Source organism: Bradyrhizobium jicamae, from assembly GCF_018130695.1.
GTDB lineage: Bacteria > Pseudomonadota > Alphaproteobacteria > Rhizobiales > Xanthobacteraceae > Bradyrhizobium > Bradyrhizobium jicamae_B.
Genome location: NZ_JAFCJX010000013.1, coordinates 1 through 56,349 on the forward strand (window position 1 = coordinate 1; position 56,349 = coordinate 56,349).

General features: G+C 64.9%; 49 protein-coding genes and 1 pseudogene (1 of these 50 only partly in view). 23 read left to right on the top strand and 27 right to left on the bottom strand.

The window, feature by feature from the left end:
• Positions 1–431: 431 nt before the first annotated feature.
• Positions 432–719 carry a hypothetical protein gene (locus JQ604_RS19780; RefSeq protein ID WP_212360036.1) on the bottom strand — a complete coding sequence of 96 codons (288 nt, stop codon included), beginning with the start codon at positions 717–719 and terminating at the stop codon, positions 432–434.
• A gap of 157 nt (positions 720–876) precedes the next feature.
• Here JQ604_RS19780 and JQ604_RS19785 point away from each other — a divergent pair, with 157 nt between their 5' ends.
• The 3 genes from JQ604_RS19785 to JQ604_RS19795 all read left to right on the top strand — a co-directional run bounded on the left by JQ604_RS19785 (position 877) and on the right by JQ604_RS19795 (position 6,831).
• Positions 877–2,304: a CoA transferase gene (locus JQ604_RS19785; RefSeq protein WP_212360040.1), complete on the top strand. Its 1,428-nt coding sequence runs from the start codon at positions 877–879 to the stop codon at positions 2,302–2,304.
• 115 nt (positions 2,305–2,419) lie between these two features.
• Positions 2,420–3,664, top strand: a complete 1,245-nt coding sequence (locus JQ604_RS19790; protein ID WP_212360043.1) for an efflux RND transporter periplasmic adaptor subunit — start codon at positions 2,420–2,422, stop codon at positions 3,662–3,664.
• A 38-nt stretch (positions 3,665–3,702) separates the two neighbouring features.
• Positions 3,703–6,831: an efflux RND transporter permease subunit gene (locus JQ604_RS19795; protein WP_212360047.1), complete on the top strand. Its 3,129-nt coding sequence runs from the start codon at positions 3,703–3,705 to the stop codon at positions 6,829–6,831.
• Here the strand turns inward: JQ604_RS19795 and JQ604_RS19800 are convergent.
• Together JQ604_RS19800 and JQ604_RS19805 are read right to left on the bottom strand one after the other, a co-directional pair.
• A complete protein-coding gene (locus JQ604_RS19800) occupies positions 6,828–7,796 on the bottom strand; it encodes an amidohydrolase family protein (protein WP_212360051.1) in 969 nt (322 codons plus the stop codon). The two genes, JQ604_RS19795 and JQ604_RS19800, sit on opposite strands and share 4 nt — an antisense overlap.
• 123 nt (positions 7,797–7,919) lie before the next feature.
• Positions 7,920–9,338: a TolC family outer membrane protein gene (locus tag JQ604_RS19805; protein ID WP_212360055.1), complete on the bottom strand. Its 1,419-nt coding sequence runs from the start codon at positions 9,336–9,338 to the stop codon at positions 7,920–7,922.
• 238 nt (positions 9,339–9,576) lie between these two features.
• Between JQ604_RS19805 and JQ604_RS19810 the strand changes: the two are divergent.
• Positions 9,577–11,439: pseudogene (locus JQ604_RS19810) on the top strand (acetyl-CoA hydrolase/transferase C-terminal domain-containing protein).
• A 20-nt stretch (positions 11,440–11,459) separates the two neighbouring features.
• Here JQ604_RS19810 and JQ604_RS19815 read toward each other — a convergent pair.
• A complete protein-coding gene (locus tag JQ604_RS19815; RefSeq protein WP_212360059.1) occupies positions 11,460–12,344 on the bottom strand; it encodes a LysR family transcriptional regulator in 885 nt (294 codons plus the stop codon).
• Positions 12,345–12,592: 248 nt separating this feature from the next.
• On the opposite strand from JQ604_RS19815, the gene JQ604_RS19820 reads away from it, so the two are divergent.
• Positions 12,593–13,984 carry a M20/M25/M40 family metallo-hydrolase gene (locus JQ604_RS19820; protein WP_212360063.1) on the top strand — a complete coding sequence of 464 codons (1,392 nt, stop codon included), beginning with the start codon at positions 12,593–12,595 and terminating at the stop codon, positions 13,982–13,984.
• Positions 13,985–14,042: 58 nt separating this feature from the next.
• Here the strand turns inward: JQ604_RS19820 and JQ604_RS19825 are convergent, their stop codons facing one another.
• Both JQ604_RS19825 and JQ604_RS19830 read right to left on the bottom strand, forming a co-directional pair.
• Positions 14,043–14,822 carry an enoyl-CoA hydratase gene (locus JQ604_RS19825; RefSeq protein WP_212360068.1) on the bottom strand — a complete coding sequence of 260 codons (780 nt, stop codon included), beginning with the start codon at positions 14,820–14,822 and terminating at the stop codon, positions 14,043–14,045.
• Between the two features lie 143 nt (positions 14,823–14,965).
• Positions 14,966–15,655, bottom strand: coding sequence for a hypothetical protein (locus tag JQ604_RS19830; RefSeq protein ID WP_212360072.1), 690 nt, complete (start codon positions 15,653–15,655; stop codon positions 14,966–14,968).
• 308 nt (positions 15,656–15,963) lie between these two features.
• Here JQ604_RS19830 and JQ604_RS19835 point away from each other — a divergent pair, with 308 nt between their 5' ends.
• Together JQ604_RS19835 and JQ604_RS19840 are read left to right on the top strand one after the other, a co-directional pair.
• The gene (locus tag JQ604_RS19835; protein ID WP_212360076.1) at positions 15,964–16,509 is read left to right on the top strand and encodes a sigma-70 family RNA polymerase sigma factor; all 546 of its coding nucleotides are present in this window, start codon (positions 15,964–15,966) and stop codon (positions 16,507–16,509) included.
• A gap of 5 nt (positions 16,510–16,514) precedes the next feature.
• Positions 16,515–17,153: an NrsF family protein gene (locus tag JQ604_RS19840; RefSeq protein WP_212360081.1), complete on the top strand. Its 639-nt coding sequence runs from the start codon at positions 16,515–16,517 to the stop codon at positions 17,151–17,153.
• On the opposite strand, the gene JQ604_RS19845 is transcribed toward JQ604_RS19840, so the two are convergent.
• Together JQ604_RS19845 and JQ604_RS19850 are read right to left on the bottom strand one after the other, a co-directional pair.
• Positions 17,150–18,256 (bottom strand): DUF2336 domain-containing protein, encoded by a 1,107-nt coding sequence (locus JQ604_RS19845; protein ID WP_212360084.1) that lies wholly within the window; start codon positions 18,254–18,256, stop codon positions 17,150–17,152. The genes JQ604_RS19840 and JQ604_RS19845 overlap by 4 nt on opposite strands.
• 67 nt (positions 18,257–18,323) lie before the next feature.
• Complete coding sequence (locus tag JQ604_RS19850) at positions 18,324–19,469, bottom strand: GGDEF domain-containing protein (RefSeq protein ID WP_212360088.1); 1,146 nt, start codon at positions 19,467–19,469, stop codon at positions 18,324–18,326.
• A 424-nt stretch (positions 19,470–19,893) separates the two neighbouring features.
• Between JQ604_RS19850 and JQ604_RS19855 the strand changes: the two genes are divergently transcribed.
• From JQ604_RS19855 to JQ604_RS19870, 4 genes are all read left to right on the top strand, one after another.
• On the top strand, positions 19,894–20,463 hold the full coding sequence (locus JQ604_RS19855; protein ID WP_212360091.1) for a sigma-70 family RNA polymerase sigma factor: 570 nt from the start codon (positions 19,894–19,896) through the stop codon (positions 20,461–20,463).
• Positions 20,460–21,155, top strand: coding sequence for a hypothetical protein (locus tag JQ604_RS19860; protein ID WP_212360094.1), 696 nt, complete (start codon positions 20,460–20,462; stop codon positions 21,153–21,155). Before JQ604_RS19855 ends, JQ604_RS19860 begins: the two co-directional genes overlap by 4 nt.
• A 31-nt stretch (positions 21,156–21,186) precedes the next feature.
• Positions 21,187–22,968, top strand: a complete 1,782-nt coding sequence (locus tag JQ604_RS19865; protein ID WP_212360097.1) for a S8 family serine peptidase — start codon at positions 21,187–21,189, stop codon at positions 22,966–22,968.
• 496 nt (positions 22,969–23,464) lie between these two features.
• Positions 23,465–23,953, top strand: coding sequence for a TIGR03809 family protein (locus JQ604_RS19870; protein ID WP_212360100.1), 489 nt, complete (start codon positions 23,465–23,467; stop codon positions 23,951–23,953).
• A gap of 59 nt (positions 23,954–24,012) precedes the next feature.
• Here JQ604_RS19870 and JQ604_RS19875 read toward each other — a convergent pair whose 3' ends face one another.
• The 3 genes from JQ604_RS19875 to meaB all read right to left on the bottom strand — a co-directional run bounded on the left by JQ604_RS19875 (position 24,013) and on the right by meaB (position 27,247).
• Positions 24,013–25,371, bottom strand: coding sequence for a TIGR03808 family TAT-translocated repetitive protein (locus JQ604_RS19875; protein ID WP_212360104.1), 1,359 nt, complete (start codon positions 25,369–25,371; stop codon positions 24,013–24,015).
• Between the two features lie 242 nt (positions 25,372–25,613).
• Positions 25,614–26,258 carry a pyroglutamyl-peptidase I gene (locus tag JQ604_RS19880; protein WP_212360108.1) on the bottom strand — a complete coding sequence of 215 codons (645 nt, stop codon included), beginning with the start codon at positions 26,256–26,258 and terminating at the stop codon, positions 25,614–25,616.
• Positions 26,255–27,247, bottom strand: coding sequence for a methylmalonyl Co-A mutase-associated GTPase MeaB (meaB, locus tag JQ604_RS19885; protein WP_212360111.1), 993 nt, complete (start codon positions 27,245–27,247; stop codon positions 26,255–26,257). Before meaB ends, JQ604_RS19880 begins: the two co-directional genes overlap by 4 nt.
• 153 nt (positions 27,248–27,400) lie before the next feature.
• Here meaB and JQ604_RS19890 point away from each other — a divergent pair, with 153 nt between their 5' ends.
• Both JQ604_RS19890 and JQ604_RS19895 read left to right on the top strand, forming a co-directional pair.
• Positions 27,401–27,871 (top strand): SRPBCC family protein, encoded by a 471-nt coding sequence (locus tag JQ604_RS19890; RefSeq protein ID WP_212360114.1) that lies wholly within the window; start codon positions 27,401–27,403, stop codon positions 27,869–27,871.
• A 203-nt stretch (positions 27,872–28,074) separates the two neighbouring features.
• The gene (locus JQ604_RS19895) at positions 28,075–29,820 is read left to right on the top strand and encodes an adenylate/guanylate cyclase domain-containing protein (protein ID WP_349631123.1); all 1,746 of its coding nucleotides are present in this window, start codon (positions 28,075–28,077) and stop codon (positions 29,818–29,820) included.
• Between the two features lie 139 nt (positions 29,821–29,959).
• Here the strand turns inward: JQ604_RS19895 and JQ604_RS19900 are convergent, their stop codons facing one another.
• From JQ604_RS19900 to JQ604_RS19945, 10 genes are all read right to left on the bottom strand, one after another.
• On the bottom strand, positions 29,960–30,739 hold the full coding sequence (locus JQ604_RS19900; protein ID WP_212360118.1) for an RsiV family protein: 780 nt from the start codon (positions 30,737–30,739) through the stop codon (positions 29,960–29,962).
• Between the two features lie 253 nt (positions 30,740–30,992).
• Positions 30,993–33,149 (bottom strand): methylmalonyl-CoA mutase, encoded by a 2,157-nt coding sequence (gene scpA, locus JQ604_RS19905; RefSeq protein WP_212360121.1) that lies wholly within the window; start codon positions 33,147–33,149, stop codon positions 30,993–30,995.
• Positions 33,146–33,559, bottom strand: coding sequence for a hypothetical protein (locus JQ604_RS19910; RefSeq protein ID WP_212360125.1), 414 nt, complete (start codon positions 33,557–33,559; stop codon positions 33,146–33,148). The genes scpA and JQ604_RS19910 overlap by 4 nt, the downstream gene beginning before the upstream one ends.
• A 207-nt stretch (positions 33,560–33,766) precedes the next feature.
• Entirely contained in the window at positions 33,767–34,234 is a 468-nt protein-coding gene (locus tag JQ604_RS19915) for a GFA family protein (RefSeq protein WP_212360128.1), read from the bottom strand.
• A complete protein-coding gene (locus JQ604_RS19920) occupies positions 34,231–36,105 on the bottom strand; it encodes a methylmalonyl-CoA mutase subunit beta (protein WP_212360131.1) in 1,875 nt (624 codons plus the stop codon). The genes JQ604_RS19915 and JQ604_RS19920 overlap by 4 nt, the downstream gene beginning before the upstream one ends.
• 153 nt (positions 36,106–36,258) lie before the next feature.
• On the bottom strand, positions 36,259–36,750 hold the full coding sequence (gene folK / locus JQ604_RS19925) for a 2-amino-4-hydroxy-6-hydroxymethyldihydropteridine diphosphokinase (RefSeq protein WP_212360135.1): 492 nt from the start codon (positions 36,748–36,750) through the stop codon (positions 36,259–36,261).
• Positions 36,751–36,755: 5 nt separating this feature from the next.
• Entirely contained in the window at positions 36,756–37,136 is a 381-nt protein-coding gene (gene folB / locus JQ604_RS19930) for a dihydroneopterin aldolase (protein WP_212360138.1), read from the bottom strand.
• On the bottom strand, positions 37,133–37,990 hold the full coding sequence (gene folP / locus JQ604_RS19935; protein WP_212360142.1) for a dihydropteroate synthase: 858 nt from the start codon (positions 37,988–37,990) through the stop codon (positions 37,133–37,135). The genes folB and folP overlap by 4 nt, the downstream gene beginning before the upstream one ends.
• A gap of 82 nt (positions 37,991–38,072) precedes the next feature.
• Complete coding sequence (locus JQ604_RS19940; protein ID WP_212360145.1) at positions 38,073–38,480, bottom strand: DUF4332 domain-containing protein; 408 nt, start codon at positions 38,478–38,480, stop codon at positions 38,073–38,075.
• A 68-nt stretch (positions 38,481–38,548) separates the two neighbouring features.
• The gene (locus tag JQ604_RS19945; protein WP_212360149.1) at positions 38,549–38,914 is read right to left on the bottom strand and encodes a DUF2267 domain-containing protein; all 366 of its coding nucleotides are present in this window, start codon (positions 38,912–38,914) and stop codon (positions 38,549–38,551) included.
• Positions 38,915–39,273: 359 nt separating this feature from the next.
• Between JQ604_RS19945 and JQ604_RS19950 the strand changes: the two genes are divergently transcribed.
• Genes JQ604_RS19950 through JQ604_RS19960 form a run of 3 tightly spaced genes read left to right on the top strand, consistent with a single transcriptional unit; the run spans position 39,274 to position 43,657 of the window.
• Complete coding sequence (locus JQ604_RS19950; RefSeq protein ID WP_212360152.1) at positions 39,274–40,890, top strand: helicase HerA-like domain-containing protein; 1,617 nt, start codon at positions 39,274–39,276, stop codon at positions 40,888–40,890.
• Positions 40,891–40,927: 37 nt separating this feature from the next.
• Positions 40,928–42,244: a glycosyltransferase family 87 protein gene (locus JQ604_RS19955; RefSeq protein WP_349631124.1), complete on the top strand. Its 1,317-nt coding sequence runs from the start codon at positions 40,928–40,930 to the stop codon at positions 42,242–42,244.
• A 12-nt stretch (positions 42,245–42,256) separates the two neighbouring features.
• The gene (locus JQ604_RS19960) at positions 42,257–43,657 is read left to right on the top strand and encodes a M20/M25/M40 family metallo-hydrolase (protein WP_212360156.1); all 1,401 of its coding nucleotides are present in this window, start codon (positions 42,257–42,259) and stop codon (positions 43,655–43,657) included.
• Between the two features lie 105 nt (positions 43,658–43,762).
• Here JQ604_RS19960 and JQ604_RS19965 read toward each other — a convergent pair whose 3' ends face one another.
• On the bottom strand, positions 43,763–44,539 hold the full coding sequence (locus JQ604_RS19965; protein ID WP_212360160.1) for a class II aldolase/adducin family protein: 777 nt from the start codon (positions 44,537–44,539) through the stop codon (positions 43,763–43,765).
• Between the two features lie 190 nt (positions 44,540–44,729).
• Positions 44,730–46,379, bottom strand: a complete 1,650-nt coding sequence (locus JQ604_RS19970) for a glycosyltransferase family 39 protein (protein ID WP_212360163.1) — start codon at positions 46,377–46,379, stop codon at positions 44,730–44,732.
• A gap of 342 nt (positions 46,380–46,721) precedes the next feature.
• Between JQ604_RS19970 and JQ604_RS19975 the strand changes: the two genes are divergently transcribed.
• Together JQ604_RS19975 and JQ604_RS19980 are read left to right on the top strand one after the other, a co-directional pair.
• On the top strand, positions 46,722–47,636 hold the full coding sequence (locus JQ604_RS19975) for a DUF308 domain-containing protein (RefSeq protein WP_212360167.1): 915 nt from the start codon (positions 46,722–46,724) through the stop codon (positions 47,634–47,636).
• A gap of 162 nt (positions 47,637–47,798) precedes the next feature.
• Entirely contained in the window at positions 47,799–48,212 is a 414-nt protein-coding gene (locus tag JQ604_RS19980; RefSeq protein ID WP_212360171.1) for a MucR family transcriptional regulator, read from the top strand.
• Between the two features lie 3 nt (positions 48,213–48,215).
• Here the strand turns inward: JQ604_RS19980 and JQ604_RS19985 are convergent, their stop codons facing one another.
• Positions 48,216–48,647, bottom strand: a complete 432-nt coding sequence (locus JQ604_RS19985) for a SufE family protein (RefSeq protein WP_212360175.1) — start codon at positions 48,645–48,647, stop codon at positions 48,216–48,218.
• Between the two features lie 90 nt (positions 48,648–48,737).
• A complete protein-coding gene (locus tag JQ604_RS19990) occupies positions 48,738–49,121 on the bottom strand; it encodes a DUF5330 domain-containing protein (RefSeq protein WP_212360179.1) in 384 nt (127 codons plus the stop codon).
• Between the two features lie 426 nt (positions 49,122–49,547).
• On the opposite strand from JQ604_RS19990, the gene JQ604_RS19995 reads away from it, so the two are divergent.
• Together JQ604_RS19995 and JQ604_RS20000 are read left to right on the top strand one after the other, a co-directional pair.
• Complete coding sequence (locus JQ604_RS19995) at positions 49,548–51,362, top strand: PAS domain-containing sensor histidine kinase (RefSeq protein WP_212360183.1); 1,815 nt, start codon at positions 49,548–49,550, stop codon at positions 51,360–51,362.
• A gap of 22 nt (positions 51,363–51,384) precedes the next feature.
• A complete protein-coding gene (locus tag JQ604_RS20000; protein ID WP_249158462.1) occupies positions 51,385–52,059 on the top strand; it encodes a peptidoglycan-binding domain-containing protein in 675 nt (224 codons plus the stop codon).
• Positions 52,060–52,062: 3 nt separating this feature from the next.
• On the opposite strand, the gene JQ604_RS20005 is transcribed toward JQ604_RS20000, so the two are convergent.
• Positions 52,063–53,703, bottom strand: coding sequence for an ankyrin repeat domain-containing protein (locus JQ604_RS20005; RefSeq protein WP_212360189.1), 1,641 nt, complete (start codon positions 53,701–53,703; stop codon positions 52,063–52,065).
• A gap of 204 nt (positions 53,704–53,907) precedes the next feature.
• Between JQ604_RS20005 and JQ604_RS20010 the strand changes: the two genes are divergently transcribed.
• Complete coding sequence (locus tag JQ604_RS20010; protein WP_212360192.1) at positions 53,908–54,252, top strand: DUF1491 family protein; 345 nt, start codon at positions 53,908–53,910, stop codon at positions 54,250–54,252.
• Here JQ604_RS20010 and JQ604_RS20015 read toward each other — a convergent pair.
• Positions 54,249–55,220 carry a DUF2336 domain-containing protein gene (locus tag JQ604_RS20015; protein WP_212360195.1) on the bottom strand — a complete coding sequence of 324 codons (972 nt, stop codon included), beginning with the start codon at positions 55,218–55,220 and terminating at the stop codon, positions 54,249–54,251. The two genes, JQ604_RS20010 and JQ604_RS20015, sit on opposite strands and share 4 nt — an antisense overlap.
• Positions 55,221–55,483: 263 nt before the next feature.
• Here JQ604_RS20015 and JQ604_RS20020 point away from each other — a divergent pair, with 263 nt between their 5' ends.
• Together JQ604_RS20020 and JQ604_RS20025 are read left to right on the top strand one after the other, a co-directional pair.
• A complete protein-coding gene (locus tag JQ604_RS20020) occupies positions 55,484–55,678 on the top strand; it encodes a hypothetical protein (protein WP_212360198.1) in 195 nt (64 codons plus the stop codon).
• 16 nt (positions 55,679–55,694) lie between these two features.
• Positions 55,695–56,349, top strand: the 5' portion of a protein-coding gene (locus tag JQ604_RS20025; protein WP_212360201.1) for a hypothetical protein. Its footprint extends 116 nt past the window's final position; 655 of the gene's 771 nt are visible here — the first part of the coding sequence; it begins with the start codon at positions 55,695–55,697; the stop codon falls past the right edge of the window.

Sequence of the window (56,349 nt, forward strand, 5' to 3'; positions counted from 1 at the left end):
AGGTCCAAAGCCGATCGCGGATGATGGTGGCACAAACGCAGAGTCTCACCAGGGCGAGCACGTATAAGCCGTAAAGCCATCGCGCAGGGAAGGCCGGATGCCTCCGCCGAACCTGTATGCTCGTGCGCGCACTCTTTTGTGCACATGGCGCACGGGACCGCGGGTGCGGCGTGCACCCGGTCTTCCCTGCGCCCTCGTTATCTGAGAGGGCGGAACGAGATGGAAAACTCGGACAAATCATGTCGCGAGAATGCGAAGCTGCGAGTCGCTGCCGTAGGGTGGGCAAAGCGACCCCGTCACGCCGTAGCTCAACGAGTGAAGGCGGAAGCGTGCCCACCATCACGAGCACGCCGCAGATGGTGGGCACGGCGCAAGCGCGCCTTTGCCCACCCTACGGCTTCGTCGCTTCGGTCCTCGCAATGACGCCAACCTCACTCCACCGCCGCCCCGACCGGCGGCCCACCTGGCGGCCGATGCAAATACGTGATCGACGCATACGCGCCAACCCACGAGCCGATCGCCGCAAAGGCGACGTAGACCCAGTTCTCGGTGTAGCTGATCACCGCATAGGAGGAGAGCAGGTACCAGACGCTGCTCCAGGTCGCCGCAGGCACGCGCTTGCGGGCGACCACGGCGGAGGTGAACATGACGTAGACGGCATCGGTTGCTGCGGTCGCCACGAAGACGGCTGCGGCGGTGAGGGGATCGATGGCGGCCATTGCGGCTCCTGTCGGGATTGGGCAGCGCTTGCTCAATTGAAAGCTTACGTGAAGCTGAACGCATGGCTAAAATAACATCATGATCGGCAAACGCGGCCACCGCTTTTCTGTCATGATGTCGCGACAACAATAGGCCGGCCGGGAGAGACGACGCGCCATGCAGGGAACGAGCGACATCCTCGCTGACATCTGGACCTCGGTCGGTGGCGCGCGCTCGGCGTTAGCTGACATGAAGCTGACAGGCGAGGAGCCGCAGCTGCCGTCGTCATTCCGTGTCGCGGCAGCAGCCCAGGTCAGCATCGCGGCAGCGGGCCTTGCCGCGGCCGAGATCTGGCGTCAGCGCAGCGGAGAAGCGCAGCAGGTCACCGTCGACATGCGCCATGCCGTGGTCGAATGCCGAAGCGAGCGTTACCTGCGCGTCGATGGCAAACCGCCGCCGCCGGCCTGGGACAAGATCGCCGGCGTCTATCGGGTGAAAGACAGCCGCTTCGTCCGCCTGCACACCAATTTCCCGCATCATCGCGACGCCGTCTGCAAGGTGCTGAACTGCAAGGCCGAGCGCGACGACGTCCAGGCCGCGCTGTCACAATGGGATGGCGAGGCCTTCGAGACCGCGGCCTATAGGGCCGGCGGCGTGGTCGCGCTGATGCGCTCATATGACGAATGGATGACAACGCCGCAGGCGCAGGCGCTTTCAAAACTGCCGCTGATCTCAATCGAAAAGATCGGCGAGGCCGCGCCAAAACCGTGGCCCGCGGGCGAGCGGCCGCTGGCCGGGATTCGCGCGCTCGATCTGTCACGGGTGATCGCCGGCCCCGTCGCCGGCCGCACGCTCGCCGCCCATGGCGCCGACGTGCTGCTGATCTCGGGCCCCGATCTGCCGGCGATTCCCTGGCTCACCATCGACACCGGCCGCGGCAAGCTGACGAGTTTTGTCGAGCTCAAGAGCGAGCAGGGGCGAGGCACCCTGCGAAACCTGATCGCGACGGCAGATATTTTCTCGCAAGGCTACCGTCCGCAATCGATCGCAGCTCTCGGCTTTTCACCGGAGGAGGCCGCGCGGATCAATCCCGGCATCATCTCAGTCACGCTCTCGGCCTATGGCCATGCCGGCCCGTGGGCGGAGCGGCGCGGCTTCGATTCCCTGGTGCAGACCACCACCGGCTTCAACCATGCGGAAGGGCTGGCCGCCGGCATCAACGGTCCGAAGGAATTGCCGGCCCAGATGCTCGACCATGCGACCGGCTACTTCATGGCGTTCGGCGCGATGATGGCCAGGATGAGGCAGGCACGCGAAGGCGGCAGTTGGCATGTCCGGGTGTCGCTGGCGCAAACCGGCCGCTGGCTATGGGGCCTCGGCCGTGTTGCTGATGGCCTGAAGACCGAGGATTTGAAAGCGGAGACCGTGATGCCTTTTATCGAGCAGCAGCCGTCGGGCTTTGGTGCGTTGCACTCGGTTAAGCATGCTGCCGTTCTGTCGAAGACGCCGGCGGCCTGGACCCGGCCGGCGATGCCGCTCGGCAGCCATTCCCCGCAATTTCCCGGATCGGACGTTCAGGTGCCGTTCAGCCTCGCCAAACTTTAACCTCAACCTCAGCCGGAATGCGATTTTTAGGTTGTTTACAACACCAATTCGGCACTATTAGCGCACCGCTGGGAGAAGCCCTGCCGGGCGTGAGAAAAGACAGACCCTGGACCGTATGTTCGACGCGTTGACCAAGCGACTACAGGGTTTTAACCGCCGCAAAGCGGTGGTCGGCGTCGCGCTGCTGGTGCTGGCCGGCGCCGGACTCTACGGCTTCACCCTCGCGGGCAAGGCCAAGCAGGGCCACTCCGAAGTCTCCAGCCAGTCCCGCAAGGGCCTGTCGCGCTACACGCCGACGGCGGCCGAATGGGCCAGCCTGACCCTGCAGCCGGTGTCCGAGCGCGCCTTCCGTGCCGAGCTCGTCACCGAGGGCAAGATCGGCATCGACGAGGACCGCTCGACCCCGGTGTTCTCGCCCTATACCGGCCGCGTCACCCGACTTTTGGTCCGTCCCGGAGATAAGGTCGAGAAGGGCCAGCCGCTGTTCGTAATCGAGGCGGCGGACACGGTGCAGGCGCAGAACGATTACATCGCGGCGATGACGGGCCTGAACAAGGCGCAGTCGGCGCTCGACCTCGCGGTGATCCAGGAAAAGCGCGCCAAGGATCTCTCCGAGGGCAAGGCGATCCCGCTGAAGGATTATCAGCAGGCCTCCGCGACGCTGGTCCAGGCGCAGAACGATGCGCGCTCGGCCCAGACGCTGCTCGAGGCCGCGCAGAACAAGCTGCGCATCCTCGGCTTCGGCGATGACGATGTCGCCACGCTGCGCCAGAAGGGCCGTCTCAATCCGGAGACCACGGTGTTCGCGCCGCTCGGCGGCACCATCGTGCAGCGCAAGGCCGGCCCCGGCCAATATGTCTCGACCGGCGCCAGCGATCCCGTCTATGTCATCGGCGATCTCTCGACGGTGTGGCTGATCGGCTTTGTCAGGGAATCCGATGCGGCCAATGTCGCTGTCGGTCAGGACGTCAGCTTCAGCGTGATGGCGCTGCCCGGCCGCACGCTGACCGCGCGGATCAACTACGTTGCGGCCTCGATTGATCCGACCACGCGGCGCCTGCTGGTGCGCGCCACCATCGACAACAAGGACAACCGGCTGAAGCCGGAGATGTTCGCCAACGTCACGCTGTATTCGCCCGGCGACCATCCGGCGGTCGGCGTGCCGAAGCAGGCGCTGATCTACGAGGGTGACCAGGTTCGGGTCTGGGTCGCTCGCGAGGACAAGACGATCGAGCTGCGCCAGATCAAGCCCGGTCTGACCAATGGCGACCTCGTCGAGGTCACCGGCAATCTCAAACCGGGCGAGCAGATCGTGACGAGGGGAAGTCTCTTCATCGACCGCGCTGCGTCCGGGACGTGAGCCAAAAATCCATTCCAGTTTGAAAGCTCCGATCTGAAATGGATCGTCTCGTCGCCCTCGCCGTCAATCGCCGCTATCTGATGGTGGCCATGTTCGTGGCCGTCTTCATCGGCGGCCTGCTGGCCTTCAAGCAGCTCAACATCGAGGCCTATCCCGATCCGACCCCGCCGATGGTCGATATCGTGACGCAAAGCCCGGGCCTGTCGGCGGAGGAGATCGAGCGCTACATCACGATCCCGATCGAGACCCAGGTCGCGGGCATCAAGAACCTCAAGACGATCCGCACGATCTCGCTGTACGGCCTCTCCGACGTCAAGCTGCAGTTCTCCTTCGACTACACCTATGACGAAGCCCTGCAACAGGTGCTGAACCGCCTGTCGCAGCTCGCGCCGCTGCCGGGCAATGTGCTGCCCGGCATCTCGCCGCTCAGCCCGATCGGCGAAATCTTCCGCTATCGTCTCAAGGGCCCGCCGAACTACAGCGTGCTCGATTTGAAGACGCTGCAGGACTGGGTGCTGCAGCGCCGCTTCCGCGCGGTGCCCGGGGTGATCGACGTCACCGGGTGGGGCGGCAAGACCAAGACCTACGAGCTGCAGGTCGACTTCAACAAGCTGGTCGCCAACGGCCTGACGCTGCCGCAGGTGCTGCAGGCGGTCAGTAACGCCAACATCAATGTCGGCGGCAACACGGTGAACATCGGCGCGCAGTCCGCGGTGGTGCGCGGCGTCGGCCTGATCCGCTCGATCGAGGACCTCAACAACACCATGGTGTCGCAGTCCGGCGGCAACCCGGTGCTGGTGAAAGATATCGCGACCGTGACCGTCGGCGAGAAGCCGCGGCTCGGCATCGCCGGCATCGACAATGACGACGACATCGTGCAGGGCATCGTGCTGATGCGCCGCGGCGAGCAGAGCTCGCCGACGATCTCGCGCGTCGAGCAACTGGTCAACTCGATCAACAATTCCTCGATCCTGCCGCCCGGCGTGAAGATCGAGCGCATCTATGACCGCAAGGACCTGATCGAGCTCACCACCCACACCGTGCTGCACAACATGGTGGTCGGCATCCTCCTGATCGTGCTGCTGCAGTGGATCTTCCTCGGCGACCTCCGCAGCGCGCTGATCGTCGGCGCCACGATTCCGTTCGCGCTGTTCTTCGCCGTGATCATCTTGGTGCTGCGCGGTGAATCCGCCAATCTGCTGTCGGTCGGCGCGATCGATTTCGGCCTGATCGTCGACGCCACCGTGATCATGGTGGAAGCGATCTTCCGCCGGCTGTCGCAGACGACCGCGCTGTCCGAAGCGGAAGAAAGCCACATCTCCCCCGACACGATGATGGGGATGAAGAGCCACGCCATCCTGTCGGCGGCCGCCGACGTGTCGCGCTCGATTTTCTTCGCCGCGGCCATCATCATCGCCGCCTTCCTGCCGCTGTTCACGCTGAGCGGCGTCGAGGGCAACATCTTCGGCCCGATGGCGCGGACCTATGCCTATGCGCTGGCCGGCGGCTTGCTCGCGACCTTCACGGTGACGCCGGCGCTGAGCGCAATCATCCTGCCGGCGCACATCCATGAGACCGAGACCTGGATCGTCAAGAAGCTCGACGCGCTCTATCTGCCGGCGCTGAACTGGGCGGTCGCCCACCGCAAGTTCGTGATGGCGGCCGCCGCGGGCCTCGTCGTGCTCACGATCATCTTCGCGCGCCTGCTCGGCCTCGAATTCCTGCCCAAGCTGGAAGAGGGCAATCTGTGGATCCGCGCCACGCTGCCGCCGACGATCTCGCTGCAGGAGGGTAACGCCTATGTCAACGAGATGCGCCGCGTGATCCGCGCCCGGCCCGAGGTCGAGTCGGTCGTGTCGCAGCATGGCCGCCCCGATGACGGCACCGACGCCGCCGGCCTGTTCAACGCCGAGTTTTTCGCGCCGCTGAAGCCGGCCAGCGAATGGCCGGGTACGCGCGACAAGGAAGAGCTGACCGCACAATTGCTGGCACAGCTGCAGGACAAGTTCCCCGGCGTCGAATTCAATTTCTCGCAATATCTCCAGGACAACGTTTCCGAAGCGGTCTCGGGCGTGAAGGGCGAGAACTCGATCAAGCTCTACGGCAGCGACCTGCAGGCGCTGACGGATACGGCGAACAAGATCAAGCAGGTGTTGTCGACGGTGCAGGGCGTCACCGACCTTGCGGTGTTCACCTCGCTCGGGCAGCCGACCATCCAGATCGACATCAACCGCGCCCGTGCCGCGCGTTACGGCCTGTCGCCGGGCGACATCAACGCGACGATCAAGGTCGCGGTCGGCGGCGACACCGCCGGCGATCTCTACGAGCCCGGCAGCGACCGCCACTTCCCGATCATCGTGCGGCTCGCGCCGGAATATCGCAAGAGCGCCGAGGCGATCCACAATCTGCGCATCGGAGTTGCCAATGCCAATGGCGGCATCACCCAGATTCCGCTGAGCGAAGTCGCCTCCATCAACCTGATCTCGGGCGCGGCCTACATCTATCGCGAGCAGCAGGAACGCTATCTGCCGATCAAGTTCTCGGTGCGCGACCGCGACCTCGGCTCAGCGATCCTGGAGGCGCAGCAGAAGGTCGCCGAGCAAGTGCAGCTGCCACCGGGCTCGCATATGGAGTGGGTCGGCGAATTCGGCAATCTGCAGGATGCGATCAAGCGGTTGTCGATCGTGGTGCCGATCAGCCTGGCACTGATCGCGGTGCTGCTGTTCTTCAATTTCGGCTCGATGGTCGACACCATGTTGGCGATGAGCGTGATCCCGATGGCGATCTTCGGCGGCGTGCTCGGGCTGTTGATCTCGGGGATTGCCTTCAGCGTGTCGGCGGCGATCGGCTTCATCGCGCTGTTCGGTATCGCCGTGATGGACGGCATCATCATCCTGTCGCAGTTCAACCAGCTGATCGACGAAGGTTATGACAGGATGCGCGCGGTGATCCGCACCGGCGAGCTGCAGCTGCGGCCGGTGCTGATGACCTGCGTGGTCGCAGGCATCGGCCTGCTGCCGGCGGCGGTGTCGGAGGGCATCGGCTCGCAGGTGCAGAAGCCGCTCGCCATCGTCGTCGTCACCGGCATGATGCTGGCGCCGCTGGTGATCCTGATCACGCTGCCGGTGCTGATCTCCTACTTCTCGCGCCGGCCGAAGGAGCGCTAACCAAAGCCATAGAGGCGCACCGGATTGTCGACCAGAATGGTCTTGCGGGTCGCAGCATCCGGCGCCCAGACCGGCAGCTGATTGAGCAGGCGGCCGTCATCGATCTGGAACAGCGGCGTCACATCGGTGATTTTTTTGCCCGCGGGCGTCACCGAATCCGGATGCGGCCAGTCGGTGCCCCAGACGATCCGCTCGGGATTCGCCGCGATCAGCGCCTTCGCCAGCGGCGCGGCGTCCGGATAGTCCGGCCCAAGCTTGGAGGCACGATAGGCGCCGGAGATTTTCACATAGGCCTTGCCGGACTTCACCAGCTCCACCAGATCCGCGAAGCCGGGTTGCCCGACGCCGAGCTCGGCCTGCGCGCCGCCGAAATGGTCGAACACAACAGGCACGGGAGCGGTTGCGACCAGCTCCTTGATCGCGGTGATCATGGCCAGACTCGTGAACAGCTGGACATGCCAGCCGCGCGCCTTCATCCGCTCCACCGCCGCCGAGAAGCGCTGGCGGCCGACATTGGGATCGTTGACGCCGCCGGTCGCGAGGTTGAGGCGGATGCCGCGGAAGCCGGCCTTGTTCATCGCATCGAGATCGGCCTCGCTGGTCTTGTCGTCGATCACAGCCACCCCGCGCGCCGTCGCGCCACGCGCGGTCATGCCGTAGAGGGTGGAGGAATTGTCGGGGCCATAGACGCTCGGCGTCACGATCACCACGCGCTCGATTTTCAGCGCCTTGTGCAGCGCGCTCATCTCCTCCGGCGAGGCCAGCTCCGGCGTGTAGACGCGCCCCGCGAAGAACGGGAATTTCTCGGGGTCGCCGTGGATGTGGGTGTGGCAATCGCAGGCGCCGGCGGGAACGTCGAAATTGACCGGCGTCGCCGGCTGCGCGGCCTTGGAAAATGCGTGGCTGTTGGTCATGGATACTCCCGCCGCGATGGAGGCAAGCATCATACTGCGTCGCGTCAGCATTGGACGTCTCCCTGCATGCTCTGTTGTGCGCATGGTGCGCCCCGGCGTTATGGTTCGCCGGCGGGCGGGAGGTTATCGGCGGATCGCGCGGGCGGGAAGAGGCGAGTGGCCGCGGTTCCGCAACTACTGACCCGACGGCGTGCGCAGGCCGTGCCAGGCATCGCGGACCTGGTGGTAGTGCACCTCGGGCAGATAGTCCGGCGTGTTGAGGTTGAGCGTCTTGACGTCGAGCCGGCCGATCGCGCTGAGCAGCGTATAGGAGGCGACGACGCGGTCGCGCTGCGCGCCAATCAGCCGCGCCTTCGCCGTGATCAGATCCTGCTGCGAGTTCAGGACGTCGACGGTGGTGCGCTGGCCGCCGGCGGCTTCCTTCTGCACGCCGGCCAGCGCGACGGTAGCGGCCTTGACCTCGGACTCGGAAGCGGCGACCGCGATCTTGGCGCCCTCATTGGCGACCCAGGCGCTGACGGCCGCGGTCTTGGCCTGGTTGCGGACCTGATCCAGCACCAGCCGGCTTTGGGCTGCGACTTCCTTGGCCTGCCTCGTCTGCGAGGCCGCGGTGCCGCCGTCATAGATCGGCTGTGTCACCTGGCCGATGATCGAGGCCTGGTCGGTGCCGAACGTGCCGAGCGTCGGGTCGCTGTCGCGGCTGCGGCTGACGCTGCCCTGCACGGTGACATTCGGCATCAGGCTGCCCTCGGCGACACGGATCGTGGTCGAGGCGACGTCGACGTCGAAGCCCGCCGCCGTCACCGCGGGATGCTCGCGGAACGCCAATCCAATCGCGTCCTCACGGGTGCGCGGGCCGAACCGGTCGACGGTCTGGGCCGGCTGAAGTTGGGCAGGTGCGTTGCCGATCACCTGTGCATAGGTCGCCTGGCTGATCGCGAGATTGACCTCGGCGGCATTGAGATCGGCAAGGCCGCGGTTGAGCCGGGCCTCGGCCTGCGCAGTGTCGGTCGGCGTGACGTCGCCGGCATTGAGCCGCTTCTGGGTGATTCCCTGGGTCTCGCGCAGGAACGCGACGTTGGCGCGCTGCGCCTCGACCAGCGACTGGTTGGCGAGCACGTTGGTGTAGGCGGTGACGGCATCGAGCAGCACGCCCTGGCCGACATTGCGCAGCGCCTCGCGGCCGGACTGCACCTGAAGCTCGGCGACCCGCACGCTGTTGGCGGTCTTGAACCCGTTGAACAGCGTCTGCGTCACCGTCAGCCCGATCTGCCACGGCTTCAGCGTCGCGGTCTGGATGACATTGCCCGGCAACTGGTCGCGCACCGCCTGCAGGCCGGCGGAGAGACTGGCAGCGACCTGCGGCCGATAGCCGGCGAGCGCCTGCGGCACGTTCTCGTCGGTGGCGCGCTGGCGCGCCCGTTCGGCGTTGATCTGCGGATTGGTCTGGTAGGCCTTGACCAGCGCCTCCGGCAGGCTCTCGGCGCGGACCATGGAGGTCGCAAAAACCGCGCAGGTCAGCACGCCAAGGCAGATGCCCGATGAAAGCAAACGCCTCCTGCTGTCGCCAGACTGAGCGGCACGTCCAACCATGTGATCCCGCAAACCAAACCCCGGCAGCCCGCCTCCGCCGACGCCTTTGGATTCCTCTACCTGTTTACGGGGTAGCCCCGCCACTGGCAAACCGCCGCGCGACATCTGCACATCAATTCAGTTCTTGTCTGTTGCCGGTTCGTCACAGGCGAAGATGAACGACGGATGCAGTATAAGTTCAAAGCGCCGGCCGCCGATTCAAAACGCCGGTTATCCACTGCTTGCCGGTCCATTGCCGATGCCGAAAATCTTCGCCGACCCCGAAGCGATCGCGGAGGATATCATTCGAGATGTCGGGACTACGCTGGTGGTCGGGCTGCCGCTCGGGCTCGGCAAGGCCAATCACGTCGTCAACGCGCTCTATGCGCGCGCGGCCGCCGATCCCTCGATCAAGCTGACATTGTTCTCCGCGCTGACGCTGGAAAAGCCGAAGCCGAAGAGCTTGCTCGAACGTCGCTTCATCACGCCGGTGATCGAGCGGCTGTTCGGCGGCTAACCGGATCTGACTTACGCGGATGCGCTGCATGCCGGAAAGCTGCCGCCGAACATCGAGGTGATCGAGTTTTTCTTCCTCGCCGGCCGCTGGCTGCGTTCGCCCTACGCACAGCAGCGCTACATCTCCGCCAATTACACGCACGCCGCATCCTATCTGCTGTCGCGCGGGCTGAACGTCGTGACGCAGCTTGTGGCGAAGCGCGTCGTCGACGGCGTCGCGCGCTACAGCCTGAGCTGCAACACCGATACGACGTTCGACGTGCTGCGCGCACGCGCGGAAGGCAAGGCATCGTTCCGGCTGATCGGCCAGGTCAATTCCGAGCTGCCGTTCATGCCGGGGCCGGGTGACCTTGCCGGCGATGAATTCTCCGCCGTGCTCGATAGCGCCGACACCGACTTCCCGCTGTTCGCACCGCCGTCGGAGCCGATCAGTGACGCCAAATATGCAATCGGGCTGCACGCCGCCGGCCTCGTACGCGACGGTGGCACGCTGCAGATCGGCATCGGCCAGGTCGGCGATGCGCTGGCGCAGGGCCTGATCGTGCGTCATCGCGACAACGCGCAATTCCAGGGCATCATGAAGCGGCTGGCGCCGGGAACGGCGCTGCGTTCCTCGGTGGAGACGGGCCCGTTCGAGAAAGGTCTGTACGGCGTCAGCGAGATGGTGTTCGAGGCGTTCCTCGGCCTGATCGACGCGGGCATCCTCAGGCGCGAGGTTGACGGCGTGATCCTGCACGGCGCGTTCTTCCTCGGGCCGAAAGCCTTCTACCGCGCGCTGCGCGAGATGACGGCGGAGCAGATCGCGCGCATCCAGATGATGCCGGTCTCCTTCACCAATGAGATCTTTGGCGACGAAGCTGCAAAACGCCGCGCGCGCGTCGATGCGCGCTTCGTCAACAATGCGATGATGGCGACGCTGCTCGGGGCTGCGATCTCCGACGGGCTCGAGGGTGGTCAGGTCGTGAGCGGCGTCGGCGGCCAGTATAATTTCGTAGCCCAGGCCTTCGCGCTGGAAGGCGCGCGCTCGGTGCTGGCGCTGGAGGCGGCGCATCAATCCGGCGCCAAGGCGCAGTCGAACATCCGTTGGAGCTACGGGCATCAAACGATCCCGCGGCACCTGCGCGACATCTTCGTCACCGAGTATGGCGTCGCCGATCTGCGCGGCAAATCCGACGCCGACGTGATCGCGGCGATGCTGCAGGTTGCGGATTCCCGCTTTCAGAGCGAGTTGACGCGGCAAGCCAAGGAGGCCGGCAAGCTGCCGCGCAATTACGAGATTCCGGCTGCCCATCGCGAGAATGTCCCGGAGCGGATTCGCAATGCGCTGAAGCCCGCGCGCGAGGCCGGCCTGCTGCCGTCGTTCCCATTCGGCAGCGATTTCACCGATGTCGAGCAGCGCCTGATCCCGGCCTTGCAGATCCTCCAGCAAGTGCAGCGCACGCCGCTGAAACTGCCGGGCCTGCTGTGGCAGGGCATGACGCAGCCACCCGACGCCGCCGACCGCGAGTGCTTGGCGCGACTCGGGCTCGACAAGCCGGCGCAATTTTCCGAGCGCGCCTATCGCGCGCTCGTCAACGCAGCGCTGCAGCGAAGCAGGATGCGCTAGAGGACCATCGGCGAAACGCTCTATTGTCCGAGTGACTTGAGCGCGGACAAGGTCTTTCGCAGCCCGCGATCGAGGCGCTTGTCGCGGCGCATCACGATCGCAAGCCGCCGATGCAGCTTGGGTGACAGCGAGCGAACGGTCAGGTCGCGCGACGTCGCCTTGGCGGATACCGCCATGCCCGGCAGGATCGCGCAGCCGAGGCCTGCGCGCACCATTTCCTTGATCGCCTCGACGCTGCCGAGCGACATCAGCGGTTTGAGTGACACGCCGCCGCGCGCGAGCCAATCGTCCGCGGTGCGCCGCGTGTTGCCGCCGGGCTCGAACAGGAGAACCGGTTTGGTGGCCAGCACGGTTGGTGTGATCCGCGCCGGCAGCGGCATGTCGTGCGGGGCGATCAGGACGAACTCGTCGTCGAGCACCGGCGTGATCTCAAAACTCCGCCCGGAGACCGGCATCGTGAGCAGCCCGATGTCGATCGTATTGTCCTCGAGCGCCTTGGCGATTTCCGCGGTATTGCCTGTGGTGACGGTGATCTCCAGCGCAGGCAGCGCCGCACGCAATTCCTTCAGGATCGGCGGCAGCAGGAAGATGCAGGCGGTTGCGCCGGTCCCGAGCCGGACGCGTCCTGCGGTGCCGGTGGTGTGCTGCGCGACGGCATCGACGGCCGCTGCAATTGCTGCGTTGACCTGGGGTGCGCTGGCAAGCAACGCGGCGCCGGCGGCCGTGGGTCGGGTCTTTCGTCCGACACGCTCGACCAATGTCGCGCCGAGACTTTTCTCCAACTGACGCACCTGCAGGCTGACGGCCGGCTGGCTGAGTTGCAGTCGCTCCGCAGCGGCGGAGAAGCTGCCGCACTCGATCACGACGAGGAAGCTCTGCAGGTAGTCGGGATTGAACGTCTTCATCAAAGGATCTCTTATGCGCTGCATAAGCTGCAAAAGCTTCACTTATATATTCGACAACGGCATGTTCGGGCAACGCCGACTTGACCGGTCGGATCGGGAGCGAGCATTGTCACGCGCTCGCATCCTTGGCGGTGGTCGATCTGGGAGGAGAAGAAGCCATGACATTGCGGATCGACCGACGTATCGCATTGCTGATAGTTGCGGCCTGCTTGTTCTGGGCGCGAAGTGGAGAAGCATGGGCCGAACCCGTGGCGCCTTCACAGGTGCAGGGCGAGAAGACCGTGGCTCTGCTGAAGAAGCTGATCGCGTTCGACACCTCGAACGCGCCGGGCGACACGCGCGCGCTGGCGGAGTTCCTGAAGACGCAGTTCGCGCCATTGGGTGCAGAGGTGGACATCGTCGTCGCGCCGAACGGCAAAGCCGCGCATTTCATCGCGCGGCTCCGCGGCGACGGTTCGAAGAAGCCGGTGCTGCTGGCCGCACATGCCGACGTCGTCCCGGTCGAGCGCGGCAAATGGACGGAAGAGCCGTTCGCCGGCGTGGAGAAGGACGGATTTGTCTACGGGCGCGGCGCGATGGATTTCAAGGGCGGACTCGCCGTGTTCGCACGCGCAGTGATGCGGCTGGCGGAAGACAAGACGCCGCTGGCGCGCGACGTGATCCTGCTTGCCGAGGCCGACGAGGAACAAGGCCAGTTCCACACCGGCTGGCTGGCGAAGAACCATTGGGACAAGATCGACGCCGAGTTCGCGTTGAACGAAGGTGGCTACGTGCTTCAGCAACGCGACGGAACGGTGCGCCAGATCAACGTGACGACGGCCGAAAAAATCTCCGCCACTTTCGCATTGAAGGCGACCGGCCGCTCGGGTCATTCATCGCGGCCATTCCCATCCGACGAGATGGCGAACAACCGCCTGATATCGGCCCTTGCCAGCCTCGCGGCGCATGATCCCATGGTCAAGCTCGTTCCCGCCTCCGAGGCTTACTTCAAGGCGCTGCTTCCGATCAGTTCCGAGCAGGCGGCGGTTGATATCAGGCAACTGCTCGCCGCCAAGGATCAAAGCGAGCTTGAAACAGCGGGCAAGAAGCTCGTGGCCGACGATCCTGGCGACGGCCTGCTTGTCCACGCGCTGCTTCGCGACACCATGGCGATCACCATGATCGATGCCGGCATCAAGCCCAATGTGATCCCGGGCGACGCCAAGGCTGTTGTGAATACCCGCCTGCTGCCGGGAACGACGACCGACCAGATGATCGCGGAAATCAAGCGGGTGATTGATGATCCGAACATCGACGTCAACATCGTGACGTCGATGTCGCCGCAGGAGGCGAGGGATTACTATGCGATGCGCACGAAGATCCCGGCCTCGCCGCTCAACACCGCGCTTTACGAGGCGCTGGAGCGCAACGCAAAGCGGCTCTGGAACGATGCGGTCGTGGTGCCGACGATGTTTGAGGCCGGAACCGATGCCACGGCGTGGCGTGAACGCAACGTTCCCGTCTACGGGATTTATCCATACCCTCTCGACGACGACATCCTGAGCCGCATGCACGGAAACGATGAGCGGATCAGTGTGCAAGCGCTACATCAGGGAACGGAGTGGATCTACAACACCGTGCGCGACGTCGCGAAGAAGTAGGACGCGGGCAGAACTGGCGAAAGCCGCCGGATGATGGTCCGGCGGCTTCGCGACGAGGTCAGCGGTTCTTGTTGACCGGCTTGCGCTTCTCGATGAAGGCGGCCATCCCCTCGGAGCGATCTTCCAGCGCAAACGTCGCGTGGAACAGGTTGCGCTCGACATTCATGCCTTCCGACAGCGGGGTCTCGAAGGCGCGGTTGACGGCTTCCTTGGCCATCGCAGCCGCCGGCTGCGACATCGAGGCGATCTTCTCGGCCGCGGCGAGCGCCTCTTCCAGCAGCTTGTCAGCGGGCACGATGCGCGACACCAGGCCGGACCGTTCGGCCTCGGCGGCATCCATCATGCGGCCGGTGAGGCAGAGATCCATTGCCTTGGACTTGCCGATCGCGCGCGTCAGGCGCTGCGTGCCGCCGATGCCAGGAATGGTGCCGAGCGTGATCTCAGGCTGGCCGAATTTGGCGGTGTCGGCGGCGATGATGATGTCGCACATCATCGCCAGCTCGCAGCCGCCGCCGAGCGCATAGCCCGAGACCGCCGCGATGGTCGGCTTGCGGCAGCGCGCGACGCGGTCACCGCCGATCGCGGTGAAGTCGCTCGAGAACATGTCGATGAAACCTTTCGGCTGCATCTCCTTGATGTCGGCGCCGGCCGCAAAGGCCTTCTCGCTGCCGGTGATCAGGATGCAGCCGATCTTGTCGTCGGCCTCGAGATCGTCGACCGCCGCCGCGATCTCGCGGAACACGCCGAACGACAGCGCGTTCAGCATTTTCGGCCGGTTCAGCGTGATGACGCCGACCGGTCCCTTGCTCTCGACAATGATGAATTCAAACGTAGCCATCGACGCAAACCCCGTGCCTGATTTGGCGGGCAATGTGCCTGCTGCCGGGGTGCGCTTCAAGAGGCGGAACCGCTAAAGATCGCGCGGATGCGGCGTGAATTTCGCCGCACCCGGATCAATTGGAACGCGCTCTGCGGTTCCAATCAGGCCATGAACATGCGCGCGGCGGAGGCGACCGTGAGCAGCGCGCCGAAGGCGATGAAGATCTTGCCGATCAGCGAGGTCTGGTCCCAGGTCGAGCTGTCGGCGGAGGCGAGCACCGGCTTGGCGCTGGCCATCGCCACCGTTTGTGGCTGCTGAGGCTGCGCTTGCTGAGGCTGAGCTTGCGCTTGGACCTGCGCTTGCTGCTGCGGTTGCGCCGGCGTCTCCTGCTGAAGCGCGCGGTCGACATCATTGAGCTGGTCGGAGGCGACCACGTCGGCGTCGGCCGGTCCGGCCGGCTTGTTGTCGGAGGCGGCCAATATCGTGTTGGCCTTGGCGGTCATGGCGCTGGCGTTATCGGCTGCAGCCGTGTCGCTCGTCGGAAGCTCCGCGTTGGCATTGGCGACCGCGGCCGGGATGGCGGCAGGAGGCGCGTTGTTGCCGGTGTCGGCGGCTTGCTTGGTCTCGGCGGGCTTGTCGGCAGTCTTGTCTGCAACCTTGGACGATTTGCGGTCCGCGGTGTGCTTGCTGTGGTGCGAGCTCTGCCGGACGGATTTGCCCGACGTCGCGGTGTCGGATTTCGACGCGGCCGGATCGGAGCTGGCCGCCGTGGCCGGCAATGGTCCGGCGAAACAAACAATCAGTCCCGTCGCAAGCATCAAGGCCCAGCGCCCGCTGGCTTTGATTTTCATTTTGGCAATCTCCCCATTCACCCGCACCCAACGCGAAATGAGACCCTGCCGCGTGACCACACCGGGGCAGAAAAAGGGAATCTTCGGGCTACACGGGGCAAAAGCTGGGCAATTTCTTCCGCGTCAGGCACCGCCCGTGCTTGCCGGGCTGATCGATGTTATGAGCCTGTGCTCGCGGAACCGCGTTGCCGATTCCGCGATCGACGGGCGCCGAACATCGATGCCGGATCTGTAATCACGATTTCGTGATCTACAGCCTCTGGCGTAACAAATTGAAAGATCGACCGAATTGCAATGCAGGAGCGCGTGTGCGCGAACGTGAGGACGAGTGGACCGGCCTGATGCGGTCGGCCATTGCAGGCGACAGTGCGGCGTATCATCGCCTGCTCAAGGCCGTCACGCCCGTGCTCCGCGCGGCGGCGCGCCGCGGACTTGCGCGCGCAGGGCAACCGGTCGATCAGTCCGAGGATATCGTGCAGGACATTTTGCTGGCGGTGCATTTGAAGCGGCATACCTGGGATGCGAACGCCCCGTTCGCGCCGTGGCTGTTCGCGATCGCCCGCAACAAGCTGATCGACGCGCTGCGCCGTCGCGGTCGGCGGATCTTCGTCAACATCGACGATTTTGCGGAAGTCCTGCCGGGTGAGGCGGCGGAAGAGACCGCCTCGGCAGGCGAGGTCGCCGCGCAGCTGCAGACCCTGCCGGCGCGGCAACGCGACGTGCTGCAGTCGATCGCCGTGGACAACGCCTCGATCAAGGATACGGCGGCGAAATTTTCGATGACCGAGGGCGCCGTGCGGGTGGCGCTGCATCGGGGCCTTTCGAGCCTGACGGCAAAATTGCGGGATCGGTGAGCATCATGGATACGGACCAACTCATTCGAACGCTGGCGGCCGACAACGCGCATCAGTCGCGTCCGGTTGGATTGGTGCTGATGCTGGCACTGCTGGCGGCCGCGCCGGTCTCGCTGCTGATGTTCTTCAGCGAGCTCGGCATCCGCCCCGACGTGATGACGGCGATGCGCAACCCGTTCTTCGATTTGAAGTTCGCGGTGACGCTGGCGTTGGCGATCTCGGCCACGGCCGTCAGCCTGCATCTGTCGCGCCCCGAAGCCTCGTTGCGCGGCTTCGGCTGGTGGCTGCTGGTGCCGGCCGGCATCCTGGTTGCCGGCATCAGCGGCGAGATGATGATGCCGCAGCGCACCCCGATGATGACGCGGCTGGTCGGCAAGAATTCGATGGCCTGCATGACGGCAATCCCGGAGATGGCACTGCCGCTGCTCGCCGCCGCGCTGTACGGATTGCGGCAGGGCGCGCCGGCGCGGCCTGCGGTTGCCGGTGCCGTGGCCGGGCTCTTGTCGGCGGGGCTTGCCGCAACGGTCTATGCGTCGCATTGCACCGACGATTCACCACTGTTCGTGGCAACCTGGTACACGATTGCGACCGCGCTGGTGGCCGCGATCGGCGCGCTCGTGGGGGCGAAGGTTCTCAGATATTAGGCCGCGGGCGCGGACTGCTGCATGCGGTGGAAGCGCAGCACCTGCTGTGCGGTCGAGGGCCGCAGGCGCTCATAGGTGTCCTTGCAGGCCTGGATGTCGGTCGGATCGCCGCCGGAGATCTCGTCGCGCAGATTGATGATCGCGCGCACCGTCGACCATGACAGGCCGGACACCTTGGCGAGGATCATCACGCCCTCGGCGCGGGTCTCGATCATCATGTTTTCGGCGACCGCGACCGTCACATTGGCAAGCGCGGCGAGCGAGGCATTGGTCTCGTCGAACTTGCCGGCCTCCGCGAATTTCGCAAGCTGGAATTCGTCGAGCCGGCCATCTTCAAAAAGTGATTTCACCAGCGCATGCGCGATGGTCGTGTCGCGGGTGACGGCGCCGGGGGCGGAACGGGCGCGCCGCGTGGCTTCCTGCACCGCGGTCGGGATTTCCTTGGCTTGCTGCGGATTGGCGGCCTCGAGCCGCTGCCGCACCGCATCGGAGGCTTTTGCGACCAGCTTCAGGTAGAGATGGCGCGGGATGTTCGGGCGCAGCCCAACGCAGGTCGAGAGATTGTCGTCGCCCTCGGCGCGGCTGATCAGGCGGGTGAAGCCGCGCTCGGTGAATTCGGCGCCAGGATTGTTCACGGTGCTCTGGATCACCTCGTCATTGCCGCGCAGCACCAGCACGTCGGTGACGGCGCCGCTCAGCGACTTACGGGTCGAGATCGCGAGCAGGTGCGCCTGGCTCTTGCTGCGGGCATTTTCGATCAGGGTCTCGTCGTCGAGCCGGGCCGACTGCGACAGCACGGGGCCGGCGACCTCGATCACGTCGTCGAAGGCGAGCGTGCGGATGGTGCGCGGCGGCGCGGTGTCGATCGGGGCGAGGCGGTTGGAGAGCAGGGCCTTCGCGGAGGTCTCGATATGGTCGAGCAGGCACTGGAAGACGTCGTCGAACAGGCTGACCTGCTCGTTCGAATAGTCCACCGCGCCATTGATGAAGAGGTCGGTGACGCGCCGCAACGTCTCGACCCGCCGTGCGACGGTGCCGTGGGCAAGCGTCGTCTGCAGCTCGTCGAGCAAATTGTCGGGGGCGGTCGCGGACTTCGAAATCATGACTCTATCCTGGAGTATCAATCATGCGGACCGGCGGCGGATTCTCCGGCGCCGGATGCGAAATGGGTCAGGCCGCTGCAACGCGATTGCGCCCCCGTGCCTTGGCTGCATAGAGCGCGCTGTCGGCGCGGGCGAGAAAACTGTCAGGGCTCTCGTTGGCACGGAGCGTCGCCACGCCCGCGGAGAACGTCGCGTTGAGGCCCGGCGAGAACGCGCTCCAGTCGAGATCGGCGATGATGGCGCGGAGCCGGTCCAGCGCGCGCGTCGCGCTCTCCTGCGACAATTCGGGCAGCACCAGCAGGAATTCCTCGCCGCCATAGCGGCCGAAGCGGTCGATGCTGCGGATATTGGCAAACATGCTGATGGAAAACGTCCGCAGCACCTCGTCGCCGGTCGGGTGGCCAAAGGCGTCGTTGATGCGCTTGAAATGGTCGAGGTCGATCAGGGCGATCGAGCAGGGCGTGCCGCTGCGGGCGCAGCGCGCGATCTCCTCATCCAGCATCCGCATGATGCTGCGGCGATTGAAGGCGCCGGTCAGCTCGTCGAGCTCGGCGAGCTCCTCGATGCGCTTGTAGGCCTCCTTCAGCTTCAGGCCGCTCTGGTAGAGCGACTGCTGCATCGAGCTCGAGAAGATGCCGAGGAACATGCAGCGGCCGATCGTCAGCGCGAACACCAGCATGGTGGCGAGGCGCTCGTAGATGTTGCCGGTCGGCATCCCGATCGGCCGGTCGCTCCACAGGAACAGCGCTGCAAGGCCGGCAACCATCACGGTCCAGATCACCGCGGTCTGCCTGGCCGAGGTCCGCAGCGCGCCGAAGCCGAACACCACGAACAGGTTGCAGAGGAAGAGCACGCCGACTTCGGGGGCGAAGTAGGTGAACGCGAGCAGGTTCACCATGTTGGCGGCCGATTGCGGCGCGACCAGGTAGTGATCGCGGAAGCGCTCGTTGATGCCGAGCTCGGAGGCCAGCACATAGAGCGCGACCAGCGACAGCCCGCACAGCGCATAGGTGGTGGCGATCAGGACCGATGTTGTGCCGGCATAGGCGTAGGTCAGCAGCACTCCGGCATCGAGCACGAAGCAGCTGCCGATCATCGACTGGATCTGGCGGCGTTGCTTCGCCCGGCGGGCCAGCCGCTCGGCGGTCAGCTTCGGGCCGGTGCCCTCCAGTTTGCCGGGGATCGGGCTGAGAAATGACGCAGCGGTGCCCATGGTCTCGCCAATGATGAAAATCCAGAAAAATCTAAGTGGGAAAGCCTTTAGGTTTGGTATCTTTTGGAACCGAATCTGGTCCGTTAAATCCCTGCCATCGCACGCGTTTCGCTGGAAAAATCGTCTGGGCCGGACCACCGCAGGTGGAGACTTCGATCGGCGCCCAAGCTCTGGCTGAACAACTGGGCTGGCTTGCCGACCAACCCTTGATATGGTCGCGTTCGACCACGCGGCCTCGAAGAGAGTGTTCTAGTACTATGATACCTATTTTGAGGTCTTTTCCGGTGGCGGCTCTGTGTCGATCAGGAGGCTGTCTGTGCGCTAGATCACACATGCAGGTAGCACATTGCCGTAATGTGAAGAATCTTACACTCGGCGTCGAACCGCGCGCCATTTCCCCCCGACCAAACTTGCGAGACGGCAATTGAGCGCGACACAAGCGGCCTCAGACGAGGTTCTGATCGCTCGGATCGCTCAAGGCGACCGCCTCGCTATGCAGGTGCTGTACGGGCGGCACCATGTCAGGGTGTTTCGTTTCGGGCTTCGGCTCGTACGGGACGAACAGGTTGCGGAAGACCTCATCAGCGAGGTGTTCCTCGATGTGTGGCGTCAGGCCGGCAAATTCGAAGGCCGTTCCGCCGTTTCGACCTGGCTATTGGCAATCACCCGATTCAAGGCGTTGTCCGCGCTCCGGCGCCGGAAGGACGCTGAACTGGACGAAGACGCCGCAAACGCGATCGAGGATACGTCCGACGATCCGGAAACGGTGGTCCAGAAGAAGGATACGAGTGCTGGTTTGCGTAAGTGCCTGACGGCACTGTCGGCGGAACATCGGGAGATCGTCGATCTCGTCTACTACCACGAGAAGTCCGTGGAAGAGGTGGCGGAGATCGTCGGTATTCCGGAGAACACGGTGAAAACGCGCCTGTTCTATGCGCGCAAAAAACTTGCCGAGCTGCTCAAAGCGGCCGGCATCGAGCGAGGTTGGCCATGATGGCGGCGAAGAAGATGCTGGATCAAGAGCCTGGCGATATCGAGATGCTGCTGCCCTGGCATGCGGCCGGCACGTTGAGCGCGCGTGACGCGCGCCGTGTCGAGGAAGCGCTGGCCCGCGATCCCGAACTGGCGAAACAATACGAGGTCATCCGCGAGGAATTCGCCGAGACCATTCATCTCAACGAGAGCCTGGGTGCGCCGTCGGCGCGCGCCATGCAGAAGCTGTTTGCGGCGATCGACGCCGAGCCGGAGCAGAAGCCCGCGGTGTCGCCCCGCGTCTCGGCGGGCATTGCCGAGTTCTTCGCGAAGCTGTCGCCGCGGACGCTGGTCTGGTCGGCAAGCCTCGGCGCGCTGGTGGTGATGCTGCAGGCCGGCGTGATCGGTGCGGTGCTGGTGAAGAACCAGACGTCGTACCAGGTCGCGTCGCTCGATGCGAAGGAACGGCCTGCCTCGATCACCCGTGATCTCACGGCTGGCGGCACGCCGACGCGGATGCTGGTTCGGTTTGCGCCGGATGCGAAGGTGTCCGACATCACCGCGCTGCTCGATACCTATCAGGCCGCGATCATCGGCGCCAAGAACGGCATGTTCAGCCTGCAGTTCGCGGCCATGGGCAAGGATGACACCGCTGCCCTGATCGCACGGCTGCAGAAGGAAAAGATCGTCAGCTCCGCGCTGGAAACGCCGTGAGCGGCCGCGTGGCCGTATCGAGTTGAAGCCGATGACACCTGATCGCCTGATATGGCGGACCTGCACCGCGGTGGCACTTGCCAGCGCGGTGTTGCCGTTTCTGTGCCTTGAAGCGACGGTGGCGCAGGCCCAGGGCTTCATGCGCTCGCCGACCATCCGCGTCGAGCCGCGTGTCAACATCGCGCCGCGCATCAATCCGAACCTCGGCCCGCGGGTCAATCCGAACGTCGCCGTAGCCGTTGGCGCCGGTGCCGGCCGGGTCGGTGTCAATGGCCGGGTCGGCGTCAATGGCTCCGTCATTGCAGCGGACCGCGGGCCGCGTGGTCCCATCGCGAGGATGGGTCCGATGACGGCGGCGCGGGTCGTGACCGCAGGGTCGGGCCTTGGCTATGTGCGCTATTCGCCCAACCTTTACCCGGTCTGCGAGTACGCCTACCGCGGTCCGGACGGCGAATGTTACAGCCGCCCCGTCGCGCTGACCGAGGACGGCGGCAACGGTAAGGGTGGTTCCGCCAAAGGCAAGTCCGGTGCTGGCCGCAACAATGGCGGCCAGGCCGCCATCAACCTGAGTGCGGTCCGCAATGAGTTCGTCGCCGAGATCGACGGTGCATTGACGGAGGCACAGGCCGATGAGCTGGCGCGGCGCCATGGTTTGACACGCGTAGCATCGCAGAATTTCCCGCTGCTGGGGGCGACGATCGGACTGTTCCGCATTGCCGACAACCGCTCGCCCGACGTCGCGCGCCGGGAATTTGCCGCCGACGGCAGCGTCCGCTCGGTGCAGCCGAACTATCGCTACATCCTGCAGGATCAAAAGGCGGTCGCAAGCGAGGGTGATCCGGCGCAGTATGCGCTGGCGCAGCTCCGCCTGCCGCAGGCGCACACGCTGGCGCATGGCATGAACGTCACCGTCGCGGTGATCGATTCCGGCATCGATACGTCGCATCCCGAACTGGTCAACACGATCGCGGATGCATTTGACGCGCTCGGCAGCAAGGAGGGCCCGCACGTTCACGGCACCGGCATCGCGGGTGCGATCGCGGCCCATGCCAAGCTGATGGGCAGCGCGCCCGAGGTGCGGATCCTGGCGATCCGGGCCTTCGGCGCCGCTGCAAGCGGGGCCGAAAGCACCTCCTACGTCATCCTGAAGAGCCTCGACTATGCGGCGCTGCACGGCGCGCAGGTCATCAACATGAGCTTTGCCGGGCCGAAGGATAATCTGATCGAGCGCGGCGTTGCCGCGACCGCGGCCAAGGGCATCGTGCTGGTCGCCGCCGCCGGCAATGCCGGCGCCAAATCGCCGCCGCTCTATCCCGCCGCCAATCCGAACGTCATCGCGGTGAGCGGCACCGACGCCAAGGAGAAGCTGTTCAGCGCCTCCAACCGCGGCGCCCACATCGCGATCGCGGCGCCCGGCGCCGACATCCTGCTGCCGGCGCCCGATGGCAAATACCAGATGACGTCGGGCACCTCGTTCTCGGCCGCCTATGTCAGCGGTATTGCCGCGCTGCTGCTGGAGCGCAATCCAGCATTGAAGCCGAACGACGTGCGCGCAATCCTCACCAATACGGCGCGCGATCTCGGACCGCCCGGCCGCGACGATCAGTTCGGGGCAGGCGAGGCCGATGCCTTCGCCGCCGTCACCGCCGCGATCGGCGCGCCGGCGGTGCCGATGGCGCAGGCCGCGGACAAACCGTCGCAGCCGCCGAAGGCGCCCGACAACAGTAACACCTCCGTGAGCAGGGCGCTCGACGACTCCGCGCCTGCAATGGCGGCCGACAAATTGAACGGAAATCGCGCGGCTGCGCGGTGATTTTCGCGGGTTCGACGCCCGAATGGACGTTCTGGAACCGCGACAAAAAAGTTAAAAAAATCGACCGCCGTTTTGAACGTCCCGCCGGGCTGTCGCGACTTATGAATGTGGGAGCGGTTATCCCTCCCCATCAGCTGTATCAGGCGCGAGCGCCCATCCACCCCAAGCGCCCATATGGCTTTGACCCGTCCGGTTGTCCCCCCGGACGGGTCTTTCATTTCCGGGGTCTGCTTTCTGAATATCGGCTGCTTTGGTGACGTCGCCTGCGTGATGGCAGCGTGCCGACGGCATGTCGCGTCGCGATCCCGCGGCAGCTCCCGGTTGTGGACAACGCGGACTCCTCCGTAGTGATGCGGACTTCTTTCGTCGGCGCGACGCGATTAAGAATTTAGTTAGACTTCGTTAACCTTTTCCACAGAATATCTCTGTCACGTCCAGTTGATTCGTCCCGGTTCGGTTGCGTCTGCGTCCGTCTCTTTTCAAGCGGGCAGGTTGAATGACACATCGGACCGACGCGGCGGCCAAAGGCCGTGAGATCGTTGCACGCTGGTGCAATCTCGCAGAGCAACGGCTGGACCACCTCACGGAACTCTTCGAATCCGGGCGCTGGCGCCGCTACCACACGGAGCACGCCTTCCTCGAAAACATCCGGGAAGCCAAGGAGGCGGTCGAAACCTGGCGCGACCTGCTGGCGCGCGAGGCCTCGCTCGATAATTCGCCGATCGACCTGTCCTGGCTCGGTCGCGGCAAGCCGCTGCCGAAATACCCACAACCCGCGCGCAAGCCGGAGCCGGTGATCCTGGCCGAGGCCGCGATGAGCGCCGTCACCGCCGCGCTCGAGACCGTTGCTGCCGTTCTGGAAGAGCCCGCTGTCATGATCGATGCTCCGGCGCTGGATGCCCCCGCGCCGGACGTCGAACCGCTCAAGGTGCTGGACCTCGCGGCGATGCAGGCGCGGTATCCGCTGCTGCGCAGCTCGCTTTAAGTCGTTTCCTTGAGCATGACCTTATCGGAAAACCGCTGCACACTTTTCCGGGTCATGCTCTAGCGCCGGACCGCGTTCGACCCCACCATCAACTGGGCAAACTGCTGGGCACCGCCGGCCGAAAGGTCGGTGGTGACGGCGCGTGCGTGATCGAGCCCGACCACCGCGCCGCGCGGCGTCTCCGAGATCATGTTGTTGTTGACCAGCGCGGTGCCGGCGCCCGGCACCACCGAGACGCCGATCCCGACAAAGGCCTTGCGGATCACATTGCCGGTGATCGCGACATCGCGCAGATACTTGCCCCAGCCGGCGACGATGCCGTAGGACGGCGCATTCTCGATCACGTTGCCGGTCACCGACGTATCAGCCTCGATATAGATGCCGACACCGGCGTCGTCATCAGGCGCGGTGCCGATCGGCCGCTTCGGCAGCAAATTGCGGATGATGTTGCCCTGGACCACCGCGATGCGGCCGCCCTCGTTGAAATTGCAGACGGAGACGCCGACGGCGGCGCCATCGACCGTATTGCTGGCGATCACGGCGCCCTCGAACGAGAACTCCGAATAGAGCGCGACCTCGCGGACATTGGTGACACTGTTGTCGGTGATGTGGATGTTGGAGGCCGAATTGCCGCGCACCGCCGAATAGTCGCAGTTCTTGATGCGGTTGCCGCGCACGATCACATTGCCGGCGCGGAAGGCGTTGATGGCGTTGCCGTACTGGCCGGAGCCGCCGGGCCCGGCCTTGATGTCCTCGATCCGGTTGTCGGCCACGATGGTGCCGTCATCGCCGATTGCGGTGCGCAGGATCTCGATGCCGTTGTCGTTGGTGCCCTTGATGGTGTTGCGCGACACGATCAGGCCGAGCGCGTCGAACGAGACCAACGCGGTGGTCGCGATATCCGTGAAGATGTTGTTGCTGACGTCGCCCGACACCTGCTCGAACCAGATGCCGTTGCCGCCGCTGCCGGCGAATTCGCAATCGGTGATGCGGATATCGCGGCCGGACAGGCAGTGCACGAGGCCGCGCCGCGTCGGCAGCGGCACGCCGCCGCCATCGAGCGTGAGGCCGGAGAGCCCGATGCCGCCGGCGCCTTCGCCCGACAACATCGACATTCCGCCGTTGAACACGAGCTTCGTGGCGCCGCGGACGCCGATCAGCTGGCTGCCGCCGGAGAGCCGCAACAGGCCGGTGCGATAGACGCCCGGCGGCAGCACCAGCGGCACCTGCGCCCGCGCAGCCTCGTCGATCGCGCGCTGCAGGTTCTTGGTCTGGTCATCGGAACTGCCGGGACGGATGCCATACTGCGTGACGTCGCGGCCGAGCGTGCCGGCAAGCGCGGCGTCAGGCGCGAGCGCGAGTGCGCCGGCAACGCCGGCGGCGGAAGCTCCAATCAGGCGGCGGCGATTGACATCCATGATGCATGGCCCTCGCTAAAGCGCGATGAGACGTCATCGTACGTAGCGCGGAAATGGGGCGCGGCATGGTGAATGCGCTGAAGGAACCGGACGATTATTGGCAGTAGGGTTAATCGCGCGTGCAACATCGGCTTTCGCCGCACCGGCGGATTCAAAAATCTGAAAAACAACCCCATGCACAGTAGCCGTCAAAGCCTGGGACGCCGCATGACCGTCGCGCGTCGGGCCAGCCGGCGCGTCGCTCACGCCAGCGCGGCCTGCCGCGTCAACTTCACCATTTCCAGCAGCATGGCCTCGCCGGCATCGACGAGGTGCTCCAGCGTGATCGACTGGCCGCGACGGGGCGTGCCGTCATGCGCGAGCGGGGGAACGTGGATGAATTGCGCGAGGCGCAGGCCATCGTCGCGGTTGACGGCTTCGATCGCGCGCCAGCTCAGATAGTTGCAGAGATAGGCGCCGGCATCGCGCGACAGCCGCGCATCGATCCCGGTCGCGAGTGCGGCGCGCAGCAGTCTTTCGGTATGTGGCCCGAACAGCCGCGCATCGGCGCCTTCGACGATCAGTCCCTTGCGCGCGACCTGGCGGCCGGCATCGGGAAAACGCGTGGTGACGGCATTACGGGCGCGGGCTTCGATCCGCAGATATTCGGTGCGGCCGGCGAGGCCGAACATCAACAGCGCCTGCGGGCGATGCTTTGCGAGCAGCTCCGGCAACTCGCGGTCGACGGTCGCATAGGTGACGTGGAAGATGTGGCTTGCGAACTCGACGCCGTCGAAGGCCGGGCGGCGCAGCTGCGTCAGCCGCTTCACCAGCGGCATGGTCGGGTTGAACGGCGCGCCGGGAAACGGCCCGAAGCCGGTGACGAGGATGCGCAGCTTCCCGCTCATCGTAGCCACTCCGAAATCTGCTCGGCGGCGACCGCCGGCGACACGCGGCCATCGGCGACCTCGGCTTCCATCTTCTTGACCCTGGCGCGGATCGCAGGCTCCGAGCGCAGCCGCGCCATCATGCGCTGCTCCAGCATCGACCACATCCACTTCACCTGCTGCTCCCTGCGGCGGCCGGCGAATTCGCCTGACGCGTTCATCGCGGTGCGGTGGTCGAGGATCTTTTTCCAAAGCCGGTCGAGGCCTGCGCCGGTCAGTGCGGAATAGGTCTCCACCGGCGGATGCCAATGCTCCGAGCGCGGCGAGAGGATGTGCAGCGCGCTGCGATAGTCGGCCGCGGCGTGATTGGCGCGTTTGATGTTGTCGCCATCGGCCTTGTTGATCGCGATCATGTCGGCGAGCTCGACGAGGCCCTTTTTGATGCCCTGCAACTCATCGCCGGCGCCGGGGAGCATCAGCGCGAGGAAGAAATCTGTCATGTCGCAGACTGCGGTCTCGGACTGGCCGATGCCGACGGTCTCGACCAGCACGACGTCGAAGCCGGCGGCCTCGCACAGCAGCATCGCCTCGCGGGTCTTCGCGGCGACACCGCCGAGGGTTCCGGACGACGGCGAGGGGCGGATATAGGCCTCGTCGGATGCAGACAGCCGCGCCATCCGCGTCTTGTCGCCGAGGATCGAGCCGCCGGTGCGCGCCGACGATGGATCGACCGCCAGCACGGCGACCTTGTGGCCGCCCTCGATCAGGAACATGCCGAGCGCATCGATCGTGGTCGACTTGCCGACGCCGGGTGAGCCGGTGATGCCGACCCGTACCGCCTTGCCGGTGTCGGGCAGCAGTGCCTGCACCAGATCGCGCGCCGCCGCCTGGTGATCACCACGTCGGCTCTCGACCAGCGTGATCGCCCGCGCCAGCGCCGCGCGGTGGCCGGCGCGGAGGTCTTTGGCAAGCGCATGGATGTCGGGAACGGCAGGCTTCGGCGAGGTCATGGGCTTGGTTTACAACGCCTGCGTGGCGCAGGCGAGGGGGCGTGCCGTCACAATCCCACACCGATTTTTCGGTTCGGGAATCGGGTGGGTTTCGAGGTGCGGATTCGCGAGCATTGCGGTCGACCCATTCCAGGAGACTGCCAGGAGACTGCCATGACCCAGGCCTATTACAGCACCGTCCTCGACCACCCGCTCGATACCGTGTGGTCGCTGATCCGCGACTTCAACAACTACCCCGCCTATATCGACGGCGTCAGCGAAAGCATGATCGAGGATGACAAAGGCGGCGACGAGGTCGGCGCCGTCAGGCGCTTCTGCTATCTCGGCAACTGGATTCGCCAGCGTCTCGCCGACCACTCGGACGCGCAGCATATGCTGACCTATGCCGGCATCGAGCCGCTGCCGTTTCCGCCCCATCTGCTCCCTGACGCGCCGGCACCCGCAAGCTACGAGGGCACTATGCATCTGTTGCCGGTCGTCGAGGGCAACCGCACCTTCATCGAATGGTCGGTTAGGCTGGACACCACGCCCGGCGATGCCGATCGCTGGCACGCGCTGTTTCAGTCGTGGATACCCGACTGGACCAACTCGCTGGGCCGGGCGCTGGCGCAGCGCGAGGGCTGACGCCGGTGAGGGCGCGCACTCACTGGCGCGCCTGAACGCCGGCCCAAAGATTCCATTGGGCACTCGCGCCGCGCCACGGGCTCCACAAAATACCAGGAGAGACAATTTGGGCTCTCCTGCAATTACCGCTTACGGCCTTTGACAATGTGCTAGGCTCCCTCTTGTCCCAGCGGCGTGGTTGGTCTGGCCGTTCGGAGGGCGCCGTGACCGAGCAGCGGGTTCAAAGGCGACTAGCGGCGATCTTGGCTGCCGACGTGGTCGGTTACTCGGCGTTGATGCAACGCGCTGAGGAAGCGACCTACGCCGAGTTCGAGCGGCTGAAGCACGAATTGATCGAGCCTGGCCTCTCCCGCCACGACGGGCGACTGATCAAGACCACGGGTGACGGCGCGTTGGCCGAGTTCGCAAGTCCGTCCGCTGCGGTGCGATGCGCGGTGGAGATACAGGAAAGCATCAGGTCAGGTCAAAGCTCCCTGGAGCTACGCATTGGGATCAATCTCGGGGAGGTCATCGTCGGGGCTGACGGCGATTTATTCGGTGACGGGATCAATATTGCTGTCCGGTTGGAAGGTGTCGCCAGTCCAGGGGGCATCCTGATTTCCGAAAAGGTGTACAGCGAGGTCGAGGGCAAGCTCGACGTCGGCTTCGAGGACCGGGGCGAGCAGCAGCTCAAGAACATCTCAAAGCCGGTCCGCGCTTTTGCTGTACGCGCGGGAGCGCATAGTCCGCCAAGCGAGAGGCCAGGTGCGACCCCGCCACTTCCAGATAAACCCTCCATCGCCGTGCTGCCGTTCCAGAACATGAGCGGCGACGCCGAGCAGGAATACTTCGCGGACGGAATGGTTGAGGAGATCATCACCGCGCTCTCGCGGTTCAAATGGTTGTTCGTGATCGCCCGAAATTCGAGTTTCACCTTCAAGGGCAGAGCGGTCGATATCAAGGAGGTGGGACGCAGGCTTGGCGTCCGGTATGTCCTTGAGGGCTCTGTGCGCAAGGCCTCAGGGAAAGTTCGGATCACAGGGCAATTGATTGATGCGATTACAGGGGCGCACATTTGGGCGGACAGGTTCGAGCGTGACCTGACGGACGTATTTGCTCTCCAAGACGAGGTGACAGTCGCCGTTGTCTCGGCCATTCAACCCAAATTGCTTCAAATAGAAATTGGTCTTTCGGCGCGTCGGCCATCAGAGAACCTTACCGCCTATGATTTCTATCTCCGCGCCATGCAGCAGTATTACCTGATGACCCGCGAAGGGCTGGCCGAGGCGATCACGCTGGCGCATCGCGCCTTGGAGCTTGACCCCAGGTTCGGCTTTGTCGCCGCTCTGGCAGGTCACTGTCACATGCGGAATGTCATTTGGGGGCATGCTATCGATCCTCAATTCGACCGCAAGGAAGCGGTTCGGCTGCTTCGCTTGGCCTTGAGCATCGACGATGGTGATTCGGAAACGTTGGCATTGGTTTCCATGATCTCGGCGTACATGGTCGGCGATTGTGAAAGCGAGATCGAAATGGCTGACCGCGCGATCGCGCTTAACCCGAATTCATACCGAGCATGGACCTGCAGAGGCCAGGTCTACCGAATAGCGGGGCTTCCGGAGGAAGCGGTCCGGAGCTTTGAACTTGCCATCCGCCTGAGCCCGATAGACCCGCGGCTACCCGTAACGCTTGTTGCGATGGGGATGGCCTTTGTTGAGCTTCGCCGCTTTGACGAGGCCATCGTCGCAGGGAATAAATGCCGACGTCAGAACGCTTCCTATTCGACGGCTTACCGCTGTCTCGCGTCCGCTTTCGCTCATCTCGGACGCGACGCCGAGGCGCGTGAGGCGGCGGCGCTGCTGCTTCAGCTCGATCCCGCCTTTACAATATCTGCGATGATCGCCCGGGGCGGGTACCCAAACGCGAAGCTGTTGATCGAGGGGCTTCGGAAAGCGGGGTTACCCGAGTAGCACTCGAACTGCGACGAGGTGATCGAACGACGGCTTATGGCCCGTCGCGTCATCTAGCTGCGCTGCAAACTTGGGTTGCAATCGGTGCATAGCGGACTCCGGCTCGTCCTCCGTCCGGCGGATTGTTAGGTTCGCATCCTCAATTCTCTTCCGCATCCCCCTTCGGCCGCTCGCCGCCAAAGATCTTGCTCCCCTCCGCCGTCAGATACGGTTTCAGCGTCTCCCAGGGCACGAAGGCGACATAGTCGCCTTCGGCGTAAGGGCCGACGGCGTAGGGCGGATAGTGGAAGGTGAGGCCGGAGCTCTTGCCTGCGACGGTCGACGGCGCGAGCGTCACGGCGCCGATCTTGAGCAGCGTCGGCTGCAGCTCCTTGTACCATTCGGCGGTCGCAGTCTCGCTCGCGTCGCGCTTCTTCTTCTCGGCGTTGAGCGAGGTGATGATCGCCTTCTGCACCGCCTTCAGCGTCGGGCCGTTGTCGGCGGTCTCGTTAAAGAAGGGACGGATGCTGATCCGCTTCTTCTCGGTCGCGTCCCACAGGATGGTGTTGACCATCGAGTTCGGATGCGCGGCGTGGGTGTCCATGTAGTCGTCGCGCAGTACGCTGACATAGCGGCCGTCGACGACGGAGCGGAAGGTGTATTTGCGCTCGTACGTCCAGCCGCCGTCCTTGAAGAATTGCGGATCGGTCTTGCGGGAGGCGGTGGCTTCCGCGACGTTCTTGTCGATCCACTTCTTGCCTTCGGCGAGGCAATCGGCGGCAAAGGCCGCGTCGGCCTTGATCTTGTCGTCGAGATAGACGTTGGCTTCGACCGTCTTGTTCTTCACGGACGCGTCGGGCTTGGGATCGGTGGCGAGGGCAGGGGCTGTGCTGATGGCCACCAACAGCGCCAGGGTCGTCGATGCGAGAAATGTCTTCACGGGATGATCCTACCAGATGTGGTGTTCGCTCCAACTGCCGGCGAAGCTCGAACGGCCCAGCGGCGATAGATAGCGCGCGAAGGCTGTCCACGGGATGAACATCCCGACGCTCTCGGATGCAAATTGCCCCGGTCGCTGCACCAGATAATGAATGGAGAGACCCGAACTCTTGCCACTGGCCGACCCTCATGCCCCTTGGTCGCGCCGAGCTGTGCCGCCGGTTCACATCAAACCGGCGGATCGTTGCGGGATGCTATTCAGCCGCCTGGCTATGGCCGAGCCTGGCATTGAGCTTCTGGATCAGCTCCTCGGCGGCGTCCGAGATCACCGTGCCCGGCGGGAAGATCGCTTCCGCGCCGGCGGCGTAGAGCGCGTCATAATCCTGAGGCGGCACCACGCCGCCGATGATGATCATGATGTCCTCGCGGCCGTGCTTCTTCAGCGCGGCCTTCAGCTCCGGCACCGCGGTGAGGTGGGCGGCGGCCAGCGACGAGACGCCGAGGATGTGCACGTCGTTCTCGACCGCCTGACGCGCGGCTTCCTCGGGGGTTGCGAACAGCGGCCCGATATCGACGTCGAAGCCGACATCGGCGAACGCGGATGCGATCACTTTCTGGCCGCGGTCGTGGCCATCCTGGCCGATCTTCGCCACCAGGATACGCGGGCGGCGGCCTTCGGCCTCCTCGAACGCATCGATCAGTTCCTGAACCTTCTCGACCCGGTTGGACATGGCCGATGCCTCTCGCTTGTACACGCCGGTGATGGACTTGATCTCGGCGCGGTGGCGGCCGAACACCTTTTCCATCGCGTCCGAAATCTCGCCGACGGTCGCTTTCGCGCGCGCCGCGTCGATCGCGAGCGCCAGCAGATTGCCGTTGCCTTCGCCGGCCGAGCGGGTCAGCGCGGCGAGGGCCTGCTCGACATCCTTCTTGTTGCGCTCGCTCTTCAGCCGCGACAGCTTGTCGATCTGCAGCCGCCGCACGGTCGAGTTCTCGACCTTCAGCACGTCGATCGGCTTCTCGTTCTCCGGCTTGAACTTGTTGACGCCGATCACCGCCTGCCGTCCGGCATCGATCCGCGCCTGGGTCTTGGCGGAGGCTTCCTCGATCCGCAGCTTCGGTACGCCGGCCTCGATCGCCTTGGCCATGCCGCCGAGCTCCTCGACCTCCTGGATATGATCCCAGGCCTTGGCCGCGAGATCGCGCGTCAGCCGCTCGACATAATAGGAGCCGCCCCAGGGATCGATGATGCGGTTGGTGCCGCTCTCCTGCTGCAGGAACAGCTGGGTATTGCGGGCGATGCGGGCGGAGAAGTCGGTCGGCAGCGCCAGCGCCTCGTCCAGCGCGTTGGTGTGCAGCGACTGGGTGTGGCCCTGGGTCGCCGCCATCGCCTCGATGGTGGTGCGCATCACATTGTTGAACACGTCCTGCGCGGTCAGCGACCAGCCGGAGGTCTGGCAATGCGTGCGCAGCGACAGCGAGCGCGGGTCTTTCGGGTTGAACGGCTTGAGCAGCTTGGCCCAAAGCAGCCGCGCCGCGCGCATCTTGGCGACTTCCATGAAGAAATTCATGCCGATCGCCCAGAAGAACGAGAGCCGTGGCGCAAAACGATCGACGTCGAGGCCCGCGGCAAGACCGGCGCGCAGATATTCGACGCCGTCGGCCAGCGTATACGCAAGCTCGAGGTCCTGCGTCGCTCCGGCCTCCTGCATGTGATAGCCGGAGATCGAGATCGAATTGTACTTCGGCATCTTCTGCGAGGTGTAGGCGAAGATGTCGGAGATGATCCGCATCGAGGGGCTAGGTGGATAGATATAGGTGTTGCGCACCATGAACTCTTTCAGAATGTCGTTCTGAATGGTGCCCGACAGCTTTTCCGGCGGCACGCCTTGTTCCTCGGCCGCCGCGACGAACAGCGCGAGGATCGGCAGCACTGCGCCGTTCATGGTCATCGACACGCTCATCTGGTCGAGCGGAATGCCCGCAAACAGCGTGCGCATGTCGTAGATGGAGTCGATCGCCACGCCGGCCATGCCGACATCGCCGGAGACGCGCGGATGATCGGAATCGTAGCCGCGATGGGTGGCAAGATCGAACGCGACCGACAGGCCCTTTTGCCCCGCCGCGAGGTTGCGGCGATAGAACGCGTTGGAATCCTCCGCCGTGGAGAAGCCGGCATATTGCCTGATGGTCCAAGGCTGGTTGACATACATGGTCGGGTAGGGCCCGCGCAGATAGGGCGCGACACCCGGCCAGGTTTCCAGGAAGTCGATGCCTGCGAGATCGGCCTCGCTATAGGCCGGCTTCACCGGGATGCCCTCGGGCGTCAGCCACGGCTCGGCAGCTCCGGCCGGCGCGCCTGCAGCGACCGGCTGGAACGCGACATCAGCGAAATTGGGAATGCGGGTCATGCGTAAAGTCCTCGCACGAAGAAAGCTCCGCCGCTCAGGCCTGAGATCATGCCGATGGCGGAGAACACTTGATAGGCATTTGGCTGCTGCGGCAACACGCCTATTGCGATCCAGAAGCAAGCGGCAGCACCGCCCGCCGCGAGCCCGACGAGGGGGACCGCAAGCTGCGCCAAGATCGGATGCGACCGCATCAACCGATATGTGAGTGGTAGCACCGCGAGCGTGACCGGCGCTGCCAAAATGGCGGCTAGAACCAGCCCGAACAGGAAGATCGGAAAGATGAGGATCGCGAGGATTGAAAACGGGAAGGTAAGCACGGTTGCGATGATCGCGACGACCAGTGCGGCCACCAGCGTTGCCGTCGCGCCCAGCGCGAGCAACCCAGGAACCTCAAGCGCCCTGCGGATCATCGTTTTTCTTCCTCAAACTTTCGATTTCGTTCGATCAATTGTCGAACATTTCTTTTGTAGATCGGGTCGTCGAAGTAGTTGGCCGTCAAGGCGCCCGTCCAGAACCGCAGGAACCACTGGATCATCAGTGACCACACAATCCAAAGCAGAACCAAGACTATGATTTCTGCGAACACGGGCTGATCCTATCAAGTTGCAATCGCCCCCTCACTCATGATCCGGATGCTGATGGCTGACGATGGTCGCCATCTTCTCCGGGCCGTAATTCTGCATCGTGGTCTGGCTCGGCAGATTGGCAATTCCGACCACCCAGCCGAGGCGGGATTCGGTTCCATATTGGCGGGTCGGCACCACCCGGTCGGGGCGATCGAAGGCGCCGGTCATGATCTCGATCCGCGGGCCGTCGATGCGATGGAAGCTCAAGGGCGTGCCGCAGGCGGCGCAGTAGTCGCGTTCGGCGATCGATGAGGACTTGAACGAGGCCGGCTTGCCGCGGGTCCAGGCAAAATTCTCGCGCTCGATGTCGGCAAAGGACGCGAACGGCGCGCCGGACGCCTTCTGGCACATCCGGCAATGGCAGATGCTGATCTTGGCCGGCACGCCGGTGACTGCAAAGCGGACCGCGCCGCATTGGCAGCCGCCAGTCAGCACATGTTTGGGGGTCTCAGCCGTCATGCGTGCTCCATCCGCCGGTAGGCGTCCCGCAGCGTGGCAAGCGCATCGCCGCCGGCGAACACGAAGTCGCCGACGCCGGCTGCGCGCAGCGCTGCTTCCTGGTCGCCGGGCCGGCCTGCCAGATAGATATGTCTTGCGCCGGCGGCTTGAAGGGCCTTGGCCGCCTCAGCCGCCCTGTCGGCATAGACCTTGTCGGAGGAACAGACGCAGGCCGTCGCGGCGCCCGAGGCCTTAAAGGCCGCGGTCAGCGCCGCCGGATCGGCAAAGCCGCCGCTGTCGATCGCCTCGATGCCGCCGGTCTCGAAGAAACTCTTGGCAAAGGTCGCGCGTGCGGTGAAGTCCGCAGCCGTACCGAGATTGGCGAGGAAGAGCTTTGGCCGCGCGCCGCTCGCTTTCAACTGCGCATCCGACTTGTCGCGCAGCGCCTCGAACGGCTCGGCAAGCCGCATCGGCGCCAATGCGTCGAACGTGATCCTGGCGTCAGCCACGGCCATTGGCGCGATCGGCTTCACGTCGAGCACGCTGGCATCGGCCTCATGCAGGTTCGGGAATTCGCTGGCGCCGGTCAGCACGTCGCGGCGTTTGGCGATTGCGGCTTCGCGCGCCGCCCGCGTGGCCGCGACCTTGCTCTGGATCAAGCCCTGCTCGAGGGCCGCAAAGATGCCGCCGGCCTTTTCGATCTCCTGGAACAGTACCCAGGCGCTCTCGCAGAGCTGCGACGTCAGCGTCTCGATGCCGCCGGAGCCAGCGGCGGGATCGCTGACCTTCGCCAGATTGGATTCTTCCAGCAGCACGAGCTGGGTGTTGCGCGCGGCGCGGCGGGCAAAGTCATCGGGCAGGCCGAGCGCCAGCGTGTGCGGCAGCACCGTGATCGCGTTGGCGCCGCCAAGGCCGGCGGAGAATGTCGCCATGGTCGCGCGCAGCATGTTCACGAAGGCGTCGCGCTGGGTCAGCATCCGCCAGGCGGTCTGCGCGCTGACGAAGGCCGGCTTCGGCGATAGCCCGCAGGCCTGCTCGACCCGCGCCCACAGCAAGCGTACCGCGCGGAATTTCGCCAGCGTCAGGAACTGATCGGCGTCGGCGCTGAGGCGGAACGAGATCGCGGAGCGCGCCGCATCGAGATCGATGCCGGCCGCTTCCAGCATACGCAAATAGGCCACCGCAACACCGAGCGTGAACGCGAGCTCTTGCACCTCCGAGCCGCCCGCGTCGTGGATCGGCCGGCCATCGGCCAGCGCGAAGGGGCCCTTGAAGCCGCGCTTGATTAGGCCGCTGACCACCTTGCCGAACGGCTTTTCATACTCGGCCCAGGCCGCGGTCGCGGCGCCGCGCACGGCGACGGTGCTGAGCGCCTGATAGTTGAAATGGAGGTCGAGCTTGGCCGGGTCGATCTTGCGCGCCTCGATCACGTCGGCAAAGCTCTCGCCCGCGTTCTCGCGGCCGAGCACCGGGTTGAGCGCGATCATGATGCCGGCATCGAGATAGATGCCGTCGCAAGCCTTTGCGAGCGTTTCCTTCGAACCGTCGGCGAGGCCGAAGCCGCGCGCGCCGGGACCGCCGGCGAATTCGAATTCGAGGCCGGTCGCGCCGTTCTCGAGATCATGCAGCGCCTGCGCGTTGGCCGCTCGCGCGTCGGGGTGATCGACCCGCTGCAGGATCTGCCAGGGGGTGGCGGCCGCGCGGCCAGGAACCGGGCTCGCGTTGGCGGCGCGGCGATAGATCGGGTCGATCTTCAGCCCGTCATAGGTCTTGCCGACCAGCTTCTCGAACGGCGCGCCCTTCAGCACGCCGTCGACCAGCTTGCGCCAGTCCTCATAGGTCGCCGGTGCAAAATCCGCGGCCAGCCGCAAATCGTCAGTCGAGGTCGTCATCCGCCCAATCGGTCCTTCGCCGGCCCCAATGGGGCCTCTTGATTTGGCCGGAAATTGCCACGGGCGGACCGCCAAGCCAAACGGTTGTTTTGAGCGCCTTGTTTTGACGCGTTTTCTTAACGCGAACCGGTGCCCACTTCGCTGGAAAACGCTTTAATCGAGGTCCGGCAGCCTCAAAATACCGTCGGTCGACAGCCCGGCCAGCGCGTCCCCGACGCGGCGTCCGCCAATCAGGCGGTCGGGGACGATCTCGGCCAGCGGCACCAGCACGAAGGCGCGCTCGAACAAATGCGGGTGCGGCAGGGTCAATTCCGGCTTGTCGAGCCTGATGTCGTCATAGGCGATCATGTCGAGGTCGAGGGGGCGCGGGCCCCAGCGCCGCTCATTGGCGCGGTCGCGGCCGAACTTCTTCTCGATCTTCTGCAGCGTGAACAGCAGCGCGTGCGGATCGAGGCCGGTCTCGATCTCGATGCAGGCGTTGATGAAGTCGTCCTGGTCCGCTTCACCCCAGGGCGGCGTCGCATAGTCCGAGGACCGCGCCAGCAGCGCGCCCTGCGTCATGCCGCAGATGTTGGCGATCGCCTTCTTGAAGGTCGTGCGGACGTCGCCGACATTGCCGCCAAGCGCGATCAGGACGTCAGCCATCGGCGTCAGCTCTGGGACGACGGATGCCGCGAGCGCGTCAGCACCACGCCGACATCGTCGAAGATCGCCGCGATCGGCGCATGCGGCTTGTGTACGGTGACCTTGACCGCGCGGACGCGCGGAAAGCCTTTTAGAATGTCGTCGGCCACCGCGCCCGCGGCGCGCTCCAGCAGCTTGTAGTTGGTGTTCTTGAATGCCGACGTCGCGGTCGCCACCACGTTGGAATAGGAGACGGTGTCGGACAGGCGATCGGTGCGCGAGGATTCCGAGAGGTCGGTGTACAGTTCGAGATCGATCACGAAGCGCTGCCCGACCTCGGTCTCGTGCTCCATCACGCCATGCCGGGCATGGATGACGATGCCGGTGATGAAGATCGTGTCGGTCATTTCTGATCCCCGATTGCCGCGGCCACGCGCAGCGCCTGAACGGTTTCCGCGACGTCATGGGTGCGGATGATGCGTGCGCCATTCTGGACTGCGATGAGATGCGCTGCAATCGAGCCGCCGAGCCGCTGCTGCGGTTCAGAGGGCACGACCGTGCTGATGAAGCGCTTTCGCGAGGCGCCGACCAGCACCGGCAGGCCGAACGCCGACAGTTCGGCCAGCCGCGCCAGCGCGATGATGCTCTGCTCCTGGGTCTTGCCGAAGCCGATTCCGGGATCGAGCACGATCTGGTTGGATGAGATGCCGGCCTTGGCGGCGATCTCGAGCGAGCGGTCGAAGAAGGCGGCCATGTCCTGCATGACGTCGATCGCGGGATCGACGCTCTCGCGGTTATGCATGACGATGACGGGCACACCGCGGGCAGCGACCAGGGCCGCCATATCAGGATCGCGCTGCAGGCCCCAGATGTCGTTGGCAATCGCGGCGCCCTGGTCGAGTGCCCAGGCTGCAACCGATGTTTTCATGCTGTCGATCGAGACGGGAACGCCCAGCGCGACGACGTCGGCCAGGATCGGCTGCAACCGCGCCAGTTCATCCTCGGCCGTCACCGGCTGCGAGCCATAGGGGCGGGTGGATTCCGCGCCGATGTCGATGATGTCGGCGCCGTCGGCCACCATCTTGCGGGCCTGCGCCAGCGCCGGCTCGGGCGCGATGAATTGCCCGCCGTCGGAAAATGAATCGGGCGTCACGTTGAGGATGCCCATCACGGCCGGATACGGCCTGGACAGCGGCGTTGAGAGCACCGGATTGCCGGTGGGGCCGGTGGCGGCTGCTGCGAATGGCCTTGTCGCGATCATGCGGTCGCTTTGCGCGGTCCGCGCCAGCGAGTCAAGGTAGTTGCAAGGGGTGAGAGAGTTCGGGGCGGAAGCCGCCCGATGACTAATACGTAATCTTCGGCTGCAGCTTGCGCGCCTGCTCGATGATCTGCTCGACCGACTTCTCGGAGGGGAGGGTGCGGACGAGTTTCCGCCTGACGTTGGCGTCCTTCATGCTCTGCGCCAGCCGTGCCGGGTTACGCTGCGCGAGCTCGCGCACCGTGGTGACGCCGGCCGCGCGCACCAGGCCGACCTTGGCCTTGCCCATGCCGGGAATCCGCATGTAGTCGGAGAAATTGGCCCATTCGAGCAGCTGCTGTTCGCTGATCCCGGTCTTGGACGCGAGTGCCTTGCGTCCCCTCACATTGTGAGCGGCCTCAAGCAGCGCTTCGGTGGTGCGGATACCCTGTGATTTCAGCTTTGCCGCGCAATAGGCGGACAGGCCTTCGATCTCGGAAAGGGGATATGTCATGGTACTCGTATGCAATAGACAGGAGCGAGAGACGGGGAGAGCGGGCCTGAGAGGCTACGAGAGCTGCTTCAAGCGAACTGGCTGAGTCCCGGTGTCCCCGCGATGATCTCGCCCATTTGATCCGCTCCGATTTTGTCGCGCCCGAACCTGAAAAGTTCACGTGCAACGCTCTGAATCTCACTCATGCTCAAACCAAGCGCCATCAATCGCGTGCCGACCGCCATCAGGCCGCCACCCATCAGCCGCGCAAGACCGCCACTGCTGTTGTTGGCGGCGATCGCCGCTTCGGCACCGGGAATCTGGTCGATCAGAGCCTGGACTTTGTCGGAAGGTCCCTCGTTACGGAGGAAACCCAGAACGATGCCGATGGTTTTTTCAGCCACAGCACTATCGATGCCGGCCTTGGCGGCCAGCCGTCCGATCAGCTCGTCCATATTTACCCCGCCCTCGACCGGATTTTACCGGTTAGTTTCTTAAGGAAATGATCTTGAGCGCCTGCGAACTGAAATACAAGCGATCAGCGCAGATCGATGCCTTTTTATTCTTAGATCGCGTCGCAACTGTTGCAACGATGCAAGTGTGAGCGCGCGATTCACGCCATCTTGTCGCAGCGCGCAATATGTTTCCGCGTTCGGCTTGGATAAAAGTATGAGAAAGATGGTCACGGGGTGGCGAGATGCTCCCACCCGCCGATGGTTTCAAATGACCGCCAAGATACAAAATATCGACAACATGGAATAAGGTGTGTTGCCGGACGAGACATTGATCCGGCGATGCGCGAAGAGGCGATGCGATGGCAACTCCCGACAACAAGCTGGCCGATACCGACGAGAAGATTTTTATCGGCAAGGGTGAGCAGGAGGCATGGCTGACGCTTGCGCTCGCCAATCGCCACGGCCTCGTCACCGGTGCGACAGGAACCGGCAAGACGGTGTCGCTGCAGGTCATGGCGGAAGGATTTGCGCGGGCCGGCGTTCCCGTCTTTGCAGCCGACATCAAGGGTGACCTGTCAGGCATCTCCGAGGTCGGCGAGGCCAAGGACTTCATCCTCAAGCGTTCCCAGGACATGGGGCTGAATTTCCAGCCCGATCAGTTCTCGACCGTGTTCTGGGATGTGTTCGGCGAGCAGGGCCATCCGGTGCGCGCCACCGTCACCGAAATGGGCCCGCTGTTGCTGTCGCGGATGCTCGATCTGAACGACGTGCAGGAGGGTGTGCTCAACGTCGCCTTCCGTGTCGCCGACGAGAACGGCCTGACCCTGATCGACATGAAGGATCTGCGCGCGCTGCTCGACGCGATCGCGCCCGCCGGGGCCAAGAAGGCCGACGACGAAGCTGGAGATTCGCTGGAGCCGATCCGCAAGGCGGCGCAGAGCTACGGCAATGTCTCCAAGGCCACCGTCGGCACCATCCAGCGCCAGCTGCTGGTGCTGGAGAACCAGGGCGGCACGAAGTTCTTCGGCGAGCCGGCGCTGACACTGAAGGATTTCATGAAGACCGACAGCGACGGCCGCGGCATGGTCAACATCCTCGTCGCCGACAAGCTGATGCAGAGCCCGCGGCTCTACGCCACCTTCCTGCTCTGGATGCTGTCGGAGCTGTTCGAGGAATTGCCGGAGGCCGGCGACCTGCCGAAGCCGAAACTGGTATTCTTCTTTGACGAGGCGCATCTCTTGTTCACCGACGCGCCGAAGGCGCTGATGGACAAGATCGAGCAGGTCGTGCGGCTGATCCGCTCCAAGGGCGTCGGCGTCTATTTCGTGACCCAGAACCCGATCGACGTGCCGGACAAGGTGCTGGCCCAGCTCGGCAACCGCGTGCAGCACGCGCTGCGTGCCTTCACCCCGCGCGACCAGAAGGCGGTCGCCGCGGCCGCGCAGACCTTCCGGCCCAATCCGAAGCTCGACACCGCGCGCGTCATCATGGAGCTCGCCAAGGGCGAGGCGCTGGTGTCGTTCCTCGAGGGCGGCGGCACGCCGTCGATGGTCGAGCGCGTCATGGTGCGGCCGCCGTCGGCGCGGATCGGACCAATCACGCCCGACGAGCGCAAGAAGATCATGGATGCGAGCCCGGTGAAGGGCAAATACGACACCGCTGTTGATGCCGAATCCGCCTACGAGATCATCCAGAAGCGGCTGTCCGGCACGGCGGCGCCGGCGGAGGGCGGAGAGGGCGGTGGCGGTATCCTCGGGCACATCGGCGAGATCGCGGCCACGATCTTCGGCACCAATGTCAAGCGCGGGCGGATGTCGACCGGACAGGTGATCGCCCGCAGCGTCACGCGTTCCGTCACCGACAAGGTGATCGGCGGCGTGGTGGCCGATCTCGGCAAGTCCGTCGGCGGCTCGATGGGCGCCTCGATCGGCCGCTCGCTGGTGCGCGGCGCCCTTGGCGGATTGTTGCGGAGGTAGTATCCCGCACATTTCGTTACAATCGTTGGAACGAGCTGTGCTGAGATATCCGTCGTTTCGAGCGCCGCTCGATCTCCTGTTCTTCGTCTGCTGTCTCGCGCTGACCGCGGACGTGCTGGTTCCCGAGATCTGGGGCAACGGCAAGACCAAGGACTATCCGCTGTGGTACTGGGCCGGGCAGCAGGTGCTGCACGGTCTCAACCTCTATCCGCTCAATCCCGACGGCTATTTCGATTTCATCTATCCGCCGCTGTCGGCAGTGCTGCTGGCGATCCCGGCCTTCCTCGGCAAGATCCCGCTTTATCTGGTCCTCTGCCTGCTCAACGTCGTCGCCTGGTGGATGACGGCGCAGTTCTCGCACGCGATGGCGGGATCGGGCCGCAAGCCCAACATGTGGCTCGAGGCGCTGCCCGGCATCGTCACCGTGACCTTCGTGTTCGACATGTTCGACCTCGGGCAGCCGAACTTGATGCTGCTCGCGATGATGCTTTACGGCTTATGGCTGTTGCGCGGCGAGCGGCCGTGGCTCGCCGGCGGCATGTTTGCGCTGGCGACGGCCATCAAGGTGTTTCCGGTCGCGGTGCTGCCCTATCTCGTCTGGCGCCGGCGCTGGCGCGCGGTCGCCGGCATGATCGTGTTCCTCGGCATCTTCCTGTTCGTGCTGCCGGCGCCGTTCCGCGGCTTCCAGCACAACGCGACCGAACTTAAGACCTGGTACCAGGGCATGGTCGCGACCTCCTCGGAAAAGGGCTTCGGCAAGCGCGACGAGCAGAACTGGTCCTGGGTCAACCAGTCGATCATCGCCATGACGCATCGCCTGACGCGTCCGGTCAATTACGTGCAGGACGATCTGTCCAAGCCGCCGCGCTACATGAATGTGATCGATGTCGAGTTCAAGACCGCGAACTGGATCGTGCTGGCGATCTCGGCGCTGATCGGCCTTGGCTATCTTGCGGTGATGCCGCCGGCCGCGCGCCGCACCGAGAAATCGGACGCCGAGGAGATCGGCATTCTGTTCTGCCTGATGACGGTCGCCTCACCCTTGGCGCGGCAATACTACTTCATGTGGCTGTTCTTCCCAATCACCGTGCTGCTGCATCGCGCGGCCTATGATCCGCGGCCAAAAGTGCAGGTGGTGACGTGGATCCTGCTCGCGATCGCGGGCCTGTTGCTGCTGCTGTCGCTGCCGCTGTTTCCGATCGAGCTGCAGGCCTATGGCAACAATCTCGCATCCGCGGCGCTGCTGACCGCGGGGCTGGTCTGGCACATCCTGAACCCGCCGCGGGAGCAGGAGGCGAAAGCCTTGCCTCCGGCCGCCGGAGGACTACAACTCGGTGCAACGCCCAACCAATAGGGATCTCAAGCGATGTCCACCACACAACTGCAATCGGTCCTCGACCGCATCGATTCCGATTTCGACAACAGCCTCGAACGGCTGTTCACGCTGCTGCGGATCAAGTCGATCTCGGCCGATCCTGCCTTCGCGGGTGACTGCAAGGCGGCCGCCGATCATCTCGCCAAGGATATCGCAACGCTCGGCTTCAAGACCGAGGTGCGCCCGACCGCCGGCCACCCGGCCGTGGTCGGCAAGTTGAACGGCTCGACTGACGGACGGCCGCATGTGCTGTTCTACGGTCATTACGACGTGCAGCCGGTCGATCCGCTGAACCTCTGGCACCGCCCGCCGTTCGAGCCCGTCGTGACCGACCATGCTGACGGCCGCAAGATCATCGTTGCGCGCGGCGCCGAGGACGACAAGGGGCAGCTGATGACCTTCGTCGAGGCCTGCCGCGCCTGGAAATCGGTGACGGGATCGCTGCCGGTCGACATCACCATCGTGATCGAGGGCGAGGAGGAGGTCGGCTCGAAGAACTTCGTGCCGTTCCTGGAAGCCAACAAGGCCGACTTCAAGGCCGACTTCGCATTGGTCTGCGACACCGGCATGTGGGATCCGAACACGCCGGCGATCACGACGTCGCTGCGCGGCCTCGTCTACCAGGAGGTCAAGATCAAGGCGGCGAGCCGCGACCTGCATTCCGGCGTGTTCGGCGGCGGCGCGCAGAATCCGATCCGCGTGCTGACGCGCATCCTCGGCGGCCTGCATGACGAGAACGGCCATATCACCATCCCCGGCTTCTATGACGGCGTGAAGGATCTGCCGCCGGATATCCTGGCGCAGTGGAAGAACCTGAACCTCACGCCGGAGTCCTTCCTCAAGCCGATCGGCCTGTCGCTGCCGGCCGGCGAGAAGGATCGTCTCCTGATCGAGCAGGTCTCCTCGCGCCCGACCTGCGACATCAACGGCATCGTCGGCGGCTACACCGGCGAAGGCTCGAAGACCGTGATCCCGGCGGAAGCATCCGCAAAGATCTCGTTCCGCCTCGTCCCGGGACAGGACCCCGACAAGATCCGCCAGGCGTTCCGCGACTACGTCTCCTCACGCGTGCCCGGCGATTGCAAGGTCGAGTTCATCGATCACTCCAATGCGCCCGCGATCGCCCTCGACTGGAACATGAAGCCGCTCGCCGCCGCGCGCAAGGCGCTGACGGAGGAGTGGGGCAAGGAAGCGCTGCTGATCGGCTCGGGCGCCTCGATTCCGATCGTAGCCGACTTCAAGAATACGCTCGGCCTCGACAGCGTGTTGATCGGCTTCGGCCTCGACGACGACAACATCCATTCGCCGAACGAGAAGTACGACCTCAAGAGCTATCACAAGGGCATCCGCTCCTGGGCACGGATCCTCGCCGCGTTCGCCGAAGCCAAATAGCGGGCGACGCGGACCCCGAACGTAAAAACGCCGCCCGGAATTGGGCGGCGTTTTGATTCCGCGTAGAGGTCTATGGCGGACAGCCTACCTCAAATTCATGAAAGTTCAATCACGATAGCCCGGGTTCACCCGGTCGAGCTTGCGCAGCAGCGGCGGCCAGACCAGCGTGGTCGAGCGCAGTTCCGCGCGGTCGGGGTTGGACAATAGCTCGGTGTTCTTGTCGATGGCGAGTTGCTCGACCGGATAGGTCGCGCCCAGCATCCGCGTGCGCACCTGCATCGAGCAGGCCCGCTCCAGATGGTACATCCGCTCGAAGGCCGAGGCGACCGAGCGGCCGACCGTCAGCGTGCCGTGATTGCGCAACAGCATGTGATTCCTGGTGCCGAGGTCGTGCTGCAGGCGCGGGCGCTCGTCGTGATCGAGGGCGATGCCCTCATAGTCGTGATAGGCCAGATCGTGGGTGACGAGCTGCGCGGTCTGGTTCAGCGGCAGCAGGCCCTCGCTGGCGCTGGAGACTGCGGTGCCGTCGACGGTGTGGAGATGCAGCACGCAGCCGGCATCCTCGCGCACTTCATGGATCGCCGAATGGATGGTGAAGCCGGCCGGGTTGATGCTGTACTCGCTCTTGGAGAGCTGGTTGCCGTCGAGATCGACCTTGACCAGGCTCGACGCCGTGATCTCGTCGAACATCAGCCCGTAGGGATTGATCAGGAAGTGATGCTCCGGTCCCGGCACGCGCGCGGAGATGTGGGTGTCGACGAGGTCGTCCCAGCCATAGAGCGCGACCAGCCGGTAGCAGGCGGCGAGGTTGATGCGCTGTTCCCACTCCGCCGCGCTCATATCCGACGGCACTTCTTTCAGGCGTGCTTCTGCTGGCGACATGGCCGGTTCCTCCAATTGATTGGCTGGCGCGGAGCCTAACGCTGGCGTCGGCCCGCAGCAAGGCAGCGGGCCGGCGTGGCAGTCATGTCGTCGTGAAAAGGTGAAGCATGGTCGGCCATCGCGCTTTGGCGACAGGATCATGCTCGGGTATCGCGCGACAGGGCGATATTCCGCCCCGGCGCCGTTGCAGTTACGGCGCGGGAATCGCGAGCAGGCTGGAAATGCTGCGGCCGCGGATGTCGTAGACGCGGGCGAACACGACATCGTCGCGCTTGATCTCGACCATCACAGGCGCGGTCAGGCCCTTGCAGTAGAACTCGCCGAGCGTCATCGCGAAGTCGGCGGCGTTGCTGTCCCAGCCGATGGTGAAGTCGGGACCGAGCGCGACCTGGGCCGGACGCTGCGGACCGCACACCGCGACCTTCCACTTGCGGTGCTGCGGCGGTACTTCCTGCCGCTCGGTGAGCTGCTCGCGCAACTCGTCGGAAGCCTGCTTCAGCGCCAGGCCCCAATAATCCAGCATGAAGTAGTTGTCGGCCGTGCGCACCGTACCGGCGATGTGGTTGAAGTGGGTGTACTGGTAGGGATGCAGGCGGATCATCTCGCCGAGCGGCAGCAAGAGGCCGAACGCGAACACCGCCACGGCGACGGGCTGCCAGCTGCGCTTGTTCTCGCCGAGCCAGTTCATGCCGCGCGCGAAGGCGACACCGCCGAGCACGGTCATCGGCGGGATCACGAAGATGAAATGGCGGATGCCGTTATAGAGCGCCGGCCGCTTCACCATCGCGACGACCAGCGGCAGGGTCGCTGCCATCGTCAGCATCAGCATGATGGTCTTGCGGCGAGCCGGCACGTCGTTGCGCGACAGTGACGTGAGGGTGAGGACCACGGCCGCGGCCAGCAGCACCAGCAGCACTTCCGGCATCTGCAGCGCGAACAGCGTCGGCAGATAGGACCAGGGCATGTCGGGCACCGAGACCAGCGCGCCGTCGAACATCTCCTTCCACGGCTTCTCGAAGAAGTGCGAGAAGTAGGTGACGGCCTCGAGCGGATGGCCCGGCTCCATGATCGACCACGGCCAGACCAGACCCATCACGAGATAACCGAAGGCCAGGCCCGGCATCAGCACATAGACGACATGAGCGAAGCGATGCGCCGCCTCGCGCACGCCTTGCGTGCGATATTCCTCGAGCAGCAGCGGCATGAAGCCGACCGCGGCATAGATCAGCGCCAGCCCGCCGAGCACGCGGCAGCCGAGCGCGAGGCCGGCGCCGAAGCCGACGATCAGGATCGTGCGCGGCGAGGGCGCCGGATATTCTTCCGCGAGGCGCACCAGGCCCATGATCAGGATGATCATGGCGACCGCGAACGGCGCGTCCTTCGGGTTCATGAACATGTGGCCGTAGAAGGTCGGGCACAGCGCGAGCAGCAGCAGCGCGGCGAGCCCGGCCAGCGGGCCGCCCACCCGGCGCGCCAGCCGCCAGGTCACGGCAAGGCCGACGACGCCGACGATCGCGCCGACCAGGCGGCGCGTCTCGAACAGTTCCAGCGGAATGATCTTGTGCAGCAGGGCGGCCGCCATGTCGAAGCCGCCGCCATACATGTAGAGATTGGCGAACGACAGCGCCGCGGTGTCCTTGAACCCGGACCCGTACATGCGCAGCAGGAGGTCGGCATACTCGGCGTGGGTGTAATCGTCCCAACCCAATCCGTAATCGCGAAATGTCAGACCGGCGATCAAGGCGACCGCGCCGAGAGCAATCAGCGCGAGATCGTCGCAGGTCTTCTCGATCGAGCGCCGCGCAGGCGTATCGAGGGCAGACGTTGTAATGGAAGACATGGCTATTGGTACCGGCGTCCCTGTGGCCCAGCTGACGCGCTTCAGGGCCTCATTCCCCGGCATCCATATAGCGCAGTTCCCTTTCCAAGTAATTGGCAATTGTGGCGTAAATTCCCTGATGCATTGCAATAATTTGGCAGCAATTCGTAGGTGGTAGAATTACGGGAAAAATGGACCCTCGGTCGCCTCTGGATCGCGCGAATTCGCGCGTATGATTCCGGTGGGTGACGGGTTCACCGAGGAACCCCGCCTGCAATTGGCGGTTGGCGATGTGGACAATATGACGGTATCGTGGCGTTGGCGGCTCCGCAGGGATTTCAGGCGGGCCCGGGGGTTGGTTCGATGGTGATCGGTTTGTTGGTCGCGGGTGCGGTCCTCGTGGTGGGGGGACTGGCGGCGATCGGCTTTGGAATTCCCATTAGGGATTTTGGGCTTGGCAGCACGCTGATGGTGACCGGCGTGACTGCGCTTTGCGGCGGCGCGATCGTGCTGGCGGTCGCGGCTGCGGTGCGCGAACTGCAGACGATTGCCCGGCGGCTGGGCAGCGGCGTGCCCGCAGGGATAGGCCAGGGAACACAGTCCGCACCTGCAACTTCTCCGCGTGCAGCCCCCGATGTCGCCTTTCCGCCGCTTACGCGTGACCAGCCATCCGGATTCGACGTTCCTCCACCGCCACCGGCGCCCCCAACCGCGCCGTCAGCCAGTCCGCCGCCCTGGCATGAGGAGGTCGGCCAGCGTACTGGCGCGCGCGGCGAGGCACCTCCGCCGGCACCGCCAATCGCCCCTCCCGCGGAGGCGCCCAAGCGACGCAATCTGCTGTTCTCCTCGACCTCGCGGAAGGAGCGGGAGCGCGCCCAGGCGCGGACGGCCGAGCCGCTGCCGCCGGACCTGCTCTCGGCGGACCTGCGCCCGAATCCGCCCGCAGTGCCACCAGCCGCCGAGCCAAGCGAGCCGGCGCCCGCCACCTTTGACGACGCCTGGCCGAAGTCCGAACGGCCGCGATCGGTCGATGTTGCGCCGCGGCGTCCGAGCCGACCGCTGACCCCGCCCAGCGACACCAATGGGACGGCCCCGTCGCCGGCCCATCCGCCGGCGCCAGTCGAACAGCCACCGGTCACCGTGCTCAAGTCGGGCGTGGTCGACGGCATGGCCTATTCGCTTTATTCGGATGGCTCGATCGAGGCCCAGATGCCGGAAGGCATGATGCGCTTTGCCTCGATCGACGAGCTCCGGTCGCACCTCGACCACCGGTCGTAAGCGCCGCGCAATACTTGCCGACAGAATAAAACGCCGCCGTTCTTGTCAGAGCGGCGGCAATCCCCTCATATTCGCCAAGTAGTTCGGGATTCTCCGATGTATTCGTGCGGCCGGTATACTGTCCGGCGCGCCGCGCGACCGAGCCCAAGGGAAGATTGAACCATGTCCGACGCCGCAGGCAAAAGCCCGGTCGAACTGACCGCCAACATCGTGTCGGCCTATCTCAGCAACAACCCGACCCAGGCCTCCGAGATTCCGAGCCTGATCAGCCAGGTTCACGCGGCGCTGCTCCGGGTCGCAACCGGACGGCCCGAGGCGCCGGCCGAGCCGGCGAAGCCTGCGGTGTCGATGAAGAAGTCGATCACGCCGGAATATCTGGTCTGCCTGGAAGACGGCAAACGCTTCAAGTCGCTGAAGCGTCATCTGCGCACGCAGTACAACATGACGCCGGAACAATATCGCGAGAAATGGGGCCTGCCGGCCGACTATCCGATGGTGGCGCCGAACTACGCGGTGGCGCGTTCGCAGCTCGCCAAGAAGATGGGGCTCGGGCAGCAGGCGCGGAAGAAGAAATAGTAGCTACGAGGCCGCTGCGAGCGCCTCGCGCGCATCGTTCTTGATCCGCTCGACCATCGCGCGCAGACCGTTGGACCGCTGCGGCGTCAGATGCTCGCCGAAGCCGAACTCCTTGAACAGCGCCAGCGCGTCGGTTGCCAGGATCTCCTTCGGCGTATGGCCGGAGAACAGCGTCAGCGTGATCGCGACCAGGCCGCGCACGATGTGGGCATCGCTGTCGCCGCGATAATGCAGCAGCGGCTCGCCATTGCCATTGCGATCGATCCGCTTCGACAGCCAGACCTGGCTGACACAGCCCTGCACCTTGTTTTCGGCGGAGTGATCCTCCTCCGGCAGCGGGTCGAGCGTGCGGCCGAGCTCGATCACGTAGCGGTAACGGTCGTCCCACTCGTCCAGCAGCTCAAAATTGTCCCTGATATCGTCGATCGTCGTCATCGTGGCCCGCGCAGATTTCTCTGCGCCTTATATAGGAAGGCAGGCCGCGAAAGCGATGAAAATGGAACGGGTTCCGCCCCTAAATTGACCTCACTTCGTCGGCGGCAGCCGAAATTCGATGGCCTGGTCGTCCATGGTCAGGGTGTCGCGCGAGGCGACATTGCTGGCCTCGTCGATACCTTCGCCGCCGATCGAGCCGGTGTGATCCGGCTTCTTCTCGGTGATGATATGATAGACCTTGCGCGCGCCGTCGGTGGCGCGCTGGCCGATCGCGGTCGCGGCCTGCCCGCCGACCTCGCAGGCCGCAGGCTGGCGCTTGCAGAACTGGCCCATGTCGTTGATCGCAGCCGTCGCAGCCGAAACGGCATCCGACGCGCTGATCTGCGGCGTCTTGTCCGATTCAGGTGTTTTGTCCCTCGGCAGCAGCACGAGCACAAGCCCGAGCCAGAATGCCAGACGCAACAGGAAAAACATCGCGCGACCCCGGTAGCCTCTTTTGCTTCATTTGCGGTCGATGCCGCAGTTGGCCCTGACGTAGCAGGCGTGGATAAACCGGAAGTATTTGCATTGAGGTAAACTCGCCGAAAATTCGCTGAAAATTGGCCGGAATCGATTCGACGTAAATATTCGATTGATGACGGTCGCATGGATGGACGATTCGCGGGCTCATCGCCGTGTCCACCATTTCGAAACCATAGCCCGTCACATCCGGAAACCTGTCGTTCACCATCCTCGACAAATGGGCACCGAAAGCTGCGCGAATTCCCCGCGAACACACGCTGTCGGGTGGTGGGCCTGCCGGCCTTAGCGTTCGTTTAAGTTCGCTCTGACACGGTGGCGGAAAGATCAAGGAGGCGTTCCGGCGCGTCTGTCTGACGATGAAGCCGAAGCGCGAGTGCTGTGAGTGTTGTGAGTCTCATCCGCGAATGTCTCGATGCGCTGCTGCATCCTTCGGCGCGATATGACGCGCTGATGCGTGCCCGCCATCGCGCCTTCATGGCGCCGCGTCTGCTCGGCAGCCTGGCGGCGTTCGCGGCGTTCCCCGTCTATCTCGCCATGCGCGGTGCGCCCACGGCGGTCGAGGTCGCTGCCTTTGCCTGGCTGACTGCGCCAATCCTGCTGTCCTGGTTCCTGTCGCGCACCGGCCACTATGAAAGTGCGCATGTGCTGTCATCGGTGGCGCTCGCCGGTCTCGTGCTGATGATCGCCGTGACCACTGGCGGCATCGAATCATTCGCCGCGATCTGGCTCGTCGTGATTCCGATCGAGGCGGCGCTGTCGGCATCGCGGCGGGTCGTTGCCTTTGCCTTTGCGCTGGCGATGTCGTGCGCGTCGCTGCTGATCGTGCTCGGTCACTATCATGTGTTGCCGGCTGCCGATCTCGGTGCGGCCACGCATGCGCTTTACGGTTTTGGCGTGGTGTCGGCGACGCTTTATGCCGCCGGCCTCGCCTTTGGCGCGGAATCGCTGGCGCGGACCAGCGTCGCGCTGCTCTATCTCGAGGAAGAGCGCTATCGTTTGCTGGCGCATCACATGAGCGATGCGCTGTCGCGCCACAGCCGCAACGGAGCGGTGCAGTTCATCTCGCCGGCTGCCGAGGCGATGGTTGGCGTGCCTGCGACGCGCCTGCTCGGCCATGGCCTGTTCGACCGCGTCCATGTCGCCGATCGTCCCGCCTATCTCACCGCGCTGTCGGATGCTGCGCGGGGCGGCGAGGCGCGCAGCGTCGAATTCCGCCTGCGTCGCGACACGATGCGGGACCAGGCCATCGCCGCCGATTTCATCTGGGTCGAGATGCGCTGCCGGCCGCTGGAGCAGAATTCGCAGGAGTCGGAAGTCGTCGCCGTGATCCGCGACATCACCGACCGCAAGATGCAGGAGCAGGCGCTGGAGCTCGCGCGCCACGCGGCCGAGCAGGCCGACGCGTCGAAGACCCGCTTCCTCGCCACCATGAGCCACGAGCTGCGAACGCCGCTCAACGCCATCATCGGCTTCTCCGAGATGATCGCGCAGGAAGACGTGCTGATGCTGGATTCGGCGCGGCGCAAGGAATACGCCCAGCTGATCAACGATTCCGGCCAGCATCTGCTGTCGGTGGTCAACGGCATCCTCGACATGTCGAAGATGGAAACCGGCAATTTCGAGATTTCGCCGGAGCCGTTCGCGCCGCGGCCCGCGCTGGTCAACTGCTGCAACCTGCTGGCGCTAAAGGCGCGCGAGGGCGGCGTCGATCTCGCCACCCGTGCGCCGGACGATCTGCCCGATTTGAACGGGGATCCGCGCGCGTTCAAGCAGATCGTGCTCAACCTCGTCTCCAATGCCATCAAGTTCACCGAGCGCGGTGGCAAGGTGACCGTTTCGGCCTCTGTCGAGGGCGCGCGGCTGATGCTGCGTGTCTCCGACACCGGCGTCGGCATCGCCGCCGATGATCTCGAGCGGATCGGCGATCCCTTCTTCCAGGCCGGCAAGACCTATCAGCGCCGCCATGAAGGCACCGGCCTCGGACTGTCGATCGTCAAGGGACTGGTCAACCTGCACAACGGCGAGTTCAACGTGCAGAGCAAGGTCGGCGAAGGCACGATGGTGACGGTGGCGCTGCCGCTGTCATTCACGCCGCCGGTCGCCAAGGAGCCGTCGAGCAACGTCGCAACCCTGAAGCCCGCGCTGCGATCCGGATTACAAGAGCAAGTTCATCAGGTGAAGAAGAGTGCCTAGACAGACCTTGGACGATGACGAGATGCCGCGCCGCCGTCGCAAGGCCAAGGCGGTCGCGATCGAGCCGGAACAGGAGCGGGGCCTGTTCCTGCGGATGCTGCTGCATAGCCCGAAGGACATGGTCGCGGGTCTGCTGGCGGCCTCCGCCGTCGTTGCGATCCTGACCAACGCGCTGTTCCTGCAGGCCGGCCGTCATCCATCGCCGATGTTCGGCAACTCCGTCGTCACGCTGCCGCCGCCTGCGCCCGTCGCAGCGGTCGCCAATCCCTTGCCGCGTCCGCGCCCGGTCGAGGCCGCTGCGCGTCCGGTGGAGGCTGTCGAGCCGCCGAAGCCGGTCGAGGCCAGACCTGTTGTTGAGGCCAAACCGGTCGAGGCAAAGTCGTCGTCCGACCCCATGGCCAACCTGGTGACGAAATCCACCAGCGCGCCGCCGGCTGCCGCAGCACCGTCGAACGTCGTGCGTCCGCCGGCGCCGATCCCGTCCAATCTGAGCCCGGCCGGCAAGCGCATCGCCGCCGTGCAGCGCGCGCTGACCGAATATGGATACGGCCAGCTCAAGCCGACCGGCACCATCGGCGTAGACACCCAGAACGCGATCGCGAAGTTCGAGAAGGCGCGCAAGCTGCCGGTGACCGGGCAGATGTCCGATCGTCTCGTGCATGAATTAGGCACAATGATCGGCCATTCGATCGAGTGACGATCATCCGTCGCCCAGCAGCACCTCGCTGACCTCGTCGGAAAACTGCTTTCGTCGTCCGCCGATCACGACCCATTCCGGATCATCGCGATCCGGCATGGCGCGGGGCAGGCCATGATCGAGCAACGCCCGCGCGCAGCCGGCCCAATCACCGCCATCGACCGGCGTGTTGAGAGAAGCCCAGGACAGCGAGCCGCAGGCGTTATCGCCGAAGCCATGCTGCTCGGTCCATTCGGCGCCGTGCGCGAGCAGGAAGCGCGTCAGATCAGCGTCGCCGCGAAACACCGCATGATTGAGTGCCGACGCATCCCAGTCGCCGCCGCGCACCGCGATCGGCCATCCCAGCCTCACCATCAGCCGCACGCCGGTCTCGCTACCTTCGGAAGCGAGGTCAGGAAGCAATCGCAGTTGTTGCTCAGATAGTGCTTTCGGCAGATCGGGCCGCTTGGCCTGGATGCGACGCGCCTCGCTTTCGTTGCCTGACGTGCAAGCCGCGACGAACTGCTCTTCGTCGGAGACGTCTTCCAGGCCGGTGCGCTCGCGCAAGAGATCGGCGACATCAGTCAGGCCGAATTGCAGCGCCAGCCGATAGGCGCTGACGCCATCGGGCGTCGTCACCGCCGCATCCGCGCCGGCATCCAGCAACGTCGCGATGCATTGGTGGGATCGCCGCCGACGGATCGCCCATAGCAGCGGTGAACCCCAGTCCGTCAGCGGCGGATTCGGCGGCGGCTCGTTCGGATCGCCGCCGTGCTGCAACAGCAGCTGCAGGGCAGGGACGTTTTCGAAATCGAGCACGTGATACATCGCGTTCGTCCCGCCGATGCGGGCGCCGTGCTCGAGCAGCAGGCCCGTCGTCACGAAAGCTTCGAGCGAATGATAGAGCGACTCGTTGTCATCAGGGTTGGCACCGGCATCGAGCAGCATCTTCGTCAGCTCGAGGTCGTGATTACGTCCCGCTGCGCCATAGAGCGCGGACAGCGGATTGCGCTCGTCGGGCTCTGCAAGTGAGGCCGGCGGCCAGCGGCTGCTGATCTGCTGGTTGGGATCGGCGCCGGCCTCGAGCAGCAGGCGCGCGCAAGCGTGCAGGCGTGCGCGGAATTCCGCGATCGACAGCAGGCTGGAATGCGTGACAGCAACCAGCGGCGGCAGTTTCAGCGGTCCGCCCGGGCGATTGATCCAGGTGGAATCCATCGCGATCGCTCGCCGCAGCGCAGCCTCATCGCCGATCACGCAGGCAACAGAGGGATCGCCAGCCGCGAGATCAGGTGTCTCGGCGAGCATCCGTGCTGCAACGCGCGGGTTGGCGCGATTGGCGTTGCCATCGACGTCACCGGCGTAAACAAGTTCGAGCCATCGCATCACACGATCCGCGCGGCCCTTATCAGGTGCCGGTTGCGCCTCGACGTAGCGCGCCAGGTCCTGCCAGGAGAGAAAGCCGAGATCGCGCGCGACGCAGGATTGCGCGTCGTGCAGCCGGAGATCGAGCGCCGCGATCGCGTCGTCGCTCAGGCCTGCGGCAGACGGAAGTGAGTTGCGGAAGCGGGACAAGGCCTCGGGCGCGCGCTGGCGATAGAGGCGGATCAGGTCCTTGGCCTGCTTCTTCAGATGATCGAGATTCAATCGCGCGGCCGATCGGTTCATGGCAACCTCCGTGCATCAACGCCGATGGTCCACAAAACCGGCTGCACAAAGGCTCGATTTGCCGCGTTCGACATGCAAGTGGGTTCAACCCTTCCCGTGGACCCGGGCGCGGCTTGCATCGCGCATCGCCACGATAGGAAGGTCGCGCGCCAGGGTCAACCCGCGATTGGACGCGGCGTCGCGGCTCGCCTATAGGATCGGCCCATGCGATTGAAATCCAGCATTTGGGTGGCCGCCTATCTGCGCCGCTGCCAGACCGAGGGCGTCTTCGGCGCCGTGCGCAAGCGCGGGGCTGAGGAGGCCGGCGCCGTGTTCGTCAAGGTTGCGACCATGGACGGCAACGCGATGCTCTACGCGCCAGCGCCGCAGACTGTTTATGACGAGGGCCGTCCGGCCGAGCGTCTGTTCGTGCCGATCGCAGCCCAGGCACTGCCCGAGCTATCGGTCGAGGAGCGGCTGACCAAGGAGCTCCGCTTCGATCCCGACGCCTGGATCGTCGAGACCGAGGACCGCGCCGGGCGGCATTTTCTGGATCTGGCGAAAAGCTAGCGTTCGTCCTGTGAGCGCCGCTTTGCAGGCGCGCTGCCGGGCTGCACGACGGGCCTCGTCTGCGACGGCGCCGAGCGTACGCGATGGCGCTCATCGTCATAGAGCGCGGCGCGATACTTCGCGCGGGCCACCGCCATGGTCGAACCGCGCCAGGCCGCCAGCATCACCAGCGCCGAGCGCTCGCTGAGGCGATCGTAGAGCCGCGACAGGCGGTAGACGTAGTTGACCTGCGAGCCGGCTTCCGGATTGAGGAACATCAGCACGCGCTGGAACGCCGCGCTGGTCATGTCCAGCGCCTTCATCGCGCAGGCGAGCGGCTCGCCGCCGGCATCATCAACCACTTGCGCTGCGATCCGCGACGGCAGGATCAGCGCCTCGCCGACCTCCATCGTAAAGCTCTCGACGTCCTCGGCAAACGCGGCCATTTCCAGGATGTGGATCGCGCGCGAAGCGCGGGCCGGCGGAATTCGCGCCGAGGCCTTCAGCGGCGTCTCGTGCAGATTGTGCAGGATCTGGGCGCGCTCGCCGGCCGCGGCGGCGAAGAACATGTCGGAGATTTCGGCGGCATCGTTCGGCCGCATCGCAAGACTCGACGCCATCCGCAACTGCGCCTCGGTCGGCGCCTTCACCGGCGCTGTCGGAGTTGGTGCGGCCGGAATCGCGGAGGCGGTGGGCATCGCCGGGTGGGAATGACCATGACGCAGGCCGAGCTTGTCCAGAATCTCGGCGGGCGTCGCCGGATAGATCGCCAGCCGCGCCCGCACGGCGGCGCGTGTGGTGTCGTCGACCTCGTCGATCAGGCGCGAGGCCAGCTCGACGAATTGGCGCTCTTCATCGGCGGAGTGGGCGCTGGCCTGCACATAGAGATCGGTCAGCACGCGCAGCAGTGTCGGGCGAATGTCGACCCCCTCGCGGCGAGAGAGCGTCAACAGCCCAGTGAGTCCAGGAAGTAGTGGAGCTGTGCTCATCTCTTGCGTACGCGACTTCAGGGTATTGCGACCGTGAAAACCTTGTTGAGGCGAGCCTACGCGGCGCGCTTTAAGAGGCGGTTAAGGAAAACAAGCCGTGAAGCCGATCGCTCGCATTCGAGGCACGTGTCCGGCGCGACACAGCGGCCACATCCGTAAACGCACGCAGGCGGGGCTTAAGATGTCATTAACCACGTTGCGGTCTTAATCGGGCCGTCGCCGGGCAAATCACGTCCCGTGCGGGGGCCAGAGAGAAACGGAACATGGGGACCATCATCGAATTTCCGGCGGATGCGGCGACGCGGCGTCCGAGCGTGATGGGCGCCGCAGGCGAGGGCATGGGCACGGTGCTGATCCTTCCCGTCGTCCGGATCGAGCGCGAGACCACCGAGACCGGTGGCGGGCGCGGACCGGAAGCGGGTACTGCACCCGGCCGCCGTCGCCGTCGGCGCTCCTGACACAGAGGATATTGCAATGCCGGTGCTGCCGATCCGGATCGCCGGGTCTCGGTCGTTTCCGGCCTTGATGATTGCATTGGTTTGCGCCGCGCTCGGCGGCTGCAGTGGCGGCGATTTCGGCCGCACCCGCGCGGACTTCCGCAACGACGACATGCATCGCTGGCTCGGCGCCGAGGCGACCGGCAGCATCGGCATGAAGGCGTCGCAGTTCCAACTGACCGAGGGCGAGCGCCAGATGCGCGATCTCGCCTATCCCTTCATCGAGCCGCCGCATACGCGCCCGGCCTGGAAGAGCGTGTTCGGCGACTACCAGCCGCTGCCCGCGCCATGGCGGCAGAGGATCGTGTTCGACCGCACCGCCTATGGCCGCTCGCTGATCGACGAGCCGCACCGCTCCTGGGCCTCGCGCTATTCGCTGATGATCGACGACGTGCGCGACGACATCACCCGCTTCGAACCGTTCTTCGCCTGCGCCGCCCGCGTCATCGAGCTCGACCGCAGGCGTGCCGCCAGCCTCGACAAGGTCTCTGATTTGTCGCCGCGGGAGCGGGCGGACGCGATCGCGCGGATGGAAGAGAACACGCTGATCGTGCAGTGGGTGCAGCAGAGCCTAGAGCGGCGGATCTCGGCCTATCGCTGGGCGCTGGAGCGGCTGGTGATCCAGGCGCCCG

Excerpts from the sequence above, each read along its gene's own strand:
- JQ604_RS19890 (WP_212360114.1), top strand. The coding sequence starts at position 27,401 with ATGACCCAGGCCTATTACAGCACCGTCCTCGACCACCCGCTCGATACC.
- JQ604_RS19910 (WP_212360125.1), bottom strand. The coding sequence starts at position 33,559 with ATGATCCGCAGGGCGCTTGAGGTTCCTGGGTTGCTCGCGCTGGGCGCG.
- meaB (WP_212360111.1), bottom strand. The coding sequence starts at position 27,247 with ATGACCTCGCCGAAGCCTGCCGTTCCCGACATCCATGCGCTTGCCAAA.
- JQ604_RS19825 (WP_212360068.1), bottom strand. The coding sequence starts at position 14,822 with ATGGCTACGTTTGAATTCATCATTGTCGAGAGCAAGGGACCGGTCGGC.
- JQ604_RS19920 (WP_212360131.1), bottom strand. The coding sequence starts at position 36,105 with ATGACGACCTCGACTGACGATTTGCGGCTGGCCGCGGATTTTGCACCG.
- folB (WP_212360138.1), bottom strand. The coding sequence starts at position 37,136 with ATGACCGACACGATCTTCATCACCGGCATCGTCATCCATGCCCGGCAT.
- JQ604_RS19795 (WP_212360047.1), top strand. The coding sequence starts at position 3,703 with ATGGATCGTCTCGTCGCCCTCGCCGTCAATCGCCGCTATCTGATGGTG.
- folP (WP_212360142.1), bottom strand. The coding sequence starts at position 37,990 with ATGATCGCGACAAGGCCATTCGCAGCAGCCGCCACCGGCCCCACCGGC.
- JQ604_RS19785 (WP_212360040.1), top strand. The coding sequence starts at position 877 with ATGCAGGGAACGAGCGACATCCTCGCTGACATCTGGACCTCGGTCGGT.
- JQ604_RS19815 (WP_212360059.1), bottom strand. The coding sequence starts at position 12,344 with ATGAAGACGTTCAATCCCGACTACCTGCAGAGCTTCCTCGTCGTGATC.
- JQ604_RS19780 (WP_212360036.1), bottom strand. The coding sequence starts at position 719 with ATGGCCGCCATCGATCCCCTCACCGCCGCAGCCGTCTTCGTGGCGACC.
- JQ604_RS19985 (WP_212360175.1), bottom strand. The coding sequence starts at position 48,647 with ATGACGACGATCGACGATATCAGGGACAATTTTGAGCTGCTGGACGAG.
- JQ604_RS19975 (WP_212360167.1), top strand. The coding sequence starts at position 46,722 with ATGGTGATCGGTTTGTTGGTCGCGGGTGCGGTCCTCGTGGTGGGGGGA.
- JQ604_RS19875 (WP_212360104.1), bottom strand. The coding sequence starts at position 25,371 with ATGGATGTCAATCGCCGCCGCCTGATTGGAGCTTCCGCCGCCGGCGTT.
- JQ604_RS20000 (WP_249158462.1), top strand. The coding sequence starts at position 51,385 with ATGCCGCGCCGCCGTCGCAAGGCCAAGGCGGTCGCGATCGAGCCGGAA.
- JQ604_RS19880 (WP_212360108.1), bottom strand. The coding sequence starts at position 26,258 with ATGAGCGGGAAGCTGCGCATCCTCGTCACCGGCTTCGGGCCGTTTCCC.
- JQ604_RS19915 (WP_212360128.1), bottom strand. The coding sequence starts at position 34,234 with ATGACGGCTGAGACCCCCAAACATGTGCTGACTGGCGGCTGCCAATGC.
- JQ604_RS19940 (WP_212360145.1), bottom strand. The coding sequence starts at position 38,480 with ATGACATATCCCCTTTCCGAGATCGAAGGCCTGTCCGCCTATTGCGCG.
- JQ604_RS19830 (WP_212360072.1), bottom strand. The coding sequence starts at position 15,655 with ATGAAAATCAAAGCCAGCGGGCGCTGGGCCTTGATGCTTGCGACGGGA.
- JQ604_RS20010 (WP_212360192.1), top strand. The coding sequence starts at position 53,908 with ATGCGATTGAAATCCAGCATTTGGGTGGCCGCCTATCTGCGCCGCTGC.
- JQ604_RS19865 (WP_212360097.1), top strand. The coding sequence starts at position 21,187 with ATGACACCTGATCGCCTGATATGGCGGACCTGCACCGCGGTGGCACTT.
- JQ604_RS19945 (WP_212360149.1), bottom strand. The coding sequence starts at position 38,914 with ATGGACGAGCTGATCGGACGGCTGGCCGCCAAGGCCGGCATCGATAGT.
- JQ604_RS19965 (WP_212360160.1), bottom strand. The coding sequence starts at position 44,539 with ATGTCGCCAGCAGAAGCACGCCTGAAAGAAGTGCCGTCGGATATGAGC.
- JQ604_RS19860 (WP_212360094.1), top strand. The coding sequence starts at position 20,460 with ATGATGGCGGCGAAGAAGATGCTGGATCAAGAGCCTGGCGATATCGAG.
- JQ604_RS19960 (WP_212360156.1), top strand. The coding sequence starts at position 42,257 with ATGTCCACCACACAACTGCAATCGGTCCTCGACCGCATCGATTCCGAT.
- JQ604_RS19845 (WP_212360084.1), bottom strand. The coding sequence starts at position 18,256 with ATGATTTCGAAGTCCGCGACCGCCCCCGACAATTTGCTCGACGAGCTG.
- JQ604_RS19980 (WP_212360171.1), top strand. The coding sequence starts at position 47,799 with ATGTCCGACGCCGCAGGCAAAAGCCCGGTCGAACTGACCGCCAACATC.
- scpA (WP_212360121.1), bottom strand. The coding sequence starts at position 33,149 with ATGACCCGCATTCCCAATTTCGCTGATGTCGCGTTCCAGCCGGTCGCT.
- JQ604_RS19790 (WP_212360043.1), top strand. The coding sequence starts at position 2,420 with ATGTTCGACGCGTTGACCAAGCGACTACAGGGTTTTAACCGCCGCAAA.
- JQ604_RS19950 (WP_212360152.1), top strand. The coding sequence starts at position 39,274 with ATGGCAACTCCCGACAACAAGCTGGCCGATACCGACGAGAAGATTTTT.
- JQ604_RS20020 (WP_212360198.1), top strand. The coding sequence starts at position 55,484 with ATGGGGACCATCATCGAATTTCCGGCGGATGCGGCGACGCGGCGTCCG.
- JQ604_RS20005 (WP_212360189.1), bottom strand. The coding sequence starts at position 53,703 with ATGAACCGATCGGCCGCGCGATTGAATCTCGATCATCTGAAGAAGCAG.
- JQ604_RS19805 (WP_212360055.1), bottom strand. The coding sequence starts at position 9,338 with ATGGTTGGACGTGCCGCTCAGTCTGGCGACAGCAGGAGGCGTTTGCTT.
- JQ604_RS19990 (WP_212360179.1), bottom strand. The coding sequence starts at position 49,121 with ATGTTTTTCCTGTTGCGTCTGGCATTCTGGCTCGGGCTTGTGCTCGTG.
- JQ604_RS19800 (WP_212360051.1), bottom strand. The coding sequence starts at position 7,796 with ATGCTGACGCGACGCAGTATGATGCTTGCCTCCATCGCGGCGGGAGTA.
- folK (WP_212360135.1), bottom strand. The coding sequence starts at position 36,750 with ATGGCTGACGTCCTGATCGCGCTTGGCGGCAATGTCGGCGACGTCCGC.
- JQ604_RS20015 (WP_212360195.1), bottom strand. The coding sequence starts at position 55,220 with ATGAGCACAGCTCCACTACTTCCTGGACTCACTGGGCTGTTGACGCTC.
- JQ604_RS19870 (WP_212360100.1), top strand. The coding sequence starts at position 23,465 with ATGACACATCGGACCGACGCGGCGGCCAAAGGCCGTGAGATCGTTGCA.
- JQ604_RS19840 (WP_212360081.1), top strand. The coding sequence starts at position 16,515 with ATGGATACGGACCAACTCATTCGAACGCTGGCGGCCGACAACGCGCAT.
- JQ604_RS19850 (WP_212360088.1), bottom strand. The coding sequence starts at position 19,469 with ATGGGCACCGCTGCGTCATTTCTCAGCCCGATCCCCGGCAAACTGGAG.
- JQ604_RS19970 (WP_212360163.1), bottom strand. The coding sequence starts at position 46,379 with ATGTCTTCCATTACAACGTCTGCCCTCGATACGCCTGCGCGGCGCTCG.